This is a genomic window from Ruminococcus sp. OM06-36AC, from assembly GCF_003438725.1.
GTDB classification, from domain to species: domain Bacteria; phylum Bacillota; class Clostridia; order Oscillospirales; family Ruminococcaceae; genus Ruminococcus_C; species Ruminococcus_C callidus.
This window is the reverse complement of the sequence record NZ_QSTT01000003.1, coordinates 116,955-173,140: the sequence shown is the minus strand read 5'-3', so window position 1 is coordinate 173,140 and position 56,186 is coordinate 116,955. Positions and strand designations below refer to the sequence as shown.

Annotated in this window: 61 protein-coding genes and 1 other annotated feature (2 of these 62 cut by a window edge); of the genes, 26 read left to right on the top strand and 35 right to left on the bottom strand. The window is 52.5% G+C overall.

Annotated elements, in window-relative coordinates:
- On the top strand, positions 1–56 hold the 3' portion of the coding sequence (locus tag DXB92_RS04475) for a hypothetical protein (protein ID WP_021683059.1). It extends 175 nt beyond the left edge of the window; 56 of the gene's 231 nt are visible here — the last part of the coding sequence; the start codon falls outside the window, past its left edge; its stop codon occupies positions 54–56.
- 71 nt (positions 57–127) lie between these two features.
- Here DXB92_RS04475 and DXB92_RS04470 read toward each other — a convergent pair whose 3' ends face one another.
- The 11 genes from DXB92_RS04470 to DXB92_RS04420 all read right to left on the bottom strand — a co-directional run bounded on the left by DXB92_RS04470 (position 128) and on the right by DXB92_RS04420 (position 11,053).
- A complete protein-coding gene (locus DXB92_RS04470) occupies positions 128–1,285 on the bottom strand; it encodes a hypothetical protein (RefSeq protein WP_117732705.1) in 1,158 nt (385 codons plus the stop codon).
- Between the two features lie 157 nt (positions 1,286–1,442).
- Positions 1,443–1,721 (bottom strand): acyl carrier protein, encoded by a 279-nt coding sequence (locus tag DXB92_RS04465; protein ID WP_021683057.1) that lies wholly within the window; start codon positions 1,719–1,721, stop codon positions 1,443–1,445.
- A complete protein-coding gene (locus tag DXB92_RS04460; RefSeq protein ID WP_021683056.1) occupies positions 1,718–3,517 on the bottom strand; it encodes an HAD-IIIC family phosphatase in 1,800 nt (599 codons plus the stop codon). Before DXB92_RS04460 ends, DXB92_RS04465 begins: the two co-directional genes overlap by 4 nt.
- Positions 3,518–3,529: 12 nt before the next feature.
- Positions 3,530–5,188, bottom strand: coding sequence for a DHHW family protein (locus DXB92_RS04455; RefSeq protein WP_181976897.1), 1,659 nt, complete (start codon positions 5,186–5,188; stop codon positions 3,530–3,532).
- A gap of 19 nt (positions 5,189–5,207) precedes the next feature.
- Positions 5,208–6,614, bottom strand: a complete 1,407-nt coding sequence (locus tag DXB92_RS04450; protein WP_117732701.1) for an MBOAT family O-acyltransferase — start codon at positions 6,612–6,614, stop codon at positions 5,208–5,210.
- 306 nt (positions 6,615–6,920) lie between these two features.
- Positions 6,921–7,952, bottom strand: a complete 1,032-nt coding sequence (locus DXB92_RS04445) for an SPFH domain-containing protein (RefSeq protein ID WP_021683052.1) — start codon at positions 7,950–7,952, stop codon at positions 6,921–6,923.
- A 12-nt stretch (positions 7,953–7,964) separates the two neighbouring features.
- A complete protein-coding gene (locus DXB92_RS04440) occupies positions 7,965–8,429 on the bottom strand; it encodes an NfeD family protein (RefSeq protein ID WP_021683051.1) in 465 nt (154 codons plus the stop codon).
- A gap of 456 nt (positions 8,430–8,885) precedes the next feature.
- Positions 8,886–9,698, bottom strand: coding sequence for an HAD family hydrolase (locus DXB92_RS04435; protein WP_117732699.1), 813 nt, complete (start codon positions 9,696–9,698; stop codon positions 8,886–8,888).
- A 201-nt stretch (positions 9,699–9,899) separates the two neighbouring features.
- A complete protein-coding gene (locus DXB92_RS04430; protein WP_021683046.1) occupies positions 9,900–10,532 on the bottom strand; it encodes a manganese catalase family protein in 633 nt (210 codons plus the stop codon).
- Between the two features lies 1 nt (position 10,533).
- Positions 10,534–10,788: a spore coat protein CotJB gene (locus DXB92_RS04425; RefSeq protein WP_181976896.1), complete on the bottom strand. Its 255-nt coding sequence runs from the start codon at positions 10,786–10,788 to the stop codon at positions 10,534–10,536.
- The gene (locus tag DXB92_RS04420; RefSeq protein ID WP_242823513.1) at positions 10,781–11,053 is read right to left on the bottom strand and encodes a spore coat associated protein CotJA; all 273 of its coding nucleotides are present in this window, start codon (positions 11,051–11,053) and stop codon (positions 10,781–10,783) included. Before DXB92_RS04420 ends, DXB92_RS04425 begins: the two co-directional genes overlap by 8 nt.
- 343 nt (positions 11,054–11,396) lie before the next feature.
- On the opposite strand from DXB92_RS04420, the gene DXB92_RS04410 reads away from it, so the two are divergent.
- The 8 genes from DXB92_RS04410 to DXB92_RS04375 all read left to right on the top strand — a co-directional run bounded on the left by DXB92_RS04410 (position 11,397) and on the right by DXB92_RS04375 (position 18,230).
- Positions 11,397–11,825 carry an Rrf2 family transcriptional regulator gene (locus tag DXB92_RS04410; RefSeq protein WP_021680574.1) on the top strand — a complete coding sequence of 143 codons (429 nt, stop codon included), beginning with the start codon at positions 11,397–11,399 and terminating at the stop codon, positions 11,823–11,825.
- Entirely contained in the window at positions 11,822–12,574 is a 753-nt protein-coding gene (gene sufC, locus DXB92_RS04405) for a Fe-S cluster assembly ATPase SufC (protein ID WP_021680575.1), read from the top strand. Before DXB92_RS04410 ends, sufC begins: the two co-directional genes overlap by 4 nt.
- A gap of 106 nt (positions 12,575–12,680) precedes the next feature.
- A complete protein-coding gene (gene sufB, locus DXB92_RS04400) occupies positions 12,681–14,087 on the top strand; it encodes a Fe-S cluster assembly protein SufB (RefSeq protein ID WP_021680576.1) in 1,407 nt (468 codons plus the stop codon).
- A 7-nt stretch (positions 14,088–14,094) separates the two neighbouring features.
- Positions 14,095–15,135, top strand: a complete 1,041-nt coding sequence (locus DXB92_RS04395; RefSeq protein WP_147330017.1) for a SufD family Fe-S cluster assembly protein — start codon at positions 14,095–14,097, stop codon at positions 15,133–15,135.
- A 1-nt stretch (position 15,136) separates the two neighbouring features.
- Entirely contained in the window at positions 15,137–16,366 is a 1,230-nt protein-coding gene (locus tag DXB92_RS04390; RefSeq protein ID WP_117732691.1) for a SufS family cysteine desulfurase, read from the top strand.
- Complete coding sequence (sufU, locus tag DXB92_RS04385; RefSeq protein ID WP_181976895.1) at positions 16,353–16,790, top strand: Fe-S cluster assembly sulfur transfer protein SufU; 438 nt, start codon at positions 16,353–16,355, stop codon at positions 16,788–16,790. Before DXB92_RS04390 ends, sufU begins: the two co-directional genes overlap by 14 nt.
- 80 nt (positions 16,791–16,870) lie before the next feature.
- The gene (locus DXB92_RS04380) at positions 16,871–17,083 is read left to right on the top strand and encodes a hypothetical protein (protein WP_242986603.1); all 213 of its coding nucleotides are present in this window, start codon (positions 16,871–16,873) and stop codon (positions 17,081–17,083) included.
- A gap of 4 nt (positions 17,084–17,087) precedes the next feature.
- Positions 17,088–18,230, top strand: a complete 1,143-nt coding sequence (locus tag DXB92_RS04375; protein WP_117732687.1) for an ATP-binding protein — start codon at positions 17,088–17,090, stop codon at positions 18,228–18,230.
- Positions 18,231–18,320: 90 nt separating this feature from the next.
- On the opposite strand, the gene DXB92_RS13320 is transcribed toward DXB92_RS04375, so the two are convergent.
- Together DXB92_RS13320 and DXB92_RS04370 are read right to left on the bottom strand one after the other, a co-directional pair.
- Entirely contained in the window at positions 18,321–18,563 is a 243-nt protein-coding gene (locus DXB92_RS13320) for a hypothetical protein (protein WP_147330016.1), read from the bottom strand.
- Entirely contained in the window at positions 18,532–19,068 is a 537-nt protein-coding gene (locus DXB92_RS04370; RefSeq protein WP_117732684.1) for an SMI1/KNR4 family protein, read from the bottom strand. The genes DXB92_RS13320 and DXB92_RS04370 overlap by 32 nt, the downstream gene beginning before the upstream one ends.
- Positions 19,069–19,703: 635 nt before the next feature.
- Here DXB92_RS04370 and DXB92_RS04365 point away from each other — a divergent pair.
- From DXB92_RS04365 to DXB92_RS04330, 8 genes are all read left to right on the top strand, one after another.
- Complete coding sequence (locus DXB92_RS04365) at positions 19,704–20,288, top strand: xanthine phosphoribosyltransferase (protein WP_021680587.1); 585 nt, start codon at positions 19,704–19,706, stop codon at positions 20,286–20,288.
- Positions 20,289–20,302: 14 nt separating this feature from the next.
- Entirely contained in the window at positions 20,303–21,685 is a 1,383-nt protein-coding gene (locus DXB92_RS04360; protein ID WP_242986602.1) for a nucleobase:cation symporter-2 family protein, read from the top strand.
- Between the two features lie 43 nt (positions 21,686–21,728).
- Positions 21,729–23,342, top strand: a complete 1,614-nt coding sequence (locus tag DXB92_RS04355; protein ID WP_117732682.1) for a GGDEF domain-containing protein — start codon at positions 21,729–21,731, stop codon at positions 23,340–23,342.
- A gap of 15 nt (positions 23,343–23,357) precedes the next feature.
- Positions 23,358–23,909, top strand: coding sequence for a hypoxanthine phosphoribosyltransferase (gene hpt, locus DXB92_RS04350; protein ID WP_117732680.1), 552 nt, complete (start codon positions 23,358–23,360; stop codon positions 23,907–23,909).
- Positions 23,909–25,273 carry an NCS2 family permease gene (locus tag DXB92_RS04345; RefSeq protein WP_117732678.1) on the top strand — a complete coding sequence of 455 codons (1,365 nt, stop codon included), beginning with the start codon at positions 23,909–23,911 and terminating at the stop codon, positions 25,271–25,273. Before hpt ends, DXB92_RS04345 begins: the two co-directional genes overlap by 1 nt.
- Before the next feature lie 144 nt (positions 25,274–25,417).
- A complete protein-coding gene (locus DXB92_RS04340) occupies positions 25,418–26,362 on the top strand; it encodes a MoxR family ATPase (RefSeq protein WP_242986601.1) in 945 nt (314 codons plus the stop codon).
- Positions 26,353–27,483, top strand: coding sequence for a DUF58 domain-containing protein (locus DXB92_RS04335; protein ID WP_021680594.1), 1,131 nt, complete (start codon positions 26,353–26,355; stop codon positions 27,481–27,483). The genes DXB92_RS04340 and DXB92_RS04335 overlap by 10 nt, the downstream gene beginning before the upstream one ends.
- On the top strand, positions 27,480–28,817 hold the full coding sequence (locus tag DXB92_RS04330) for a hypothetical protein (protein WP_117732674.1): 1,338 nt from the start codon (positions 27,480–27,482) through the stop codon (positions 28,815–28,817). The genes DXB92_RS04335 and DXB92_RS04330 overlap by 4 nt, the downstream gene beginning before the upstream one ends.
- Positions 28,818–28,919: 102 nt before the next feature.
- On the opposite strand, the gene aspS is transcribed toward DXB92_RS04330, so the two are convergent.
- The 12 genes from aspS to murC form a co-directional block, all read right to left on the bottom strand.
- A complete protein-coding gene (aspS, locus tag DXB92_RS04325) occupies positions 28,920–30,692 on the bottom strand; it encodes an aspartate--tRNA ligase (RefSeq protein WP_084194308.1) in 1,773 nt (590 codons plus the stop codon).
- 11 nt (positions 30,693–30,703) lie between these two features.
- Positions 30,704–32,020, bottom strand: coding sequence for a histidine--tRNA ligase (gene hisS, locus DXB92_RS04320; RefSeq protein WP_021680597.1), 1,317 nt, complete (start codon positions 32,018–32,020; stop codon positions 30,704–30,706).
- 130 nt (positions 32,021–32,150) lie between these two features.
- The gene (gene mgsA / locus DXB92_RS04315; protein WP_021680598.1) at positions 32,151–32,555 is read right to left on the bottom strand and encodes a methylglyoxal synthase; all 405 of its coding nucleotides are present in this window, start codon (positions 32,553–32,555) and stop codon (positions 32,151–32,153) included.
- Between the two features lie 226 nt (positions 32,556–32,781).
- Positions 32,782–34,872: a penicillin-binding transpeptidase domain-containing protein gene (locus tag DXB92_RS04310; RefSeq protein ID WP_117732672.1), complete on the bottom strand. Its 2,091-nt coding sequence runs from the start codon at positions 34,870–34,872 to the stop codon at positions 32,782–32,784.
- Positions 34,873–34,909: 37 nt separating this feature from the next.
- Entirely contained in the window at positions 34,910–35,494 is a 585-nt protein-coding gene (gene mreD, locus DXB92_RS04305; RefSeq protein ID WP_181976892.1) for a rod shape-determining protein MreD, read from the bottom strand.
- Positions 35,481–36,341: a rod shape-determining protein MreC gene (gene mreC / locus DXB92_RS04300; RefSeq protein ID WP_021680601.1), complete on the bottom strand. Its 861-nt coding sequence runs from the start codon at positions 36,339–36,341 to the stop codon at positions 35,481–35,483. Before mreC ends, mreD begins: the two co-directional genes overlap by 14 nt.
- Before the next feature lie 26 nt (positions 36,342–36,367).
- The gene (locus tag DXB92_RS04295) at positions 36,368–37,387 is read right to left on the bottom strand and encodes a rod shape-determining protein (protein ID WP_040646482.1); all 1,020 of its coding nucleotides are present in this window, start codon (positions 37,385–37,387) and stop codon (positions 36,368–36,370) included.
- A gap of 517 nt (positions 37,388–37,904) precedes the next feature.
- Positions 37,905–38,171, bottom strand: coding sequence for a DUF4321 domain-containing protein (locus DXB92_RS04285; protein WP_021680604.1), 267 nt, complete (start codon positions 38,169–38,171; stop codon positions 37,905–37,907).
- Between the two features lie 28 nt (positions 38,172–38,199).
- Positions 38,200–38,640: a dUTP diphosphatase gene (gene dut, locus DXB92_RS04280; RefSeq protein ID WP_021680605.1), complete on the bottom strand. Its 441-nt coding sequence runs from the start codon at positions 38,638–38,640 to the stop codon at positions 38,200–38,202.
- Positions 38,641–38,649: 9 nt separating this feature from the next.
- On the bottom strand, positions 38,650–40,692 hold the full coding sequence (locus DXB92_RS04275) for a U32 family peptidase (protein ID WP_117732666.1): 2,043 nt from the start codon (positions 40,690–40,692) through the stop codon (positions 38,650–38,652).
- Positions 40,689–41,045 (bottom strand): cell division protein ZapA, encoded by a 357-nt coding sequence (zapA, locus tag DXB92_RS04270; protein WP_117732664.1) that lies wholly within the window; start codon positions 41,043–41,045, stop codon positions 40,689–40,691. Before zapA ends, DXB92_RS04275 begins: the two co-directional genes overlap by 4 nt.
- A 308-nt stretch (positions 41,046–41,353) precedes the next feature.
- On the bottom strand, positions 41,354–42,784 hold the full coding sequence (gene murC, locus DXB92_RS04265) for a UDP-N-acetylmuramate--L-alanine ligase (protein ID WP_117732814.1): 1,431 nt from the start codon (positions 42,782–42,784) through the stop codon (positions 41,354–41,356).
- Positions 42,785–43,025: 241 nt separating this feature from the next.
- Between murC and spoVG the strand changes: the two genes are divergently transcribed.
- Entirely contained in the window at positions 43,026–43,349 is a 324-nt protein-coding gene (gene spoVG / locus DXB92_RS04260) for a septation regulator SpoVG (protein ID WP_021680612.1), read from the top strand.
- A gap of 309 nt (positions 43,350–43,658) precedes the next feature.
- On the opposite strand, the gene DXB92_RS04255 is transcribed toward spoVG, so the two are convergent.
- From DXB92_RS04255 to DXB92_RS04245, 3 genes are all read right to left on the bottom strand, one after another.
- Positions 43,659–44,204 carry an NUDIX hydrolase gene (locus DXB92_RS04255; protein ID WP_117732662.1) on the bottom strand — a complete coding sequence of 182 codons (546 nt, stop codon included), beginning with the start codon at positions 44,202–44,204 and terminating at the stop codon, positions 43,659–43,661.
- Between the two features lie 135 nt (positions 44,205–44,339).
- Positions 44,340–46,829 carry a YfhO family protein gene (locus tag DXB92_RS04250; RefSeq protein ID WP_117732661.1) on the bottom strand — a complete coding sequence of 830 codons (2,490 nt, stop codon included), beginning with the start codon at positions 46,827–46,829 and terminating at the stop codon, positions 44,340–44,342.
- Positions 46,830–46,913: 84 nt separating this feature from the next.
- Complete coding sequence (locus DXB92_RS04245; protein ID WP_117732659.1) at positions 46,914–47,417, bottom strand: metallophosphoesterase; 504 nt, start codon at positions 47,415–47,417, stop codon at positions 46,914–46,916.
- A 158-nt stretch (positions 47,418–47,575) separates the two neighbouring features.
- Between DXB92_RS04245 and DXB92_RS04240 the strand changes: the two genes are divergently transcribed.
- From DXB92_RS04240 to DXB92_RS04225, 4 genes are all read left to right on the top strand, one after another.
- Positions 47,576–47,824 carry a hypothetical protein gene (locus DXB92_RS04240; RefSeq protein WP_040646459.1) on the top strand — a complete coding sequence of 83 codons (249 nt, stop codon included), beginning with the start codon at positions 47,576–47,578 and terminating at the stop codon, positions 47,822–47,824.
- Positions 47,825–47,882: 58 nt separating this feature from the next.
- A complete protein-coding gene (locus DXB92_RS04235) occupies positions 47,883–48,245 on the top strand; it encodes a hypothetical protein (RefSeq protein WP_117732657.1) in 363 nt (120 codons plus the stop codon).
- Positions 48,246–48,457: 212 nt separating this feature from the next.
- On the top strand, positions 48,458–48,796 hold the full coding sequence (locus DXB92_RS04230; protein WP_117732656.1) for a hypothetical protein: 339 nt from the start codon (positions 48,458–48,460) through the stop codon (positions 48,794–48,796).
- 13 nt (positions 48,797–48,809) lie between these two features.
- Positions 48,810–49,064, top strand: coding sequence for a pro-sigmaK processing inhibitor BofA family protein (locus tag DXB92_RS04225; protein WP_021680622.1), 255 nt, complete (start codon positions 48,810–48,812; stop codon positions 49,062–49,064).
- A gap of 76 nt (positions 49,065–49,140) precedes the next feature.
- Here the strand turns inward: DXB92_RS04225 and rplL are convergent, their stop codons facing one another.
- The 7 genes from rplL to rpmG form a co-directional block, all read right to left on the bottom strand.
- Positions 49,141–49,515 carry a 50S ribosomal protein L7/L12 gene (rplL, locus tag DXB92_RS04220; protein WP_117732654.1) on the bottom strand — a complete coding sequence of 125 codons (375 nt, stop codon included), beginning with the start codon at positions 49,513–49,515 and terminating at the stop codon, positions 49,141–49,143.
- 61 nt (positions 49,516–49,576) lie between these two features.
- On the bottom strand, positions 49,577–50,089 hold the full coding sequence (gene rplJ / locus DXB92_RS04215) for a 50S ribosomal protein L10 (RefSeq protein ID WP_021680624.1): 513 nt from the start codon (positions 50,087–50,089) through the stop codon (positions 49,577–49,579).
- 37 nt (positions 50,090–50,126) lie between these two features.
- Positions 50,127–50,251, bottom strand: a sequence feature (ribosomal protein L10 leader region).
- A 163-nt stretch (positions 50,252–50,414) separates the two neighbouring features.
- Complete coding sequence (gene rplA / locus DXB92_RS04210) at positions 50,415–51,110, bottom strand: 50S ribosomal protein L1 (RefSeq protein WP_021680626.1); 696 nt, start codon at positions 51,108–51,110, stop codon at positions 50,415–50,417.
- 94 nt (positions 51,111–51,204) lie between these two features.
- Positions 51,205–51,630 (bottom strand): 50S ribosomal protein L11, encoded by a 426-nt coding sequence (rplK, locus tag DXB92_RS04205; RefSeq protein WP_040646465.1) that lies wholly within the window; start codon positions 51,628–51,630, stop codon positions 51,205–51,207.
- Between the two features lie 96 nt (positions 51,631–51,726).
- Positions 51,727–52,254: a transcription termination/antitermination protein NusG gene (gene nusG / locus DXB92_RS04200; RefSeq protein WP_021680628.1), complete on the bottom strand. Its 528-nt coding sequence runs from the start codon at positions 52,252–52,254 to the stop codon at positions 51,727–51,729.
- Positions 52,255–52,283: 29 nt separating this feature from the next.
- Positions 52,284–52,598: a preprotein translocase subunit SecE gene (gene secE / locus DXB92_RS04195; protein WP_021680629.1), complete on the bottom strand. Its 315-nt coding sequence runs from the start codon at positions 52,596–52,598 to the stop codon at positions 52,284–52,286.
- Positions 52,599–52,613: 15 nt separating this feature from the next.
- Positions 52,614–52,763 carry a 50S ribosomal protein L33 gene (rpmG, locus tag DXB92_RS04190; protein ID WP_021680630.1) on the bottom strand — a complete coding sequence of 50 codons (150 nt, stop codon included), beginning with the start codon at positions 52,761–52,763 and terminating at the stop codon, positions 52,614–52,616.
- A gap of 503 nt (positions 52,764–53,266) precedes the next feature.
- Here rpmG and DXB92_RS04185 point away from each other — a divergent pair.
- The 4 genes from DXB92_RS04185 to argS form a co-directional block, all read left to right on the top strand.
- Positions 53,267–54,337: a D-alanine--D-alanine ligase family protein gene (locus tag DXB92_RS04185; RefSeq protein ID WP_117732652.1), complete on the top strand. Its 1,071-nt coding sequence runs from the start codon at positions 53,267–53,269 to the stop codon at positions 54,335–54,337.
- A gap of 113 nt (positions 54,338–54,450) precedes the next feature.
- Positions 54,451–55,254, top strand: coding sequence for a glutamate racemase (murI, locus tag DXB92_RS04180; protein WP_117732812.1), 804 nt, complete (start codon positions 54,451–54,453; stop codon positions 55,252–55,254).
- Positions 55,255–55,271: 17 nt separating this feature from the next.
- Positions 55,272–55,721 (top strand): DUF1934 domain-containing protein, encoded by a 450-nt coding sequence (locus DXB92_RS04175; protein ID WP_051343589.1) that lies wholly within the window; start codon positions 55,272–55,274, stop codon positions 55,719–55,721.
- Positions 55,722–55,724: 3 nt separating this feature from the next.
- Positions 55,725–56,186, top strand: the start of a protein-coding gene (gene argS, locus DXB92_RS04170) for an arginine--tRNA ligase (protein ID WP_021680635.1). 1,230 nt of this gene lie beyond the right edge of the window; 462 of the gene's 1,692 nt are visible here — the first part of the coding sequence; the start codon lies at positions 55,725–55,727; the stop codon falls past the right edge of the window.

The window sequence follows — 56,186 nt, the reverse complement described above, 5'->3', positions numbered from 1 at the left end:
TGACACAGGACGATCTGGAAATGATTCGGACGTTGGGCGAAATGGCGTCGAAGTAAAGGCGATACTGAATACAAAAAGCTGGTATTCCCTTGTACAGGATACCAGCTTTTTCTTTTTCGGTGGAAGTTCAGGCAGTGTTTCCTTTGCAATTCCCCAGCACCCAAGCGACTGCAAACTTTTTCTCGACACCGCCGGCAAACTGAATGGTGGCAATGGTATCAGAAAGGGCAGTCACTTTGCCGTTCCCGAAGGTTTTGTGCTGAATGGTCATGCCGACAGAGAGTGCTGTGAGTTTTTCTGTCGGTGCTTCTGTTTTTCTCGGTCTTTTGGGCTTTTGGGGATATTTTGCCCAGTATTCTATGATTTTTCGGTTGGTGCTGTCCCACGTGTCCACGATTTTGTATTCCCCGTCAAACACCAGAATGGCAACTACATGGCTTCTTCCCGAATACGCGTATATTCTTGTTCCCGCCGGAAACATGTCGTGAATCAGGTTGCAAAACTCCTTGCCGGTCAGGATCTTTCCGTTTCGCTTCATGGCATCGAATCTCTCAAACCCCTCTTTTTTCAAAAGGGCATCGATGTTTTTTTTCCCATTGAGAATGGTCGCCGCGTAGTTTTGAGCTTCGGCAAGCCTTTTTATGGCTTCTGCCCACGGGATCTCCAGAACTGCTGCAAAGGCTCTGACGGCACAATCTCCAATGTAGTTGTCGTTGGGATTTTCGTTCAGGACTACCAACGATTCATTTTCTTCGGTGTGAAATTGCAGCTCTTTTCTCTGTGTACGGCTCTGCTGCTGCGGCAGGGGGCTGTGATCCTGTCCGTCTTTCCAAGCAACCCACACTTCACGGGCGATCCGATCTCTGTTGTCCTGTAGGAAGTGCAGGGCATACTTTGTCTGTCCGCCCAGATCATGGGGCACGAGGGGACAATATTCCCCGTCATCCGTGTTCGTGTGTCCGACGGACAAATTCAGTATGACCACTTCGCCGTCATGAAAGCTGTGGTTGCAATCGGCAATGATCTCCCGTATACACTTGTTGACATTGGTTTTTGCCTGCAAAAAGAACCCTTCTTCATGCAGCAGTTCCCGAATGGTTTTGGGATATTGGGGCATCTGCCCGATTTTTCCCGCGACGGCGATCAGCTTGCAGTACGCCTCTTTCCAAGTGTATCCTTTGGTGACACACAGGGCATTCAGAACCGACCCGACAGCGTCCAGTACCGGCGGCTGTGACGGGTGATGATTTTCTTTTTGATAAGATAAAAACTGTTCTTTTGGCATCTGGATTCCTCCGAGTGGATTCGAGTGGATTCGAATGGTATACAAATCTATCATCATTATACAGCAAAACGCCTGAAATGTCCAGCTATTTCTGCACATTTCAGGCGTTTTGTTTTATTTTGTTTCCAATTTTTGTTTTTCAAGCAGCAAAAAACGCTTACCGCCGGAACAATCCCCGCTTTTTCGGCTTCGGTTCTTCGGCACGGGCAGCAATAATGTCTGCCATTTCGCCTACATTTTTCATGCCGGAAACTTCCTGCATCCTGAATTTCATGCCGAATGCCTTTTCCACAGCACTGACGAGGTTGATGTGTTCCAGACTGTCCCAGTCCTCAATGTCGTTGGCAGTAGTGTTCTCTGTGATGACCAGTGTGTCATCGTCAAAAATGTCCTGAAAGATTTCGTTCAGTTTCTCCATAATCGCTTCGTGTGTCATGCTTGCTGATGCTCCTTTTCGTTGACTTGAATCACATGATTCTGGTTTTCATAGCCGGCGATTTCCATACGCCATGTGCTGTCGCCGTTCTCGAACTGTTCGGTTTTCGTAAAGCCGAATGTCCCGAACAGGTCTTTGACCATGGCGTTTTTGGCGGTCTTGTAGTAATAGCCGCAGATGGCGGTGATGCCCTGCTTCCGGCACTCTGCCACAAGGGTGTCCAGCATTGCCAGTTCCATATCCCGTTTCAGTACACGGCAGCTCATCAGCCACAGTTCGATGTGCAGGGTGTCGCCGGAGATCTCTCCAATAACGACGGAAACAATGCCGTTGTCGCCGAACTTGTCCCGCAGCCGTCCGTACAGGCGAATGTGCTTGTGATCGGCAGCCACCTGTTCCATTTCGCTCTGGGTATACCGCCGTGTGGTCAGGTTGAACTGGTTGCTCTTGTTGGTCAGCTGGACAATGCGGGGGAGTGCTACCGCATCAAAATCCCGAATGTCTGCGTGCATATCCAGCCCCAGCAGATAGTCTGTGTAGTTGGCATAGGTCTGCTGCATCTGGGCACGCTGGGCATTGGCACGGTACATTTCGCTGCGGCTGGCATCTGCTGCGGAAAACGTGGTGGTTTCAAAGTAGCCCGCGTGATCCAGCACCCGAATGCAGTCCGCAGGATCCTGAAATTCCGGCACGGCAATGCCGGCGATCTGGGCGGAAACGATTTCCCGTTCTGCGGGGTTGTCGTCCACAAAGACGAAGCTTTCCGGCAGCAGGGAGAGTTCCGCCGCAGTCTGTACCAGATTCCGGTCTTTCGGCTCCCAGTTGGCTTTGATTGCCACGAAGTCGTCCTCGTGCAGGACAGAATCGGGGTGCGAAAGTCCCAGTCTGGCGTTTTCCGGTTCGTTTTTGGAGCAGATCGTGAGGAGTACGCCCAGCTGTTTCTGTGCCTTGCAGTATTCCTGTACCTCGGTGTATGCCTCCGCTTCGGCGGTTTCCTGCCCGATAGAGATGCCCTCTTGTCCGTCGTCGCCGATGACACCGCCCCAGAGGGTGTTGTCCAGGTCCAGAGCCAGCACCTTTTTGTTCTTGCCGTAAATGGAGCGAATGATTCGTGTCAGGCTGTAGGCAAATTCCGGAATCGCGTCCAGCGTCATGGCGTATTTGTAGAGGTACCAGTAGGAATTGTCGTGCCATGCGTCCAGCCCATAGCTTGCCGCCAGATAGTGTATATCGTGAATGTAGAAGTCGTTGTGTGCGGCGGCATACTGCCCGAATTTCCGGTTCAGTTCCGAGATGAACCACACCATGCCGTGGCAGTCCCACCCGTCGCGGTTGCCCATGAGCCGCGTTGCCGGCAGTTCAAAGTTGTTCTGCAAAATGGGGCAGTGGTATGTTGCCGCGAGGTGTTCCCACATCTGGGTGAAGTGGGTGTACTGCCGTTCCAGTGCGTCCTGTACTTCCTGTTCTGAAGCGGACAGGGGAAGCGGGGCTTCGGTGATGTTGCGGCTTGTGGTATGGATAAAGATCAGATCCGGCTGAAATGCTGCCAGTTCCGGAGCATCGAACATGGCATCCTGCCAGTACTGTGCGTATTCCGACTGGTAGAACACCGGCTGAATGCCGCAGTTCAGCAGGAACAGTTCCAGCATGGAAACAATGTCGTTGGTGGTGGAACCGCCCAGCACGGCAATGCGTTTTTCCATGCGGGCAGAGCCGTCTGCCAGAAGGGCTTTTTTTAGTTTGCGTCGTTTTTGCAGCAGAAAGCTGCTGTCAAAGGGATATTCCAGTTCTTTCATTTGTGAAACCTCTTATTGTGTCCGAATTGTTTCCAGACATTCGCTGTTGCCGCCGGTGGCACTGAACGTGTTCATGGCGAACAGCACATCTGTTGCACCGACCTGCTGCATAAAGGAAACGGCGTTCAGGTCGAAGTAACGCATATCGATCACGTAGATGTCCGAGAAGGACTGCGTGAGATAAGGGACAAGGGCGTTGCCGTAGCTGTCCTTGACGATCACCAGTGTCCGCTTGTTGGTGACATCGGTTTTCACGTGGGTGATCTTTTCGTCGCCGCCCATGAACACCAGATACCAGCTGACCGGCTCCACGTTGTCCAGCGAGATCAGCAGCTTGCCGTCCCGTTCGTTGGTGAAGTTGGTGTCATAATACTGGGTGGTGTACTGGTTGTGGGGCGTATAATAGGTGAAGTCCTCCGGATTCTCCTGTAGGACGGCACTCTTGGTGAACGTGTACATGCTGCCCAGATAGCCGGACAGGGTGGTCTTGGTGTAGCCGGACAGGGGAGCGAAGCTGACGTTTGCCGTCTTGGCAAAGGCTTCTGCGGCGTAGTATGCCCCCAGCGGCAGCCAGTGGTGGTCGGTGCGGGCATAGATGTCCTCGTCCGTGTGTGTCGCCAGTGCTGCATAGGCATCGACTGCCTTGACATCTTTCAGGTTTTCGTCAATGTGGTCGATGTTGTCGGATTCGCTGCCGGTATAGCCCGCGTAGGAATCCGGCAGGTAGAACGATACTGCCGTAGGAGCCACCAGCGAATAGACATTGACCTTGCTGCCCAGCTGTTTCTTGTATTCGTTCAGCGTTGCCGCATACTTTTCCCCGCGGGAGAAGCTGCCGCCGTAAATGCTGATCGCCCGCTTGTCCACCAGCACAATGCCATCGCCGATCTCCACAGGATCCGGTTCCGGCTCGGTGACAACGGTAGTTGCCGTGGTGGTTTCTGTGGAACGGTTTCCGCTGGCAACCGGTGCAGTCGTCGTTGTCCTGCTGTCCGCATCGGCGGTTTCCTCTTTTTTGACGGGGGCAATGTTGCCGTAGAACTGTACCTTGTCCTCGCCCTGTAAGCCCTGATAGCTTTCCAGTTTGCTGATCATGTGCTTGAAGCTGCTGCGTCCGGGGACGGTGTCCTCGTAATAGTGCATCAGGTCTTTCACATAGTCGCCGCTGCCCAGTGCTTCGAGGGAGAAGCCGGGCGGCGTGGCAAGCTTTCGGTTTTCCTCGGCGGATTCCGTGGGGCGTGTGCCCACCAGCAGGAAGATCGAGCCGCCGAAGATGATCGTTCCTATGGCGAAGATCCGCACAACGGCACCGATGCGGTTGGTGATTAGGAGCTGCCGTTTCAGCTTGTAGCGGGCTTTTCGCTCTTTGGCTGCGGCTTTGTCCTCCTCGGTGGTAGCAGCCGGTTTTTCGGGTGTTTCCCCGATGTCGAACTGTGGCAATTCCTCTGCCGGTTCTTCCGGTGATTCCGGCTCCGGAGCAGGGGATCCGGTTTCCGGTTCCGGCTGTTCCTGCGGCACCTCAGTCGGTTCCGGAACAGGCGAAGAAGCCGGTGTATCGGTATTGTCATTCATGGCACGCAGACGGTTTGCGTCCTGCTGTACCTGCTGAAATTTTTCTGCCAGTGCCGCGTCCAGATCGAAGTCACTTTGCGGCTTGTTGTTTTCGTCCATGGTGTTCTCCCTCCTTGGATCAGAACTTGGTGTACAGGAACGGGGTGTTGGTGGCATCTACCATGAGAATGCTGCTGATGACCAGCAGGCCGGCGGCAAGCACTGTGCCGGTGACGGACAGGGCAACATTGGCAGCCGGATTTTTTGCCATGATCTTTTTCGGCAGTTCCAGCAGCGGGAAGCAGCACAGCAGGGCAGCGATCAGCAGGAACAGGTTGTTCTGCACGGAAGTGACCAGCATGGTGTCCAGCCAGCCGGTGCCGTTCTGTCCTGCCATTGCCAGCAGCATATCCCCCAGCTGGTCGATACCGCCGGTGCAGTAGAAGATGCCGAACCCGACAATGATGACGATCTTGTTGCACAGATGCCGGAGCACTGCCGGAATCTTTTTCATGCCCTTTTTGCCGATGCCCATTTCCAGCATGAGGAACAGTCCGTAGTAAATGCCCCAGATGATATAGTTCCAGCTGGCACCGTGCCACAGACCGGTGCAGAACCAGACCAGCAGCAGCCCGCCGATTTTCCGGCGTTTGCCGAACAGCGGTACGTACAGCAGGTAGTCGCGGAAGAACGTTCCCAGCGAAATGTGCCAACGCTGCCAGAACTCAGTGATGTCCTTGCAGAGGAACGGGTGGCGGAAGTTTTCGTCCAGATGAAAGCCGAAGATGCGGGCAATGCCAATTGCCATATCGGAATAGCCGGAGAAATCGAAGTACATTTGCAGGGCGTAGAGAATTACACCGTACCAGACACCCAGTGTGGTCTGGGTGGTGAAGTCGTTCCCCAGGAACTGGTCTACGATGCCGGAGAGCCGGTCTGCCAGTATGACCTTTTTGCCCAGACCAACGGCAATGCGTCCGAAGCCAATGCTAAGGTCGTCGGCAGACACCCGCCGCTGGTGCAAGTCTGCCTGCATGGTTTCGTACCGTGCGATCGGTCCGGAAATGGTGATCGGGAAAAAGGAAACGTACAGCAGGAACGTGAAGAAATTTCGTTCCGCCTTGACTTTGCCCCACGCACAGTCGATGAGATAGGAAACCGTGCGGAACGTGAAAAAGCTGATGCCCAGCGGCAGCGGCAGGTCGGGGACGGGAATGGAAAGGGAGAACCAGTTGTTCAGGTTTTCAATGAAAAAGCCGGTGTACTTAAATCCCACCAATGTACCCAGATTCAGCACCAGTCCCAGAGCCAGGAACGCCTTTGCGGGAGCCTTGTCGCGGAATTTGTCGATGCCACGCCCCAGCACGAAGTTGACTAGTGCACTGGCGACGACCAGCCACAAAAAGGAAATGTCCCCGCAGGCGTAGAACAACAGGGAAAAGACGATCAGCACTGCGTTGCGGTAAGAGGTTTTCTTTGTCGCAAAATAGCAGAGAAAACAAATGGGAAAGAATAGGTAAATGAAAAACAATCGGGAAAAAACCATATGTGTATAACCTCTGTTTCTGTCAGAATATCGGATATGATTCAGTATCGTTTACTTTGGAGAAACGCCGCATGGCGGGCATGCTTTTGTTCCGCGTTTCTCTCGTAACTCCTATTATACAACAATTTGCGACAGGATTGCAAGGGAAACAGCCCCAAGAATTCGCATTCGCGGAAAATCGTTTTTTTCCACAAAAAAAGACGGCACGAAGCCGTCCTTTTTAGTCACAATATTTTCATGGAAAATCAAGGCAATCTGCACAAACTTTGTGCGGTACTGCCTTTGTACCGTACTGCCTCAGAAAGCTTACTGGTTTTCCGCCGGAGCCTCTGCTGCCGGAGCCGTTTTTCCAGCCGGAGCCGGTGCAGGAGCCGTTGCGGTTACAGGGCTGTCAGAGAGGACACCTTTCAGACCGGCAGCCAGACCAGCCAGCCCCTGAATCTCGCTGGGGATAATGATCTTGGTTGCCTTGCCGTCTGCTGCCTTTTCGAATGCTTCCAGCGATTTCAGCTTCAGAACAGCTTCGCTGGGATTTGCTGCGTTCAGCTTGACCAAGCTGTCTGCCAGTGCCTTCTGCACCAGTTCAATTGCCTGTGCTTCACCGACAGCGATACGCATTTTCTGTTCCTTGATCGCTTCGCCTCGCAGGATCACGGCTTCCTTGTCCGCTTCTGCCTTCAGGATCGCAGTCTGCTTTTCTGCTTCTGCACGGAGGATCTTTGCGTCCTTTTCACCCTGTGCAACAGTGACCTGATATTCCCGTTCACCCTGTGCACGGAGAATCTTTTCACGCTTTTCACGCTCTGCCTTCATCTGCTTTTCCATGGCGTCACGGATTTCAGCAGGGGGCAGGATATTTTTCAGTTCCACGCGAATGACCTTGATGCCCCAGCGGTCTGTGGCAAGGTCCAGTGTTTCGGTGATGCGGGTGTTGATGAGGTCGCGGGAAGTCAGCGTTGCGTCCAGTTCCAGTTCGCCGATGATGTTACGCAGGGTCGTTGCAGTCAGATTTTCGATTGCTGCGATAGGGTGTTCCACACCGTAGGCAAACTGTACCGAGTTGGTGATCTGGAAGAATACGACCGTGTCGATCTGCATGGTAACGTTGTCCTTGGTGATCACTGCCTGCGGCTTGAAGTCTACGACCTGTTCCTTAATGGAAACCCGCTTTGCCACGCGGTCGATGAACGGTACCAGAAAGTGGATACCGGTGCCCCACGCCTTATAGAATGCACCCAGACGTTCTACGACGTAGACATTTGCCTGCGGTACAATGCGAATTCGTGTGACAAAAATCACAATGATGAAAATAACCAGAAGTAAAATAATCAGTCCCATGTGTGTTCTCCTTTAATTGTTTACAGTTTGTTCTTCTGTCTGCGGCAGCCGGCTGACCAGCAGCTTGGTGCCGCTGATCGCTTCGATGCGGACGCTGGTGTTTTCCGGAATGACTGTGCCGTCCTGAGAAACTGCGATCCAGTCTACTCCGTCCAGCCGGACGCGTCCGGTGTTGTGTATGGGGTCTACCGTCTGAATGACGACGGCGATCCTGCCGATCTCCTGATTGTTGGTGTCCTTGATGCCGAACGAGAAAATTCGGCGGACGATAGGACGGGTGAAGATCAGAAGTACCACAGAGATCACCACGAACAAGACGATCTGCACCACCGGCGAAGCCCCGAAACAGGCTGCGAGAAAGCCCGCCAGTGCACCGGCAGCAAACCAGATGCTCACCAGCTGCTGGGTGGCGAATTCCGCCAGAACCGTCAGCACAAACAAGCCGCCCCACAGCAGAAATGGCATAGATGCTTCCATTCCAAAACTCCTTTCTGTCAGTGACGACAAATGCAAAAAGTGCTTTCAGGAAACGTAAAACCGCATGCCGGATTGCGGTCTGACATGTAGTGTTTCCTTCACGTTCCATATCATCAGAACGTTAAGGACAGTATAGCATATTTTTGTGGTTTTGTAAAGCTTTTTTTGCAAAGTGCCGGTAAAAAACAGGTGAAATGAAAAGGCAATACCGCACAAAGATTGTGCGACAGATGCGTGCGGGAAGATACGAAACAGGCTCTGAAGGGAGATTTGCAAGCAGATGGCGTGCAAAGTCGCCAGACGCTCTTTGTGCGGTATTGCCAAAAATTTTGCAGCGAAAGAAACGCAGAGGGACGATGCCGGCACCGTCCCTCTGTTATAAGGGAAACACTGCAAGCAGATTGCGTGCGGTATTGCCCTAAGAATTTCATTTTTGGTTTATGGGCAGCCGCACTCTCACAGCGATTCCATATGGATCCCCAGTGTTTCGCAGAGCACCCGCACCACACCGTTTTTGGTGTTTGCCGGAGCAATGTGCTTTGCCTGCTGGCGGACACGCTCCGAGGCGTTTTCCATAGCGTAGCTGAATTCCGCATGCTGTAGCATGGAAATGTCGTTGTCATAGTCACCGAATGCCATGGTTTCCGCCGGTGTGATGCCCATACGCTCCTGCAATCCCTGCAAGGCGGCACCCTTGGTCACACCCTTGCACATAATATCCATCCAGCAGTCGCCGGAGATCAGCAGTTCATAGGCATCGCCCAGTGCTTCGTGCATCACAGGGTAGGCTTCCTTTGCCGGTCCGTTGGTGTCGCACAGGGCAACTTTCAGGATCGGTTCGTCAACAGCGTACAGGTCGTCATAGGGAACCACCTGCGGATTGCGGTAATACCGCTGAATTTCATGCTGCATGGCAGCGTTGTCGTTTTCCGGATAGTAAATGTGATGGAATCCGCACAGCACCGGCACACCGGCAGACAGGCTACGGCACGCGTCCAGAATCCGATGAATGACATCTTTTGGCAGACTGTGCAGCAACGGTGCTTCATGGGGATACATGACGCATGCCCCGTTGTCACAGATGAAAATGATTTCTTCGGCAAGTTCTCCGAACAGGTTGGTCAGCATCATGTGCGACCTGCCGCTTGCCACGGCAAATGTAATATCGCGGCGATATAATTCCTCCAGCAGTGCAGGCAGCTGTGCCGGAAGCTGCTTCTCCTCGTCCAGCAGCGTTCCGTCCATATCTGTTGCAATGAGTTGTATCATACCCACTTCTCCCTTCTTCTATGGACAGGCGAAAATCACACTGTCCGTATGCTAGTATACCATAAATATGGGAAAAGTCAAGGAGTGGTATGTGAACTTTTCAGGGAAACAGAAAAAATGCTGCTCCGGAAACAGAGCAGCATCTGAAAGTTATGGCAATACCGCACAATCTTTGTGCGGCATTGCCTTATGGGAAGTGTGTTACCGCATTTTTCTCCGGCAGGCGGTTTTGCCGCAGCTGCTGTCGAAAGACGGGTTGCAGCAGTAGAAATTCTTGGAATTCAGGTCGTCCTGCACCTGCCGCAGGGCTTCGCCGAAACGCTGGAAGTGCACGATTTCCCGCTGCCGCAGGAACTTGATTGGGTCGCGGACATCGGGGTCATCGCACAGCCGGAGAATGTTGTCGTAGGTGCTCCGTGCCTTTTGCTCTGCCGCCATATCCTCGGTCAGGTCGGTGATCGGATCCCCCTTGGACTGGAAATAGGCAGCCGTGAACGGTACGCCGGCGGCACTTTGGGGGTACAGTCCGAGGGTGTGGTCTACGAAGTACGCGTCGAATCCGGCTTCCTTGATCTGTTCCGGTGTCAGCCCGTCAGTCAGCTGGTACAGGATCGCGGAAATCATCTCGACATGGGCTAGTTCTTCTGTGGCAATATCTGTCAAAACCCCTTTTACTTTGTCTGGTTTTGCCGTGTATCGCTGGTGCATATACCGTAGCGAAGCAGCCAACTCTCCGTCTGGGCCGCCAAGCTGCGAAATAATATACTTCGCCGTTCTGGCGTTGGGCGTTTTGATCCGAACGGGGTATTGCAGCTTTTTTTCATAGGTCCACATCTCAGTTCGCCTCCTTTTCCCACGGCCACGGGCTCTGATTCCATGCCCAAGGGCTGTCGCCGCTGGTCTGCAAAGGCTGCAGCGGACCGTACTGCCGGACATATGCCGTTGCCGCTTTCTGTCGCATTGCCTGATAGTTTTTCCACATTCGCAGAGCCTCCGGACAGCGGGGGTGGGTGTCCAGATACAGCTGTAATTCGTACAGGACGAAATCATATTTCCGAATCATGGAGAGCAGCTTCTGTTTCTCATGCACAGGAACCACCTCCCCGATAGGGATAGTCCAGTGCCGGAAAAATGGTTCCGACAGGGAAGGCGGTGTCTGCATCATAGGGCTCCTCCCACTGCTGATAGGGGACATATGCCATGCCCGGCGGTGTCTGCTCCGGAAACGGCGTGGTGGGTTGGAATGGTTCTGCTTCCTGCATGCCGTACATCGGGGCATCAGCCGACTGGAATTCCCTCAGGAAGTTCCGCTGCATGCCTGCCATCTGCGGCATGTGATCCATAGAACTTTGCATTACAAAACTCCTTTCTGCACCGCTTTAGAGAATCCGGTGCATTCCAGTGTATGCAGATCCGCTGCATTCGGTGCAGTTATGGTATAAATGGCATAAAACCTGCCAAAGCTAACGAAAGAAAAATTGGCAACAGGGAGAAACCGCCGAAGCTGGCGGAGAGGTTTTGCATGGATTAGGGAAACACTGCATGCAATGTCGTTTCCAGTCAAAATCTCCAAGAATTTTCCGCATAGCATCATGAAAATTCTCCATGAAGTTTTTGTAAACCTGCCGCCTGTCCCATTGACATACTAGGTTAGTAGGTGTATAATGAAATCAAACAGAGCAAAGGAAAGTGGTAACTATGATTGTGTCCACAAAAGGGCGAAATGCCCTGAAGCTGATGATGTGTCTGGCACAGGTGGACGACCAAGCGTATACACCGCTGAAAGTCATCTCTGCCCAGCAAAATATCTCTCTCAAATATCTGGAAAACATCACCTCGATGCTCTCCAAGAAAAAGTTTGTGGAAGCGGCAAGCGGCAAGGGCGGCGGCTATCGCCTGTCCCGTCCGCCGGAGCAATACAGCGTGGGAGAAATTCTGCGGGCGGTGGAAGAATCCATCGAACCGGTAAAGTGCATTGAAAACGGAACGCCGATCTGCGAAACTGCGGATTCCTGTTCCACACTGCCGATCTGGAAAGGGCTTTCTGCACTGATCAATAACTATTTGAATTCCATTACCCTTGCCGATGCGGTAAATTATAAAGATGAAGGAGAAGATGTAACATGAGTCATAATGATCTGCTGCGTATTCAGAATTTGAAAGTATGTGCCGGAGAAAAAGAAATTCTTCACGGCATCGATCTGGACATTCACGAGAATGAAGTACACGTCCTGATGGGACCGAACGGCACCGGTAAGTCCACACTGGGTGCTGCACTCATGGGCAATCCTGCTTACACCGTCACCGGCGGCGACATCATCTATAAGGGACAGAATATCAACGAAATGCCGGATAACGAACGTGCCAAGAACGGCATTTTCCTGTCGTTCCAGAACCCCATTGAGATTCCGGGCATCACCGTCAGTGCGTTTATCCGCAGTGCACTGGAAGCCAAGACCGGCAAGCGTGTCCGTCTGTTCAGCTTCAAAAAGGAACTGGAAGAAAAAATGGCACTGCTCCAGATGGATCCGTCCTATGCAGAGCGTGACCTGAACGTGGGCTTCTCCGGCGGCGAAAAGAAAAAGACTGAGATCCTTCAGATGCTGATGCTGAATCCGGAATTTGTCATTCTGGACGAAACCGACTCCGGTCTGGACGTTGATGCTGTCCGTACCGTTTCCAAGGGCATCGAAGCATACCGCAAGCAGTCCAGGGGCAGCCTGCTGGTCATTACCCACAGCACCAAGATTCTGGAAGCACTGCCGGTAGACTATACGCACATCATGGTGAACGGTAAGATCGTCAAGACCTCCGACAGTTCCCTGATTGAAGAAGTCAACGAAAACGGCTTTGCCGCTTATGAAAATGCAGAGTAATCACACTGGATAAAGAAGACTGTACGCAGATTGTGTGCAGAGCCGTCAGGCGAACTTTATGCAGCGTTTCTCAAGTGTTGCAGGAATACCGAAAGGGTGAAAACGCGTGAAAGAAAAACAGCAGATCGCAGATATTGACAGAAGTGTCTACGATATTAAAGATACAGAAACCGATGCCTATAAGATTGATGCCGGCTTGACACCGGCACTGGTAGAACAGATCTCCAAAGAAAAGAACGATCCGGTCTGGATGCAGCAGTTCCGTCTGCACTCCCTCCAGATCTACAACGAATTGCAGGTGCCGGACTGGGGTCCGTCTATCGACGGGCTGAACATGGACAACATTGTTACCTATGTCCGCCCCAATACCAATATGAAAACCAAGTGGTCCGACGTGCCGGAGGACATCAAGAATACCTTCGAACGTCTGGGCATTCCGCAGGCAGAGCGAAAGTCCCTTGCCGGTGTGGGAGCACAGTATGACTCCGAACTGGTGTACCACAATGTGCGGCAGGAAGTTGCCGATCTGGGCGTAGTGTATACCGATCTGGAGAGTGCCATGCACGGCGAATATGCGGACATGATCCGCAAGCACTTCATGAAGCTGGTGCCGCCGACAGACCATAAGTTTGCGGCTCTGCACGGTGCAGTCTGGTCCGGCGGTTCCTTTGTGTACGTGCCGAAGGGCGTGTCCGTGGAGATTCCGCTGCAATCCTATTTCCGTCTGAATGCACCGGGAGCAGGACAGTTTGAACATACGCTGATCATCGTGGAAGAGGGAGCATACCTGCACTTTATCGAGGGCTGCTCCGCCCCGAAATACAATGTGGCAAATCTCCACGCCGGCTGTGTCGAACTGTTCGTGGGCAAGAATGCCACACTGCGGTACTCCACCATTGAAAACTGGTCGAAGAACATGTACAACCTGAATACCAAGCGTGCACTGGTCGAAGAAGGCGGCAAGGTGGAATGGGTTTCCGGTTCGTTCGGTTCTCATGTGTCCTATCTGTACCCCATGAGTATCCTCAAGGGCAAGGGGGCAAAAATGGAGTTCACCGGCATTACTTTCGCCGGAAAGGGACAGAATCTGGACACCGGTGCCAAGGTCGTTCATGCGGCTCCGGACACCAGTTCCTATATCAACACCAAGTCGATTTCCAAGGACGGCGGTATCAGCACGTTCCGCAGTTCCGTTGTGGTCAATAAGGACGCAGAGGGCTCGAAGTCCTCGGTTTCCTGCGAATCCCTGATGCTGGACGCACAGTCCCAGTCGGATACCATTCCGGCAATCGATGTCCGCACCCGCAAGGCAGACGTGGGACACGAAGCACAGATCGGCAAGATCAGCAACGAAGCAATTTTCTACCTGATGTCCAGAGGTCTGAGCGAAGAAGATGCCCGGGCATGCATCGTCAGCGGCTTTGCAGATAACGTTTCCAAGGAACTGCCGCTGGAATATGCGATCGAAATGAACAATCTGATTCGTCTGGAAATGAAAGGCAGCATTGGGTGAGGTGAGCATGATGGAAAATAATACAATTCGAGTAAATGCACTTCCGACACTGACATGGCACAGACTGCATGTCAATGCCTGCAAAACAGAACCCTATACACCGGTGAAGCCCTGCACCGTGCAGACCGTTTCCGAAAACAGCGTGGCAGCAGTTTCCGCACTGGAGCCCTGCACCGACTGTAGTGCCGTGGAAACCGGCGTGGGCAGGAATGTGGACAACCTGTTCCAGTGGGGCATGACCGTGACCGTTCCGGAAAACGGCAGCGACACCCTGCGTATGGAGATCGGCAGCGAGGACGGCGGCGACTGTGCGGCATTTGTCCATGTACAGGCAGAAGCCGGCAGCGAACTGACACTGGTGCAGATCTGGAAAGCAGACGCTTCCCATGCGGCACTGCGGACTGTGATTCGTGCAGAAGCCGGAGCAACTGTTCGGCTGGTGCAGATCCTTGCCGATGGCAGTGCAGAGTGCATCAATGATGTGGGCTGTGTCACCGGCGAAAAGGCTTCTTTCGAAGTGATCCGGCTGTATCTGGCACAGGGCAATGTGATTTCCGGTATCCGTACCGATCTGGCAGGAAACGGCAGCAGCTTCACCTGCAAATCCGGCTATCTGGTAAAGCCGTCCAAAAAGCTGGATATGAACGTGATTGCCAACCATATCGGCAAGAACACCCAGAGTGACATTCAGGCAGACGGCACCTTGTACGACGGAGCCGAAAAGGCATTCCGCGGCACCATTGACCTGAAGCGTGGCTGTGCCGGCTCGGAGGGTAAGGAAGAAGAAAACGTGCTCCTGCTGGGAGATGACGTTGTCAATAAGACCATTCCGCTGATCCTCTGCACCGAAGAAGATGTCAAGGGCAGCCACGGTGCTTCTATCGGCGAACTGGAACAGGGCATGCTGTTCTACTTTGAAGCCCGCGGTATCAGCAAGAGCGAAGCGGAAAAGATCGTGGCAAAGGCTCGGTTGGAAAAGCTTTGTCAGGAAACTGCTGACGAGAAAGCAGCAGAGTATATGCACCAGAAAATCGAGGAGGTGATCTGACGTGACAGCGTGGAATCCGGAAAATGTGCGGCAGGACTTTGTGCTGCTCCAGAACACCGATCGGGTTTATTTTGACAATGCGGCGACTTCCCAGAAGCCGAAGTGTGTGATCGATGCGGTGCAGGAATTCTATGAAAAGTATAACGCCAATGTGCTCCGCGGACTGTACCCCTTGAGCGTAGAAGCTACGGAACGCTATGAAAACGCCAGAAAGACCGTGCAGCGGTTTATTCATGCTGCCTGTCCTGAGGAGATCATCTTCACCCGAAATGCTACAGAGAGCATGAATCTGGTGGCGTACAGCTACGGCATGGCAAACCTGAAAGCCGGTGACGAGATTCTGGTTTCCATTCTGGAACACCACAGCAATATTCTGCCGTGGCAGATGGTTTCCCGTGCCACCGGTGCCAAGCTGGTCTTTCTGGAATGCGAGCCGGACGGCACCATTCCCAAGGAAAAAATGGACGAGGCTTTCTCGGAACACACCAGGCTGGTGGCAGTGACACAGGTTTCCAACGTGCTGGGCTGTGTCAACGATATTCCGGAACTGGTGAAGCGTGCCAGAGCCTGCGGTGCAGTAATCCTGATGGACGCGGCACAGAGTGCCCCTCATATGCCCATTGACGTACAGAAACTGGACGTGGATTTTGTGGCATTTTCCGGTCACAAGATGCTGGCTCCCATGGGGATCGGCGTACTGTACGGCAAGCAGGAACTGCTGGAAAAAATGCCGCCGTTCCTCACCGGCGGGGAAATGATCGAAACCGTTTCCCGCTACGATGCAGTCTATGCGGAACTGCCCCACAAATTCGAAGCCGGCACGGTCAATGCCGGCGGAGCCGTGGGACTGGCTGCGGCAATCGATTATCTGGAATCCTACGGTATGGACACTCTCCATGCTGTGGAGCAGGAACTGACAGCCTATCTGTTCCGCGGCATGAATGCCATTCCCCATGTACATGTGCTGGGGTCACAGCGGGAGGACAACCATACCGGTATCGTTTCCTTTACCGTCGATCAGGTGCACCCGCACGACATCAGCGAAGTGCTCAGCAGCGACGGCATGGATATTCGTGCCGGTCACCATTGTGCACAGCCGCTGCACGATCATCTGGGAATCCATTCCACTGCCCGTGCAAGCCTGATGTTCTATAACACCAAAGAGGAGATCGACCGGTTCTTAGAGAGCGTTTCCAATATTCGGAGAAGGATGGGCTTTGGCAATGAATAATTTTTATAACGAGATCCTGACGGAACACAACGTCCGTCCGGAATTCAAATATGATCTGGAATGTCCGACCATTCAGCTGGAGGGTGTCAACCCCAACTGCGGCGATGACATCTGGCTGAATCTGGTCATGAAGGACGGCGTGATTCAGGACGCATCTTTCAATGGGGACGGCTGTGCCATTTCGCAGGCATCTGCGGATATTATGATCGGCATGATCATCGGCAAGACCAAGGCAGAGGCACTGCATCTGTCAGACCTGTTCCTGAAAATGATCAAGGGCACGGCAACTGATGCGGAAGTGGAGGAGCTGGAAGAAGCTTCTGCACTACAGGATATTTCCCATATGCCGGCACGGGTAAAGTGTGCCGTGCTGGGCTGGCGTACCCTGCGGGAAGCCATTGAAAAGCTGGACAGCGAAGCGTAGAGCGTATGCATAGATGCTGTCTGAGAACCTGTTTTCGTGGAATGCCACTGAAAGCAGGTTTTTCTATGGGAGGAATCATCATGCAATCCATATTGATTAAAGATACCACACGGGAAGAACGAATCCGTATTGTGAACCAGTCGCTGCAGGTCTGCGGACAGACCTGTGAATTCTGCAACGGCTGTGACAATCTGGGCGGCGGTCTGGTGGACAGCTATTTCCAGCCGTATATCGACGGAGAAAAAGAAATTTCAGAATTAAACGCCGCGTATCACCGCGGTTTGGTGAGGTAAGTACATGATAGAAGAAATCACAATACAGGAACTGGCAGCCATGGAGCCGTCTGCCTGTCAGATCATCGACATGCGGGACAGCACGGCGTTTGCTCTGGGGCATATCGACGGGGCAGTGCTGATCCCGCAAAAGGAACTGGAAGCCTCTCACAAGAATCTTCCCAAGGATAAAACACTGGTGATCTACTGCCGCAGCGGGATCCTGAGTGCTGATGTGGCGGAACAGCTGCGGGAAGAAGGCTACGCGGCAGTGAATCTGGTGGGCGGCTATGTCAAGTGGCTTCAGGAGAAGATCCGGCGGGAAACCAAAAACGAAAAGGCTGCCGAAGTGGAACAGGGACTGCGGAAAAAGTTTCATCGGGTGATCTTCAGCCGGTTTGCCAAGGCAATCAAGACCTATGACTTGATTCAGCCCAACGACCGCATTGCCGTGTGTATTTCCGGCGGCAAGGACTCGATGCTCATGGCGAAGCTGTTTCAGGAGATTCAGCGGCACGGGAAATTTCCCTTTGAACTGGTCTTTCTGGTCATGGATCCCGGCTATAGTGCCGAGAACCGGCAGATCATCGAATCCAACGCCAAGCTGCTGCAAATTCCCATTACCGTGTTCGAAACCAATATTTTTGATTCGGTGTATCACGTGCAGAATAACCCCTGCTATCTCTGTGCCCGTATGCGGCGTGGACATTTGTATAACAAGGCAAAGGAACTGGGCTGTAATAAGATCGCTCTGGGACACCATTTTGACGATGTCATTGAAACGATTCTCATGAGCATGATCTACGGCGGACAGGTGGAAACCATGATGCCGAAGCTGCACAGTGCCAATTTCGAGGGCATGCAGCTGATTCGCCCCATGTACCTGATTCGGGAAGCCGACATCAAGCACTGGTGTCGGTATCACGACTTGCAGTTTATCCAGTGTGCCTGCCACTTCACGGACACCTGCACTACCTGTGATCCTGACGAACGGACGGTTTCCAAGCGTATGGTGGTGAAGCAGCTGATTGCCAAGCTGGCAGAGGAAAATCCGCAGATCGAAAAGAACATTTTCCGCAGCGTGGAGAATATCAACCTGAACAAAATCATTTCGTACCAGAAAGATCACGTGGTGCATAGCTTTCTGGACGATTATCGGAATGAGTAGACCATTTCAAAAAATGGACTCCATTCACCACAGAAGATCCCCAGACGACCGCGGCTTTCCGGCTTGCGGTCGTTTTATTTTATTGTTACTCTATGGAAGCACTGCATAAAGCCCGCCTGACGGCTTTGTACGCAATCTGCTTGCAGATTTTTTATCATATTGCCCGGAAATCTGACGACGCATCTTACGCACAAGCTTTATGCAGTGTTTCCCTAAGTCTTTAATAAACTTATCGTATTGTGTTTTAGATTCTGCCTTTAATGCTTCCAAATACTCTTTACGAGCATCTAAGAATAAACTATTAAAAGCATCTGTTGTTTCTTTCCTTGTCATTATTTCTCTTTTTATCCTGGCTATTATTTTTAACCATATTCATTAATAATTCTTTCATTTCAGGAGATAAACAGCTTTTGGGCTTAAGCATTCTAATTATTTCACTTAAAACGGCACCAAAATCATCTATTATTTCTAACTCACCATGGTCAACCCAAACAAAATTCCTTGTTATTTTTGAAAAACATAATTGTTCACCATCACCTATTAAATCTGCAATTACAATCAAGTCTTCTGGTAAGTCTCCAGAGTTCATAACAAACTTGTCCGGCCCATAAAAATGTGCCAATGAGTTTCTAATTTGTGCTTCATTCGTGAAACTTAACCATTCTTTATATGTTTCAGGAATAAAAACATTGTGTTTATTTTCCCAATTAGAAATCATTTCATCTGATGCAGGTTGTTTGAACCATGAAGCATCGTCACCATAATCAGATGCAATCTGTTCGCATAAGCACACAAGTTCTTTGATTTTCTCCATTAAACTATTGTGAGGAATATTCATAATAGTATTTCCTTTTTAATTATTAAAATTTTATTATACAATCAACACAACCACCCTCTCCATAAATAACAGGTATCAGCACCTTAGAACAGTGGTTTTTCTTGATTGAATCACTTTCATTATACCATACTCTACAAAAAATATCCAGCATAAAATATCCAGCGTAAGTGTCAAGCAAAAGTAGGCAGCATTTCTCGAAATCGTCACAATGCACAAAATCAGAACGATAAATCAGTGAAAGGCTTGCAAGCGGAAATTTGTTTCAGCCATTTCATACCCGAGGGGATAGAGAAGCTTTTTGTGAATTCAGGAAGCACTGCATAAAGCCTGCCTGACGGCTTTGCACGCAATCTGCTTGCAGATTTTTCATCATATTGCCCGGAAATCTGATGACGCATCTTACGCACAAGCTTTATGCAGCGTTTCCCTCTGAAAAACAGAAAAACCGTAAAGAATCCAAAAACTTCTGCGAAATCCGCCGGATTTCGAATTGACTTTTCCGGCAGAGAATGGTATAATAAGCTACATATATTTATCGTCTGTGTCTGTTTGGAAAGCACCGATATTGCCATAAGTTTTGTGCGGTGCTGCCTTTGCACAGATGCTGACAAAATGCCGAGGAAGGAACGAGTGACATGAATTTTTTAGAGGAAAGAATCGTAAAGGACGGTATCGTCAAGGAAGGCAACATTCTGAAAGTGGACAGCTTTCTGAATCACCAGATGGATGTGACCCTGTTCCAGCAAATGGGGGAGGAGTTCAAACGCCGCTTTGCAGACAAGGAGATCAACAAGATCCTGACCATTGAGGCTTCCGGTATCGGTATCGCCTGTATCGTGGCAAGCTGTTTCCACGTGCCGGTGGTGTTCGCCAAGAAGTCCAAGAGCGTCAACATTGACGGTGCGGTCTACGTGGCAGAGGTGGAATCGTTTACCCACAAGTGCAAAAATCAGGTGATCGTTTCGAAAAAGTTCCTGCACCCCGAGGACAAGGTGCTGATTATCGATGATTTTCTGGCAAACGGCTGTGCCCTGCAAGGGCTGATCTCCATTGTGGCACAGGCAGGTGCAACCGTTGAGGGCATCGGCATTGCCGTAGAAAAGGGCTTCCAGCAGGGCGGACGCATTATCCGGAATCTGGGCTACCCGCTGGAATCTCTGGCAATCGTAGACAGTATGGACGCTTCGACCGGCACCATTGTCTTTCGGGAACAGAACTGAAAGGCGGCAGACAAATGGAAAAACAAAAATTTTCAGCCCGCGTGAAACAGGCGATGGGAGAAGCTTCCATTACGAACCTGTACCAGCTGAACGGCATGGTGCCGGTGCATAAGGCGATTCCCTTTGGCTTGCAGCATATCCTCGCCATGTTCGTGGCAAATATTGCCCCGATCCTGATCGTAGGCGGAGCCTGCGGACTGGCGGCTTCTGATATGGCAATGCTGATCCAGAGTGCCATGCTGATTGCCGGTATCGGCACGCTGGTGCAGCTGTTCCCGATTTTCCATAAAATTGGTTCCGGACTGCCGATCGTCATGGGCATCAGCTTCACCTTTGTGTCGGTGCTGTGCTTTATCGGTGCCCAATACGGCTATGGAGCGATTATGGGAGCCGTGCTCATCGGCGGCATAGTGGAGGGCATACTGGGACTTTTTGCGAAGTTCTGGATCAGGATCATTGCCCCGATTGTGTCCGCCAGCGTGGTCACGGCGATCGGCTTTTCGCTGCTGACAGTCGGAGCGACCTCTTTCGGCGGCGGCAGCGGCAGTGCAGATTTCGGCTCTGCGGAAAACTGGATCCTCGGCTCTGTAACGCTGCTCTGCTGTATCCTGTTCCACATTTTCGCGAAGTCCTACTTCAAGCAGCTGTCCGTGTTGTTCGGTCTGGTAGTGGGCTATATTCTCGCGGTGTTTATGGGAAAGGTCGATTTCTCTGCCCTGCGGGAAACCTCGATCATTGCGGTTCCCCACCTGATGCCGTTCCGCATGGAGTTCCACGCCGATGCTATTTTGTCGGTGGTGCTGATCTTCCTGGTGTCTGCCACGGAAACCATTGGGGATACCTCGGCACTGGCTGCCTCTGGTCTGGATCGTGACGTGACCACGCAGGAAACCTCCGGTTCGATTGCCTGTGACGGCTTTGTCAGCTCCCTTTCCTCCGTGTTCGGCTGCATGCCGATCACTTCGTTCAGCCAGAACGTAGGACTGGTAGCAATGACCAAAGTGGTAAACCGGTTCACCATTGCCATCGGAGCTGTGATCATGATCCTCGCCGGCATTTTCCCGATCTTCGGAGCACTGCTGGCAACACTGCCGGACGCAGTGCTGGGCGGCTGTACCATTATGATGTTCGGCACCATTGTAGTCAGCGGCTTGCAGATGATCAGCAAGTGCGGTTTTACCCAGCGGAATATGATTATTGCCGCACTGTCCCTGAGCATCGGTCTGGGCTTTACCGAATGTGCAGATCTGTTTGCGATTTTCCCCCGGATGGTGCAGAATGTCTTTGCACAGAACTGTGTTGCCGTGGTATTTCTGGTGTCGATCCTGCTGAATCTGGTGCTGCCGAAAAATATGGAGGCAGAAAAGGTGACCGAACAGAAAAAGGAAAAGGCATAAGAGCCTGTGCAGTATCTGGTTTTGTTTCACAGGAGGTGGTGCAATGACAAAAAAGTATACGTATCTGGTACATATTGCTTTGTTTTTGGCAGCAATGATCCTGCTCTGTCTGGGCTTTTTTTTGGAAAGCCCTAATGGCGGACTGATTACAGAACAGCGTGCCATGCCGACCTGTAAAGAGGTACAGGAAGTGGCAGAAGAAACCCGCTCTGATGCAGCGGCTCCGCAGGGCGTGACCAGAGAGTTTCACTTTACGCTGGACAACAATCTGACGGAAAAGCAGCTGATGTTTTATGTTATCAACAGCAATACCAAGGTCTATATCAACGGAGAACTGGTCTTTGACAAACACCGCAGCGAAACCAATAAAGTCAGTGCCACGGGCTGTTACTGGGTCAATCTGACACTGCTTCGTGCAGACAACGGAAAGGAAGTCACTGTAGAGCTGCAGCCGCTGTATGCCGCAACTGTCAAACGTGCTGTGACGTTTTATGAGGGCAGCCAGTATCCGCTGTTCTGGAAGATTTTGAAACAGGATGCAGTTTTTTGCTTTTTCGGGATATTTCTGATTTTGTTCGGTATTATCTATCTGGGCATTTCGTTCTACTATTGTGTCAAAATGCGGATCCGTCTGAATCTTTCGTCATTGGGCATGGTTTCCGTGCTGGTGGGGTGCTGGAAAATTTCCGACACCTATCTGATCACATGGCTGTTGCCGGCACATGTGCGGTTTTTTTCTTATTTAAGCAGCATCGCCATACTGCTGCTGCCATTTTTCGTGGCCATGTACATCAATATTTCTGCCCGACCGCACAGCACCATTCAGAGGGCAATGTACGGGCTGATGATCGGCAATGCTGTGCTGGTGGCGATAGCGGGTCTGCTGCACCTGCTGCGGATCGTGGCACTGCGGGAATCACAGGGCATGTTTGTCTATCTGATTCTGGCAGAAGCAATTTTTATGATCGTATTGGAGTTCGTCATTTATCCCCGGCACAGAAACGACATGCGGCACAAGCTGTTTATGGCTTCGGTAATTTGCCTGATGCTGTCGATCTTGCTGGATGTGCTTTGCTTTTTGATATGGCATTCTTCCAATTTGCTGTTTTTCACCATGATCGGCATTGCTGTGTATATCGTGGCAATCGGAATTCTTACGCTTCGCAATGCACAGGACAAGCTGTTCCGTGACAAAGCGACTGGTCTGTATAACCGGAACAAGTGCAACGAACTGATCCATATGGGAATCGCACCGGATGATCGGCTGTGCTTTATGATGTTCGACCTGAACGGCTTGAAAAAAACCAATGACAATTGCGGACATGATGCCGGTGATCAGATGATCGCAAAGTTCGCCGAAGTGCTGCGAAACAGCATTCCCGCAGGCAATTTTATCGGCAGAAGCGGCGGCGACGAGTTTATTAGCATTATCTATAATACTGATGAAGAACGGGTAAAAAAGATCATTGCAGATATGCGGGAACAGATCACTGCATTCAATCAGGAAAACGAACACGGTGCATGGCAGCTGGGAGCAGCGGTGGGCTATGCCTTTGTGAATGAGGTGGGCAGCCGTTCCTATATGGCTCTCTACGAACTGGCAGATAAGCGTATGTATGAAAATAAACGTGCTATGAAAGCTGTACGGACAGAGTAGTAAAGGAGTTTTGTTATGACAACACAGGAATTTCAGAAGAAGATCAAACGCGTCCTGATCACAGAACAGGAGATACAGGATAAAATTCAGGAAGTGGGTGCACAGATCAGTCGGGAATACGAGGGCAAGCCGCTGCTGCTGGTGAGTATCCTCAACGGGGCATTCGTGTTTATGGCAGACCTGTGCCGTGCTATTACCATTCCCTGTGAAACGGCTTTCATGTGTGCCAAGAGCTATTACAACGGCACATCTTCTTCCGGCATCGTCAAGATCACCATGGATCTGATGCAGGACATCAGCGGCTATCATGTCATCATTGCCGAGGACATCATCGACACCGGCAGAACCCTGAACGACGTGCTGAAGCTGCTGAAAGCGAGAAACCCGCTTTCGCTGAAAGTCATCACCCTGCTGGACAAGCCGGAACGCCGTCTGGTAAAGCTGGAAGCAGACATTTCCCTGTTTACCATTCCGGATCATTTTGTGATCGGCTATGGACTGGACTGTGGCGAGATCTATCGCAATCTGCCGTATATTGCGGAATATGATGAAGGAGAAGAAGTATAATGTTTGAAAAGATTTTCCACCTGAAAGAGCATAACACCAATGTCAGGACGGAGTGTATTGCCGGCGTTACTACATTCATGACAATGGCGTACATTCTGGCAGTCAACCCCAGCATTTTGAGTTCGACCGGCATGAATCCCACTGCCGTGCTGCTGGCAACCTGTCTGGCATCGTTCCTCGGCACCATGTGTATGGGCATGATGGCAAATCTGCCCTTTGCCCTGTCTGCCGGCATGGGACTGAACGCCTTTTTCGCCTATACCGTCTGCGGTAACATGGGCTATCCGTGGCAGGTGGCACTGCTTGCCGTGTTCGTGGAGGGTATCGTCTTTATTGTGCTGTCCCTGACGAATGTGCGGGAAGCGTTGTTCAACGTCATTCCGCTTTCTCTGAAAAAAGCGGTTTCCGTTGGTATCGGCGTGTACATTGCCTTTATCGGCTTGCAGAACGCCGGTGTTGTTGTCAACAGTGATTCCACGCTGGTAACAGTCGTTTCCTTTACGGACAACTTCCGCACCGGCGGCATCTGTGCCCTGCTGGCAATTATAGGTACCCTGTTTACCGCGTTCCTGTACATCAAGCGGGTGAAGGGCTCGATTCTGATCGGCATCCTGGCAACATGGGTGCTGGGCATTCTCTGCCAGCTGACCGGTTTGTACGTTGTAGATCCGAAGGCTGGCTATAACAGCCTGCTGCCGGCATTTTCCATGACCGACTTCTCTGCACTGGGCGATACGTTCGGGCAGTGCTTCAAATTCAACTTTGACGGTGTCAGCATTGTGAACTTTATCGTGGTTATCTTCTCGTTCCTGTTCGTGGATATTTTCGACACACTGGGCACGCTGATCGGCGTGTGCAACAAGGGCAATATGCTGGACAAGGACGGTAAGCTGCCCCAGATCAAGCCGGCACTGATGGCAGATGCAGTTGCCACCTCCGCAGGTGCAATTCTGGGTACTTCCACCACTACCACATTTGTAGAATCCTCCGCCGGCGTGGCAGAGGGCGGCAGAACCGGTCTGACTGCGGTAGTCACTGCGGTGCTGTTCCTGATCTCCATGCTGTTTGCCCCGATTTTCATTGCCATTCCGTCCTTTGCGACGGCTCCGGCTCTGGTCATCGTCGGCTTCCTGATGTTCACCACCATTCCGGACATCAAGTTCTCCGAAGAAAGCTTTCTGGAAGCCATTCCGGCATACCTGTGCATCGTGGCAATGCCGCTGTTCTACAGCATCTCGGAGGGCATCTCCATCGGGATCATCTCCTATGTAGTACTGCATCTGGTTTGCGGCAAGGGCAAGCAGGTGAAACCACTGATGTATGTTCTGGCGGTGCTGTTCGTGCTGAAGTATATTTTCCTTTAAATGCATCTGGGCAGTACAGCCCTTGTAATTGTAAGAGCCTGCTTTCGGGTTGTCCGGTGGCAGGCTCTTATGCTTGTTTTTCAGCCGAAACTGTGTTATAATAGAGCATGTACTTGTTTTGCACTTCAAACGAAAGGAATGTCTATGTCTGAAATTACAACCCTTACCCAAACTCTCCGTGATGCGATCTCTGCCCGCATTTACGGCAAAGAAGATGTGATCGAAAAGGTGCTTGCCGCCCTGTACTGCGGGGGACACGTGCTTCTGAACGATATTCCGGGAACCGGAAAAACTACCCTTGCCCGCACCCTTGCCGGAGCACTGGACGCGGACTTTCACCGTATCCAGTTTACACCAGACCTGCTGCCTACCGACCTGATCGGCGTGAGCATTCCGGAGCCGAAAACCGGTGCGTTTACGTTCCGGAAAGGGGCGGTGTTCACCCAGATTTTGCTGGCGGACGAGATCAACCGTGCCACGCCCCGCACCCAGTCGGCACTGCTGGAGTGCATGGAAGAACGGCAGGTCACTGCGGACGGCGTAACGTATCCGCTGGAGGAGCCGTTTTTCGTGATCGCCACCCAGAACCCTGTGGAGATGCAGGGGACATTTCCGCTGCCGGAGGCACAGCTGGACCGCTTTCTGCTCTGTCTGTCGCTGGGGTATCCGGAAAAGGAACAGGAACTTGCCCTGCTGTCCCGTTCTGCGGCAGTGCCGGAGAGCAAGCCGGTGGCAACTGCGGCACAGCTGCTGGCAGCACGGCAGGAGCTGGCACAGGTGACCGTTTCTGCCGCTGTGCAGGAATATCTGGTGGAACTGGCTCACGCCTCCCGTGAGCACCACGGGATACAGCTGGGGCTCAGCACCCGCGGCATGCTGTCGCTGCTGGAAGTTTCCAGGGCAGCAGCAGCGATGCATGGCAGAACCTACGTGACACCCGATGACATCAAGTGGATCGCCGCCGACTGCATGGCACACCGCATGACCGCACGGGGCAGCATGTGGGAGGAGAATCAGGAAACCTGCCGCAGCATTGCCGAAGAACTGCTGCAAACAGTTCCCGTGCCAAAGGAATCGCTATGGAACTGATCGCAGTAATTTTGCTGGTGCTGCTGGTGCTGTTCGGAGAGGTGGGACTGTACCGCCGGCGGGGACTGGAAGGGCTGTCCTATTACTGTCACTTTTCGGAAACAGAACGCACCGAGGGCGAATCTCTGCAATTTGTGGAAACTGTTACCAATGACAAAACACTGCCGGTGCCGTGGCTCAAGGCAGAACTGACCACGTCCCGCTGGCTGGACTTTCCGGAGGCGAATTCTGCTGTCACCGGAGAAAACCGGTTTGTCAGCAGCTTTTTCTCCGTCCGCAGCCGTTCCCGTGTCAGCCGCGTCTGGGAGATCACCTGCGAAAAACGCGGGGTATATGAAATGGAACATATCGTGCTGGTAACGTCGGATTTGCTGGGTATCGTGCGGCTCTCTCTCCATGCCGCAGACCACGGCGAAAAGCTGACCGTACTGCCGAAGCGGCTGACCGAAGCGGGGCTGCTCCTGCCGAAGCTGCTGCGGCAGCAGTACGGGGAACAGGCGGTGCGGTACAGCCTGCTGACAGACCCTTGCCTGTCTGCCGGTGTGCGGGAATATGTGACTGGTGATCCGATACACCGCATGCACTGGAAAGCTTCTGCACATGCCGGAACGCTGCTGATGCGGCAGGAGGAACGGACGGCTCGGCAGACGGCAACGGTGCTGCTGGCACTGGAATCCCACCGCCCCGATGCCGGACAGATGACACCGGACAGCGAATTGTTGGAGCACACCATTCGGGTGTGTGCCCAGTGTCTCTGGGAATTTTGCAGCAACGGCTGGCAGGTGCGGCTGTGCGTAGGGGAACGCAATGCCAAGGGCAACCCCATTGCCACGCCCTACGGTGCCGGCAATACCATGTATCACCGGCTTTTGCAGCAGCTGGCGGAGTTGCAGTTGCAGGACGTGCTGTCCATGCCCCGGCTGCTCTCGCTGTCTGCCAGCCGCATGACACAGGAAACCGTGCTGCTGATCACGCCCTATACAGACCGGCGTGTGGCACGCTGGAAGCAGCAGTCCGGCGGGTTGGTACTGGTGACGGGGCATGCCCATGACAGCGGAAACTGTGCGGATGCCGTCGTTCCTGCACCGGAGTATCTGCGAAACGGGGAGGCGGCATTATGAAAAATATCCGCTTTTGGCTGCACTGGCTGCTGGTAACGGCACTGGCTGCGGCTCTCTATCCCTTTCCGGTGCTGCTTCGCGTGTGGAGCAATGGGGCACAGTGGACGGCTCCGGTGATGACGGCAGCCCTTGCAGGCTGTGCATGGCTGGGCATGCTGTATATCCTGTTGCTGCGGCGGCAGTACGCCAGACACCCCAAGTGGATCAACGGCGGTGTCTGGGCAATCACGCTGCTGCTTTGCGTGGCAGGCTGTCTGTTCGCCCCCTATCCGGCAAGGCTGGCACAGGTGCTGTGGGGGATTCTGGCAGGCGGCTGCTTTTTCGGCAGTGCACGGCTGGTATTTCACCCGCTGGAGCATCTGGCACACCCGAATGTATTTGTGGGGCTGTGCCTGTGGGATTGCTTCACCGGATTTCTGTTATATCTTAGCCATGCCAAGCTGCCCTTTGTGCCAGTGATGCTGCTGTTTGCGGCGAATGCGGCACTGTTTGCCCTGATCCACAATCGGGACGCTATGGAACGCATGCTTTCCGGTCGGGACGGGGACACATGGGAACTGCCGACGGAGATCCGGAAGTCCAACGGAAAGCTGATGGGCGTGCTCTGCGGCATAGGGCTGCTTCTGGTGCTGTGCAGCCGACCGCTGGCAAAAGTCATGCGTTGGGCGTGGCGGCTGCTGTACACGGCAGTGTGGTACGCTCTGCGTTGGCTGCTCTCCCGCGGCAGTCAGGAACAGACTGCGGAACTGCCGGAGGACACATCGGAACAGGTGATGCAGCTACAGCAAAACGGTGCTGCCGGCTGGATTCGGCTGGTGATCGAACTGGTTCTGCTGGCGGCAGTGCTGGTGCTGGTCATCTGGAAACGCCGCGAAATTGGCGATGCACTGCTTTCTGCGTGGTACAGCCTGCGGCACTGGATACAGCAGCATCTGCGGAAAAACCACGCGGAGCAGCGGAACGACTGGCACGAGGCGTACTGCGACTATGTGGAGGACTTGCTGACTGCTGAACAGCCGGCTCCGTCTGCGGCAGCCCTGTACCGCCGCCGTGACTGGAAAAAGGCTTACCGCCGGTATCAACGTTTGCCGGAACAGGCGGAACGCTTCCGGCTGGGGTACGCGTTGCTGCTGGCACGGCTGCCTGAAGAAGTTGCCCTGCCGGCAGCCAGTCCGGCGGAAATTCTGAACCATCTGTCCACCGGCGGGGAACAGGAAACGCTGCCTCAGTGGAACACGGTGACAGAAGCCTATACTGCCTTGCGGTACGGAGAAATTCTGCCGGAGCATGGAGCATTTGCGGCAATGGATACACTTTTGAAAAGACGTTCATAGGACAATACCGCACAATCTTTGTGCGGTATTGCCATAGGATAAAAAAAGCCAGCCCACGGGAAATCTCCCACGGGCTGGCTTTATTTTTATGCAGCGTTGTCTTTATTCGTCGTCTTCGCTGTGCGTTACCTGAATGCCCAGTACGTCCAGACTTTCGGCATCTACCGGAGCAGGGCAGGCACTCATCAGTTCACTTGCGTTCTGTACCTTCGGGAATGCCACCACGTCACGCAGACTTTCCGCCTGTAACATTACCATTGCCAGACGATCCAGACCAATGCCAAGACCACCGTGAGGCGGTGCACCGTAGTGGTACGCCTCTACCAAGAAGCCGAACTTGGCTTCGATTTCCTCGTCGGTCAGTCCCAGTGCCTGGAACATCTTTTCCTGCAACTCGTAATCGGTGATACGAATGGAACCGGAGGACAGTTCTGTACCGTTCAGCACCAAGTCAAATGCCTTTGCAGTGACACGTGCCGGATCGCTGTCCAGATAGGGCAGGCACTCGTCCATGGGCATGGTGAACGGGTGGTGCATTGCGTCCCAGTGCTGGGTGTCCTCGTTCCATTCGAAGAACGGGAACTGGGTGATCCACAGGAAGTTGAACTTGCCCTCCGGAATCAGATCCAGCTTCTTTGCCACTTCCAGACGGAGTGCTCCCAGTACCGGCAGGGTCACCTTGTTCTTATCTGCCACAATGAGAACCACGTCGCCCTTGGCACAGTCCAGACGGGACAGGATCTCGTCCAGCTTGCCCTCCGGCAGGAACTTTGCGAAAGAGCAGGTAGGCTTCTCATCGTTCCAGCGAATGAATGCCAGTCCCTTTGCACCGATGCCCTTTGCCTTTTCGGTCAGCTTGTCGATTTCCTTTCGTGTCAGCACGGAAGCTGCATTTTTTGCCACGATTGCCCGAACGCTGCCGCCGGCTTCCAGTGCCGAACGGAATACCATAAAGTCTACGTCCTTGACTGTGTCAGACAGATCCTGCAATTCCATGCCGAAGCGGGTATCCGGCTTGTCTGAACCGTAGCGTTCCATGGCTTCCTGATAGGTCATGCGGGGCAGGGGTGTGGTAATATCCATGTGCAGGACTTTCTGGAACAGATACTTCACAAAGCCCTCTGTCAGCTGGAGAATATCTTCTACGTCCACAAAGGACATTTCCAGGTCGATCTGGGTGAATTCCGGCTGACGGTCTGCACGGAGATCTTCGTCGCGGAAGCAGCGGGCGATCTGGATATACCGGTCCATGCCGGCAACCATCAGCAGCTGCTTGTAAATCTGCGGGGACTGGGGCAGAGCATAGAACTTGCCGTTGTGTACGCGGGAGGGGATCAGATAGTCACGGGCACCCTCCGGCGTAGACTTCATCATCATCGGGGTTTCGATCTCAATGAAGTTGTTGGCATAGAAATACTCTCTGGCAGCCAGTGCAATTTTGTGCCGCATCATCAGGTTGTGCTGCAGCGGAGCACGACGGAGATCCAGATAGCGGTATTTCAGACGCAGTTCCTCGTTGGTCTTGGTTTCGTCTGTGATCGCGAAAGGCGGTGTCTGTGCCTTGGACAGCACACGCAGGTCATCTACCAGCACTTCCACAGCACCGGTTTTCATGTCCTTGTTGATGCTGGAACGTTCTGCCACAACGCCCTTTGCCAGCAGTACGTATTCGCTGTGACAGGACGCAGCCTTTTCAAAAATGGCACGGTCGGTCTGGTCGTTGAACGCCAGCTGTACAATACCGGTTCTGTCGCGGAGGTCGATAAAAATCAGGTTGCCGAGGTTCCGCACCTTCTGTACGAATCCGCCCACAACGACGGTTTCTCCTGCTTTTGTCACTTCACCGCAGTAACAGGTGCGGCGTAAATCCTGCATCAAATCCATGATCACTGACACTCCTTTTCAAAATCTTCCACAATGTCGTGGAACATATACTGCACGGCAATATCGTCGAACTTGTCCTCGAATGTTTCGTCCAGAGCAATTTCGATCTGTTCGCCGGTTTCCATATTCTTCAGCTTTGCCTTTTTGTCCTGTAGTTCGTTTTCGCCCAGAACCATGACAAAAGCGGCACCGATCTTGTTGGCATACTTCATCTGTGCCTTCAGACCACGCTGCATCACATCATATTCCACCTGATAGCCGGAAACCCGAAGCTGTTGTCCCAGCTGCATTGTTGTAGGCACAGCACTTTCGTCCATGGGGGCAATGTAGAGATCGCAGCCCTTGGGTTCCTCAAAGGCACAGCCCTGCTGTTCCATTGTCATGATGAGCCGTTCCAGACCCATGGCAAATCCCATTGCCGGAGTCGGCTTGCCGCCCATTTGTTCGATCAGACCGTCATACCGGCCGCCGCCGCAGACAGTACCCTGTGCACCGATGTCAGTGGTGATGAATTCGAAAACAGTCTTGGTGTAATAATCCAGACCGCGGACGATCTTCGGGTTGATGCTGTAGTCGATGTGCAGGGCTTTCAGGTATTCCTGCAATTTTTCAAAGTGTGTGCGGCAGTCGTCGCAGAGATAGTCCAGAATGACCGGAGCATCTTTGGCGATTCCGGCACAGATCGGGCTCTTGCAGTCCAGAATCCGCATGGGGTTCTTTTCCAGACGTGTCTGGCAGGTTTCGCAGAGTTCCTCTTTTTTCGGTTCGAAGTAAGCTTTCAGAGCCTTGTGATACTCCGCACGGCAGACAGGGCAGCCGATAGAGTTGATGTTGAGGGCAATATTCTGTAAGCCGGCACGGTCGAGAATGGTTTTTGCCAGAGAAATGATCTCCGCATCAGAAGCCGGTCCCTGACTGCCTGCCATTTCCACACCGAACTGGTGGAATTCCCGCAGCCGTCCCTTTTGCGGACGTTCGTGGCGGAAGCAGGACAGGATATAGAACACCTTCTGGGGCAGGGCATCATTCAGCAAGCCGTTTTGCAGCATAGAACGAATGGTGCCGGCTGTGCCCTCCGGACGCAGGGTAAACTGGGTTTCCTTTGCGGTGACGGTGTACATTTCTTTCTGTACCACGTCAGTGGTCTCGCCCACGGACCGCAGGAACAGATTGGTGTTTTCAAAAGTGGGGATCCGCGTTTCGTGGAAGCCGAAGCTTTCTGCGGTTTCCCGTGCAATGCGTTCCACCGTGTGCCACTTGTAGATCTGCTTTGGGGTGACATCTTCTGTGCCCTGCGGGCGTGTGATTTTGATTTCCATGTATGAAAAACCTCCTCGCATTCCGAAGACCGGACTGCAAAAAATTTCCCCTTCCGAAAAAGGGGAGAACTGTACTGTAAGTGTCTGTCCGCCATGGACAGACTAGGACATCTCTTTCAGGCATTCAGGGTCAGATCGACGGATTTCCGATCTCACGCCAGTCTAAGTCACCGCGTTCCAGTGCCATGATGAGGGCTTCTGCGGTGGCGATGTTGGTAGCGACCGGGACATTGTGCACGTCGCAAAGACGGAGCAGATTCATTTCGTTGGGCTCCGAAGCCTTGCGGTTGATCGGGTCACGGAAGAACAGCAGCACATCGATCTCGTTGCAGGAGATCCGTGCAGCGATCTGCTGATCGCCGCCTTGAGAGCCGCTGAGGTACCGCTGGATCCGCAGACCAGTCGCCTCTGCAACCTGCTTGCCGGTAGTTCCCGTCGCACATAGGGTATGTCGAGAGAGAATACCGCAGTAAGCGATACAGAATTGAATCATCAGTTCTTTTTTTGCGTCGTGTGCAATCAGAGCAATTGTCATATAGGATAACCATTCCTTTCTACATTGTTTATCATATCGAAAATGAAAATACAAAGATCTCATTCTGTGATTTCATAATTATCAGATAATAAGACTACTATATCAATTATACACCATATCGGCAAATTTGTCAAAGAGTTTCTGCCGAAAAATATAAAATTGTGAATTGTATGGTGCTTCCCACGTTTTTTCTTGTGCAATATGACGAAACAAATTCGAATGCGGTTTAATGTGTAGACGTGCTGGTTGCAGAAGTGGTGGTTTCCGTGCCGGTAGTATCTGTAGAAACAGTTGTCTGTGCTCCGACAGCATCTACGCTGACCTGTTCGCCCCTGACAGTTTTTTCGTATGCCTGAATGATAGATCGGATCATATACTTGGAGTATTCGCCGCCTTCAATGACACCGGCAAAGGCGATTTCCGGATCGTCTGCCGGTGCATAGCCGATGAAGAACGAATCCTGTACACGGTTGCTGACCTGCGGCGTACCGGTCTTGACTGCCACATCAAAGCCCAGATCAGACAGGGAATACCGTGTCGGGAAATTGTTGGTGGAAGCGGCGATCATACCGTTTTCCACATACTGGAACACGTCATCGTTTACCGGCGTGATTTGATCGGCAACTACCGGTTCTTTCTGTTCCAGCTTAGTGGTGTGGCTGTAGTCCCAGATGCTGTCTACCAGATGCGGTTCATAGCGGGTACCGTTGTTGGCAATGGTGCATGCCACATTTGCCATTTGCAGAGGTGTGACTGCCCATTCGCCCTGACCGATCGCACTCTGCAACACCTGACCGACAGTCCAGTCGGCACCCAGTTCTGCAAAGGTTTCCTGATTGGACAGATGACCGGCAGCATCGCCGGTTTCCAGTCCGGTGGACTGTCCCAGACCAAACTTGGTGGCATATTCGGAGATGCGGTCAATGGTCAGTTCTTCGGACAACTTATAGAAGAAGATATTGCAGGAAACCCGCAGTGCCTGTGTCACGGCAATATCGCCGTGAGAACCGGTACAGTTGTAGTCATGATCCTTGAAATGATAGGTATGGCCGCAGAAATAGGTGCTGTTTCCGGTGATGATCTGTTCGTTCAGACCTGCCGTTGCTGTAATGGTCTTGAACGTGGAACCCGGACGGTACAGACCGTCTGTGGCACGGTTGACCAGCGGCGTGTTTTCCGCATTGAGAATGGCTTCATAGTCCACCTTATAGTCTTCCAGATTATAGGTGGGAGCAGTTACCATGCCCAGCACGCCGGCAGTTTTCGCGTCCAGCACTACGATCGCCCCGCAGGAAATCTTTTTCAGCCCCAGCTGTTCGGTTTTGGAATCCCGCAGGCTGTCAAAGTTGTTGATAAAGCCGTCCAGAATGTTCTGCAATTCCCGCTGGTAATCGCTGTTGACAGTCAGCTGTACGGTTTTTCCGGCTTCCACCGGTGTTTTCATATCCGAGGAAACCACTATACCGTTTTCCACGGTGATCTCCTTGATACCGTCTGTACCGCGGAGCGTGCTTTCCATGGCACGTTCGATACCGCTTTTGCCCACGGTGTCGTCCAGAGCGTAGCCCTCGGATTTCAGCTTTTCGTATTCCTCCGCATAGATCGGTCCAACCGTACCGATCTCGTGGGGCACCACATCGCCCTGTGCAACGGAACGAAGTGCTTCCTCGACGATGTCCATGCCGGGGAGCGTAACACCACGTTCTTTCAGTTCTGTGACTACATTCAGCGGCACGTCTTCTGCCAGTGTAAAACGATTGCTGAGAGAGAAGCCCCGCAGCTGCATTTCATACCGGATTCCGGCGAGGATCCGCTGCTGTTCCGGCGTGTAGCTGTCATCAATGTCGTAGTCCGATTTCAGCTTGTCCATGCAGTTGTCTGCGGTGGCATAGACATTCATTTTCAGGTTTTCTTTCAGCTTGCTGACGGCGTTTTCATCGTCGGTGAATGTGTACGGCTGGGTATCGGAAATCGGCAGGGAAGTGCTCCACTCCACGCTGTTTTCGTCTAAAATACTGGTCAGCGAGAGCAGTACCTGATTGCCCTTGGCGTTGTCCTCGGGAAAGGTGTCCGGCTCAATAATGACATTGTAGCCAACCTTGTTTTCGATAATGGCTTTGCCGGAAGAATCCACGATCTCGCCGCGGGTGGCACTGATCGTCTGGGTGTATTTCTGGGTGGAGATACGCTTTGCCGTATAGGTGTCGCTTTCCACGATCTGGATTTTCATCAGCCGCCATGCACAGGCACAGCCTGCCAGAAGAACCAGCATGCTGGCGAGGGTGAGCTTGACATAGCTGAATGCCGTGTGTTTCATAGAAAAATGCTCCTTTCCGGAGAGAATGCCTGTGCGATCATGCGGTTTCTTCCATGGGTTTCAGTTTCTTCTCAATGGTACGCCGCCGCTTTGGCAGCAGGAAACGGTGAATCAGAGAAAAGACTGGATAGCAGATCATGCTACTGATGACGGTATACGCCAGACAGGGGAGCGTGTGGTGCAGATACAGCTGGGAAACCTGGTGATAGCCCCAGATCGCATACTGAAAGACGAAGTCGAAACCGGTCACCACAAAGGCAGCCACTGCGGTCAGCCAGATCAGATTCCAGAACCGCTGCAGCAGCAGACGGTCGTACATACAGGAAACTGCCAGACAGATCAGGAACAATAAGATGCCGTGATAGCCTGCCAGCGTGCCGCAGGAAATATCCAGCAGCAGCCCGCACAGAATGCCGATGCCGCCGGAAACGACTGCACCGGAAACCGAAGAAATGCACAGGGCAATGGGAATCAGCAGCAGCGGCTTTGTAAAATCACCGCCGTTTGCGGTCACAAAAGCCAGAAAAATGCAGACTGCATACAAGCCCCAGCGTATGACATTCCGCAGCTTCGGGCGGCGGACTGGTTTCTGGGTGAGAAACTTTCGCTTACTTTGCCGCATCCTGCTGCTCCTTTCCGGCGAAATCCTTGATGACGATAACATTTTTCAGATTTTCCAGATCGACAGACGGACGGATCACAGCACAATAACTCAAGCCGTTGTCCATTGGCTCAATGGATTCCACAGAGCCGATGAGATAGCCCTGCGGGAAAATGCCCACAGAGTTGGACGTGGTGATCAGGTCGCCGCTTTTCAGAGTGGTATCCTTTTCCAGATAGATCATGCGGCAGCGGTAGTTGGAGGACAGCGTCACATCGCCCTCCACAATGCCGGACTCCGACTTGTCCGAAGCCTTTGCACCAATGGAAAGATTCGGAGAGCAGATGGTTTCTACTGTGGCATAGGTGTCAGAGATCTCGGAAATAATGCCCACAAGCCCTTCTGCCGTGACCACCGGATCATAGACGGAAAGCCCGTCGTCACTGCCGCGGTCGATGTAAAACCCGTGGAACGGATCGTTTTCCACATAGCCGATAATGGTGCAGGGGTCGGAGAACTGGTTGTCGGGGTGGTCTTCCTTGATGCCCATGAATTCCGACAGGTCTGCCAAGTCCTGTTTGGTCTTGTCATAGTCCACCATCTGGCTTTCCAGTTCTGCCACACGCTGACGGAGTTCCTCATTTTCAGTCTGGTACGCTTTGGATTTGGTGAATACGTCCAGCGTGTCCTGCACACTGGTGGAAATGCTGTTGGATGCCGAACGGATCGGGTTCAGGATCCTGCCCAGAAATCCGGTAGTCGGCAGCGTATAGCCGTCCTGTGTGACAGCATAGAGCATCATGCCGATCAGCAGGGCAATGATGCAGAGAATGATGCGAAATTTTTTGCTGCGGAAAAAGCCGCCCATAGCTATCAGCCTCCTTTGTCAACCGATTACTCAAATCCTCTGGGATCGTCCGAAACGGCATCGCGGTATTTGTCCAGATTTTCGAGAATTTTTCCCGTGCCCTCTGCCACGCAGTCCAAAGGATATTCTGCGATAAACACAGGCATGCCGGTTTCCTTGTGGATCAGCTGATCCAGTCCGCGGAGCAGTGCTCCGCCGCCGGTCAGGGTAATGCCGTGGTCGATGATGTCCGCAGCCAGTTCCGGCGGTGTCTGTTCTAGTGTGCACTTGATCGCATCGACAATGCGGGAAAGGGGTTCAGAGAGAGCCTCCCGCACTTCTTTCGAAGAAATGTTGACATTTTCCGGCAGTCCGCTCATCAGATTCCGTCCCTTGATCTGCATGATCTCGTCACGGTCAACAGGATACGCGGAACCGATCTGCATCTTGATGCTTTCGGCAGTCCGTTCGCCGATGAGCAGGTTGTACCGCTTTTTGATAAAGTTGATGATCGCTGCATCAAACTCATCGCCGGCACAGCGGACGCTCTGGGAAACGACAATACCGCCCAGTGCAATGACAGCCACTTCAGAAGTGCCGCCGCCGATGTCCACCACCATACAGCCGATAGGCTCGGTGGTAGGCAGTCCTGCACCGATCGCCGCCGCCATCGGTTCTTCTACGATCAGAACCGGTTTCGCCCCAGCCTGATCTGCGGCTTCCCGCACTGCACGGCGTTCCACTGCCGTGACACCGGAGGGAATGCAGATGATCACTCTGGCACGGGCGAACATTTTGCCCCGCATGGCTTTCCGGATAAATTCCTGCAATAAAATGGTTGTGGTTTCAAAGTCCGCAATGACACCGTCTTTCAGCGGACGAACGGCAACGATCGAGCCGGGGGTGCGTCCGATGACTTCCTTTGCCTCTTTGCCGACATATTTTGCACGGTCTGTGTGGGTATTGACTGCCACGACAGACGGCTCTCTGATAATAATCCCCTTGCCACGCAGGTAGACAAGGGTGTTTGCTGTTCCAAGATCAATACCAATATCTTTTGTAAACATTGTGTGCTCCTTTTGATGCGTGTCCAGCCGCATCTTGCCCCGTGGTAAAAAAAGCCTGCCAATTCGCCTCTTTCCGGAGAAAAGAGAACACTGCCGCCGAAGACCGGTGCAGTGAAGAATCTGTATTCATAAATATGTATACTTGTTTCTTTTTATGAATACTGCTTTTGAAATTTCAGGCAATACCGCACAAAGATTGTGCGACAGATGCGTCGTCAAATTTTTTGTGAAATATGACGAAAACTTTGCAAGCAGATGGCGTGCAAAGTCGCCAGACGCTCTTTGTACGGTATTGCCTTCAGTTTGTGCGGTGTTACCGTATTCTATTATACCACGAAAAAAGCGGGGTGGCAATCATTTTTTTCAGAATTTTCTGCGAAATCGAAATTCTATCATTTTGTGAAAATCAAACGAAAAACGATGTAAAAATTACAGCAAATGTACCAAACAGTCAAACCAATGCTGTCTTATGGCAATACTGCACAAAGTCGCCAGACGCTCTTTATGCGGTATTGCCTTATTTCTTTTTGCCGATCAAAGGCTCGATTTTGGGAGCGACAAAGCAGGCAATGATCGTCAGCAGCAGCTGGGCGATGTTAAATTTCGATTGAATGCCGAAGGTCAGGTCTGCCACATACAGATTCCACTCGTGAGTTTTGAGGTGCAGCGGCGGGGCGTAGTCCAGCCAGCTCAGGGGAGCGATCCCCACACAGAGATTGCCGATGACACCGCCGAGAATCACGGCGACCACAATGGAACAGAGATACACAAGAAACTTTTTCATAGGGCTTCTGAAGTCCTCCTTTCTGAAATTATGACAGTCCGCTTGCACCGAAGCCGCCGGCACCCCGTTCGGTGGTGTCCAGACGGGTGACTTCCTTCAGTTCCGGTGTCAGGATCGGAAGCACGACCAGCTGTGCGATCCGCATGCCTGCTTCTACGGTAAAGGGTTCCGAGCCGTGGTTGATCAGCGGGATCAGCAGTTCACCCCGATAGTCGCTGTCCACCAGCCCAACACTGTTGATCAGCGTGATGCCGTGCTTGGTGGAAAGTCCGGAGCGGGGGAAGATGCACAGGGCAACGTCCGGACGGGACGGAGCCACAGCGATGCCGGTAGGCACCTTGCAGATCTCCTGCGGCTGAATGGTCAGCGGTTCCTCCGGTAGGGCGTACAGATCATAGCCGGCACTTTGTGCGGTGGCACGCTTGGGAATCTGGGCGTGCGGACGCAGCTTCTGAACAGAAATATACATAAAAGCCTCCTATTCAACACCACGGAAAAACAGTCCCCGTGTCATTGCTTCTTTTGTGGGTTCGTCGTTCTGGTAGGCACGGAGCACGGAACAGGCATCGGGCTGCAGGGTACAGTCCAGCACCAGAAAGCTGCTGTGTGACAGCTGTTCCTGCTTGTCCGCCATCCACGTGGGAACGGCGTTGTACATCGTTGTGATACCGGCTGCCTTGTGGCAGTATACCGGAAAAGTTCTGCCGGTGCGGTCTGTCAGACCATGGGTGCAGTTCCGGCACCCCGCTTCTGCCTGTACGGGACAGTTCCGCATGGTCATGACCGGCTGGAACCCGTAGGCATACGCTCCTGCGGGCAGTCCGGTGCAGTGCCGGCTCTGGGCAATGGTCAGTTCCGGTGAGAGGATCACGTCCTGCAAGGATTCCCGCTGCAAAAAAGACAGACAGGACGGATTTGCCGCATTCAGTCCCATGCCGCCGTGAAGCGTCAGCCCCAGTGACCGGCACAGCCGGATATGGGAAACATTTTCACAGACCACATGGGAGAATCCCAGAGCTTTGGCTTGTTCCAGCCATAGACGCACTTTGGCTTCGTCTGCACAAAACCGCGGCAGCGTCAGGAAAATTCGTTCCCGACAGACTGCCGGCACAGCATCGGAAACCGTATCCGCCGGCAACAGCAGTGCCTCCACGTCAGGCTGCTTCAGCAGTGTGGCTGACTGGCTGTCCCACTGCTTCTGGATGATGCGGTATTGTATGGTGTGTTGTCCGGATGCTGGAAGTGCGGGCAGCGTGATGTGCCGCATGGTATACTTTGGCGTATTCGCAGCGATTCTGGCGGCGTTCATTTGAACAATGCCCTCCCGCCGCAGAGCGTTCCACGCCGAAGCGGGGAGCATGCCGGTTCCATCGCAGTCTGCCTGCAAACCGGACAGGGTATAGAGCGTGCCGCCCAGCTTTCCCAGCTGTCGTTCCAGCTGGGGCAGATCGGTTGCTTTCGTGCGTGCCGGCTGTACCACATCACCGGAAACAGAAACGGAAATACCGTCGCCGTCCCGCAGTTTCAGCACTGCCGGCTGACCGGTCTGTACAGTGACATGCATGTCCAGCGGAACCTGCGGTGTGGGCTTCTGGTATAGCTGTGCCAGCTGGGGCAGGACTTTCTGCCCCTGGAGCACATCGTCCTTTTGGCGGGTGCCGAACATCTGCTGCCGTTTGCCGGTATAATAGCCGTCTGTGAATCCGCTGCGGGAGAATACTGCCCGCAGGGTGTCCAGATCCGGCGTTTCTCCGGCACGTGCCTGCACTAATGCAGTGACTGCGGCGGCAACGTATTCCGGCCGTTTGCATCTGCCCTCGATTTTCAGCGATGCCACGCCGTCCTCTGCCAGTTCTGCCACGTAAGGCACCAGACAGAGGTCTTTCAGAGAGAGGGCACAGCCGTTTTTATCACCCTTTGCAGAAAAGGGCAGCCGGCATGCCTGTGCACATCTGCCGCGGTTAGCACTGCGGGAACCGATCATGGCGGACAGTCCGCACTGTCCCGATACGCTCATGCAGAGGGCACCGTGGACAAAGGTTTCCACTTCGATGCCGGTTTTACAGATCGCGGCAATTTCTTTGCGGGAGAGCTCGCGGGAAACCACGACTCTGGAAATGCCGTGCTCCTTTGCCCAGAGGGCACCCTCCGGCGTGTGAATGGTCATCTGCGTGGAAGCGTGAATGGGTACGTCAGGAGAGATCTGCCGGATCAGTTCCAGCAGTCCGAAATCCTGTACCAGAAATGCATCTACGCCCAGCCGGATCGCCGCTTCCAGAAACTGTACCAGTGCAGGGAACTCTGGTGCAAATACCAGCGTGTTGACTGTCAGGTACAGCTTTGCCCCGTAGAGGTGGCAGAGTTTCGCTGCCCGCTGTAATTGTGGCAGGTCGAAGTTGGCGGCGTTCTGTCGTGCGGAGAATTGTTTTCCGCCCACATAGACCGCGTTGGCACCGCACCGCAGAGCCGCCAGCAGGGCATCTTCCGAGCCGGCAGGTGCTAAAATCTCAGGTGTTCTCATTTGGCGTCTTTCTCACGGAGTTCCCGTTCCAGTTCTGCAATACGGGATTTCAGTGCTTCCACCTGCTGCATGGCAGCATCCCGTTCCAGACGGGTCTTTCCGGCTTCGTCCACATATTCCTTGGACTGATCCCGAATGCTGTCCAGCTTGGCATTTGCCTTGTTCAGGTCGTCCAGTGTTGCCAGTCCGACCATAATTGCCGCGGTAAACGGAGAGGCACTGCTGTTGGCATCAGTAATTTCCGTGATGCGGGATTCCAGCGTGCGTGCCAGTCCGAAGACATAGTTGGAGGATTCTGCGGTCTGCAAAGTGAAATCCTTGCCGCAGATCACGACTTTGACTTTATTTGACATAGTGTTGTGGTTCCTTTCTTTAAGGTGAACGTGTGTACTGTTTCCAGAACACACTGTTGCCTTAGGACTTGTTTGAAAAATCCGAACATTTGTCAAAACGCCCATAAATCACTGTCTGTGTCGTCGAAAATCCTTGTCAGGCGATAGCCTGCCTGCGGATTCTCTCCTAACATACAGTAATTTCTGTGCATTTTCCCAAACATCGCCATTTTTCAAACAACCTCTAGCAACTTTCTCTATTATACAACATTTTTCGCAGATTGAAAAGAGGGTATTTTGGAAATTTTTCGAACAGAACGGAATTGCCGTTACTTCGCACTCTGCCGCCGTTCCAGTTCTTCCAGAATCATCTTGTTCACCTTGTTGACATCGCCGCAGCCCAGTGTGATGACCAGATCGCCAGCCTGTGCATGGTCGCAGATATAGTTGGTGACCTGTTCGAAGTTCTGGTATTTCCGTTCGTCGGTGGTTTCCGGATCGCTTTCGTCTTGCGGGAACCAGACCGCGTTGGGAATTTTTTCACCCAGCTGCCGTGTGAAGATGTGATAGGTGTTCTTTTCGCGGGAACCCATAATGTCCGTCAGGACAGCGTGATCCGGAATGGACAGAGCTTCTGCGAATTCGTCCAGCAGCATGGCAGTGCGGGAGAAGGTGAACGGCTGGAACACTGCCCAGACCTTTCGGAACGGCATTGCCATTGCAGCTTTCAGGGTCGCAGTCAGTTCGGTGGGGTGGTGAGCGTAGTCGTCTACCAGCGTAATGCCGCCGACTTCGCCCTTCTTTTCGAACCGTCTGCCGGCACCGCGAAATTCTGCCAGCCCCTTTGCCACATCTGCAAAGGAAACGCCCACATACATGGCAGCCGCAGCCGCAGCAGTAGCGTTCAGCACATTGTGCTCACCGGCAACATGCAGGACGATCTCGCCCAGTTCTTTGCCGCGGTGCATCAGCTGGAAGTGGGTTTCCAGACCGGAAACGTGGCGGATATTTGCGGGATAATAGTCACAGTCCGCAGTTTTGCCGAAGGTGATGCATTCCTTGCCGGTAATGCCCTCCATAGCTTTGCAGGTGTTGGCATCGCTGCCGTTGTAGATAACTGCCTTGGAGGTCAGCTGTGCGAACTTGTGGAATGACTTGATGATATTTTCCACGGTGCCGAAGTAATCCAGATGATCGGCATCGATGTTCAGCAGCACGGCGATGTCCGGATAGAGTTTCAGGAACGTATCTACAAATTCGCAGGCTTCACAGGTCATGATGTCGCTGGAGCCGCTTCTGCCGCTGCCGTGAATGCAGGGCAGCTTGCCGCCGATGAATGCGGACAGATCTACGCCGGCGGTGAACAGGATCTGCGTCACCATAGAGGTGGTCGTCGTCTTGCCGTGGGTGCCGGCAACGCAGATGGCATTGTCATACCAGCTGGTCACAATACCCAGCAGTTCGCTCCGTTCCAGCACCGGCACGCCGCTGGCTTTGGCTGCGATCAGTTCCGGATTGTCTGCCATGATCGCCGCGGTGTGTACGATCAGGTCAGCCCCCTCAATATTTTCCGCACGCTGTCCCAGATATACGGGAATGCCCATGTCGCGGACTGCCTGTAGAGTTTCCGTTTCGTTGTTGTCGGAACCGGTGAGGTAGAACCCCTTGGTGTGGAGGATCTGTGCCAGCGGATACATGCCGCTGCCGCCGATGCCGATAAAGTGGATATGCTTTTTTCCGTTTAAAATGTCAATGTTCAAAAAAATCACCTTTTTCTTTCTTGCAATTTTCAAATTTATCGTGTATACTGATAAGTAACGTACTTCAAAGGAGAAGCGTTTGTGGTAACACGGACGTTTCTCTTTTTTTTGTTACGAAATTGAAAATTCATTTTCAATTTCTGCGGTGTTCCTCTGGAAACGGAATTTACCTTTGAAGTCAGCATGGTCCGTTTTCCAAATGACAGAACGGAGCCCCGCAGTATGTGGAGGAGGTCATCACATGGAAATCACAGATATTAAAATCAGAAGAATCATTACCGAAGGACGGCTTCGGGCAGTTGTTTCTGTCACCGTAGACAACATGCTCGCCGTGCACGACATCAAGGTCGTACAGGGGGACGAACGGCTGTTCGTGGCAATGCCCAGCCGGAAAGACGAAAACGGTGTATTCCGCGATATTGTGCACCCCATTTCTGCCGCCGCCAGAAAAATGATGGAACGAGAGATTCTGGAGGCTTATCACGAGCATCTCGCGTTAATGGAAGCCGAAGCACAGGCAGAAGCTGCGGAGGAAAGTCCTGAGGCACAGCCTGCTGCGGTATAAGTTTCCGGAATAACAATCTAAGATACCCTGAAAGTCGTCGGAGCTGCCTCTCCGGCGGCTTTTTTGTTTAGGGTGTGCTAAGGGCAACACCGCACAAAGCCCGCCTGACGGCTTTGCACGCAATCTGCGTGCAGATTTTCCGTCATATTGCCCAGAAATCCCTTGCCATACGGCAGTATGTCTGCGGAATTTCTGGGCAATCTGCCGAAAAATCTGACAACGCACCTTACGCACAAGCTTTGTGCGGTGTTGCCCTAAAGAAACTCTGCACAAAGCCCGCCTGACGGCATGCGGTGCAATATCTGAAACTTACTGTTCCTTTTGCAGCAGCACGTAAGTTTTCAGCAGGGCAATCTGTGTTTTGGCATCGGGGATCTCACCGTCCATGACCATTTGCACTGCCTGTTCCAGCGGCAGCTCCGTCACGTCCAGAAATTCTCCGTCGTCCAGATCCTGTGCTTCCGGAGCCGAGAGCTCCTGTGCCAGATACATGTGAATGACCTCTGTATCATATGCCGGTGTGGGAAAGAGTTTTCCCAGCGGAGTATATTTTCCGCAGGTTCTGCCGGCTTCCTCCCGCAGTTCCCGTCTGCCGCAGTTTGCCGGATCTTCGCCCGCTTCCAGCTTGCCGGCGGGGATTTCCAGTGTGACCTGCTGCATGGGATAGCGGAACTGCTTTACCATGAGGACAGTGCCCTTTTCCGTCAGGGGTACTACGCAGACACCGCCGGAGTGGTGTACCACATCACGCTGTACCTCCTTGCCGTCCTCCAGTTCCGCTGTGTCCCGCGTCACGTAGAAAACTTTGCCCTGATAGGTCTTCTCGCTTCCGGTTGTTTTTTCCTGTAAGTGCATGTTGTATACCTCCACTTTTTTTGTTTAGGCAATACCGCACAAAGATTGTGCGACAGATGCGTCGTCAAATTTTTCGTCAGACGCTCTTTGTGCGGTATTGCCTTTCGGAAACACTGCATAAAGCTTGTGTTTCCTTTATGAAGTTTCTTCTGTGCCGGTGTTGTCTTCGGCAGGCGTTGTGGTTTGTGCTTCCGTGTTGTCATCAGGTGCAGTCAGTTCCGGCAGGATCTCCTCTTCTGCGGAAACCGGATAGTCTGCACAGCAGATGCGTTCCGTTTTGCGGCGGATTCCCATTTTCCAGCAGATCAGCATGTATGCGGCAAACAGGATAACGCCGCCGGCAGTCAGTGCCGCACCAGCGTGCAGACCGGGTGTTGTGTAGTGGAACGCAATGGTATTGTCACCGGCTTCTGCCGCTACCGCCATAAAGCCGTTGTCCACTTCTTCCACGTCTGCGGGCTTGCCGTTGACTGTGGCTGTCCAGCCCTCGTCATAGGGGACGCTGAAAAAGACCAGATTCGGGCTTTCCAGCGAAATCGTTGCAGTAAAGCCGCTGGAATCATAGCGGAACGAATCGCAGGCAGATGCGGCACGGTTGCTGCATTCCTGCAAGTATTCTTCTTCCGTCATCTGCACATTGTTGTTAGAAATGGGCTGCATATAGCTGCCGTATTTTTCAATTTGCTTGTTAGAGAGTATCAGTGCACGCATGAGCAGATTGGTGCGGTAAGAAGTAGAGGTGCCGTCCCACATGCCCTTGGAAAGGTAGTAGTCAAAGGTGAAGCCCATCGGCACATAGGCGGTATTTTTAAACCGGTAGAATCCGTTTTCTGTGGTGTCATAGACAAAGCCCGGCAGGTCGCAGGTAGGCGTGTCGGCAGTGATCTTGCCGATTTCCTGCTGCTGGTAGTAATATTCTACAGAAAGCAGTCCCCGCAGAGCGTAGTAGGAAGTGTCTGCACGGGAGGCAACATCACGGGTGATACCCAGTTCCTTGTAGAAGTCCATGATCGATGCCGGAACGACACTGTGGAACGTCCGCATGCTGGGCAGCTTCCACAGCATGGGGTAGTTGTCGCAGTTTTCCGAAATGTCGATGCGGAAGAAGTTGTCCTCTGATACAGAAAGGGAGATCTCCTGTTCCGGATCGATTGCCTGATCGACGTAAGTGCGGGCACGGGAGGGTTCAAATGCTCCGAAGTAAACCACTGCCATGGTGCATGCCACGCAGAAGCCGGTAGTCAGAGCCATTGCCTGTTTGAGGAATGGCTTGTGCTTTTTCCGGCAGCGGAGCAGGTAAATGGAAGTCGCCAGACCAGCAGTGCAGATCAGCAGCACCAAGTAGAAGTGGAACGGATATTCCGCAAAGGAGAACCAGTGAATTTCATCGTCCTCCTTGGTGGGCAGCAGGGAGATCGCTGCAAATGCGGCAAAGAAGATAAAGCAGATGCGGAAACCGTATTTCCAGTCGATCTGCCGGTTGTCCAGGCTGTAGGCAGTCATCAGGGCGAGAATCAGAATGGGCATGTAGAACCAGCGTGCATAATACGAACCGTTCAGTGCATAGAATGCACTGTTCAGGATTGGCACACAGGCACAGACTGCACAGATCACAGTGATGCGTTTTGCCCAGTGCCCGTCACGCTGCTTGAGGAATGCCAGTACGCCTGCCATGGAGAACATGGGCAGGTATCCGCCGATAGAAGCCCATTTTCCGAAGTCGGAGGAGAACAGGTTCGGGCGAGCCGGCACGTCGGGAATCAGGAACAGGCTCAACAGGATTCGCCAGATACGGGTGCGGTCGCTGTAAGCCACCATGTCCATGCCGAACAGATGCTCGGAAACCCGATTGTTTGCCAGAATTGCCAGAGCCGACGGCAGCAGAATGACACAGGCGATCATCACGCCAATGACTGCCTCCAGCAGAACGAGGAAAAACTTTTTCAGCGATGCGTGGAAATCCTTCGAGAAGCACCGCACGATGAAGTACAGCACCAGAAAGACCACTTGTCCGGTAAAGAAAAAGTAGTTGATCGCCGCCAGCAGTGCCACCGAAAGGGCAAACACGCCGCGGCGGTTCTGGTTGACCAGTTCTTCCATGGCAATCAGCAGCAACGGAAAAAACGCGGTCACGTCCTGAAAGTGGTTGAAGAAAATGTTGAACAGCTGGAAGCCGGAAAAGGCATACAGCAGGCCGCCGATCATGGCAGCGTGAGGACTGCGTACAAACCGCCGGATATAGGCGTATGCCGTCAGAGAGGCGATGCCGTGTTTCATGCACAGCAGCACCGGCATGGCAAATGTTACCCAGCTGCGGGGGAGAATGGTGGTCAGCCAGAAAAAGGGACTGCCCAGCAGATAAAAGGCATAGGAACCGATGAAGTTGACACCAAGGTCGGTGTACCAGTTCCAGCCGAAGCTGCCGCTGCGAACGGCATCATTTGCCAGATTGTAAAAGGGGATCTGCTGCGAATTGTAGTCGCCATAGTAGATGTAATAGCCGCCGTCTGCGATGATGATCGGCAGGATCACCACCAGCAGGCTGCCGAAGCCCAGCAGGAATGCCAGCAGATACCGGCGGAGTTCCTCCCGCAGAGCAGGGCGGCGAAGGGTCACTGATTTCATGAAAAAGCTCCTTTGTCAGGGAAGTGATGCACGGATTTCATTTTACAGCATATGCTGGGTATAGGCAAGGCAATCCGCAAGCCGTTAGAACATTGTTTTTGGTGTCAGAAATACCACGTTGGTCATGATGCCGGCACTGGTGATTTCCAGCACACCATAAGACGGCGGGTTGCCATCTCTGGGGCAGGAGGCACTGCCGGGGTTCATCACGTAGATGCCGTTTTCATAGGTGCATCTGGATTCGTGGGTGTGTCCGTAGAGTGCAACATCGCAGCCGTTTTCCAGAGCCTCCTGTTCCAGATAGTCCAGCGTGGAGTTGACACGGTAGCGGTGTCCGTGGGTGGCAAGAATGCGGTGATTCGGTGCAACGTCGATCAGTTCCGTCAGAGGAGCATCGCTGCCGTAGTCGCAGTTGCCCTTGACATAGCGAAATTTGTCTGCCACTTCGGGCATGTTCCGGCAGAGCAGCTGGTATTCGCTTTCGCCGTCGCCCAGATGCAGAAACATATCCGCATCGGGATTGCGAAGCACGATCGTTTCAAAATTCCGGTAATATTGATGTGTATCAGAAATGACGATAATTCGCATAGGATACCTCCAAGAAAAATTCAGGCAGTATGTTGCCTTTACCCTTTATTATAACACAATTTCGGAGAGATGACAACATTTTTTTGAAAAGTTTTGTAAGCCTGCCCTGCATACGGATTCTTCCCGTATGCAGAGCGAACGCCGAAAGGAGCGAGGTTATGGAACGCAAGAATCTGAACCCGAAGCAGGTCGATCAGTTGTTGCAGGCAGCAAGCAAAAAGCTGGGCGTACCGCCGGAACAGCTGAAAAGCGAGTTGGAGTCCGGCAAGTATGACAAGGTGCTGAAGAACATGAGCCAGAAAGATTCTGCCATGCTACAAAAGGTGATGCAGAATCCGAAAATGGTGGAAAAGCTCATCAGTTCCCCGCAGGCAAAGGCACTGTATCAGAAACTTTCCGGAAAGTAAGTTTTAGCATTTCCTTAGGCAGCTTCGGCTGCCGGTACATGAAGGGCGGTGAAAACGTGTGGACGATATGTTGGGAAAAATGGGAGCCATTCTGTCCGATCCGGAGAGTGTACAGCAGTTACAGGAACTGGCACAGATGCTCCAGCAGGAAACCGGCGGGGATTCCCAGGAACAGCAGGCTTCTGCGGAAAAGACGGAATCCGGCGAAAGCGGCGGCTTTGACATCAACATGCTGCTGCGGATCCAGGAACTGATGGGAGCCATGCAGAACAACGATGAAGATGCGAAGCTGCTGCTGGCACTGCGTCCGCACCTGAAAGATCAGCGGCAGAAAAAGCTGGATCAGGCGGTGAAACTGATGAAATTATACGCGGTATTCAGTGCGGTGCGGGAAAACGGACTGCTACAGGATCTGCTATAAGGCAATCCCGCACAAAGAGCGTCTGGCGACTTTGCACGCCATCTGCTTGCAAATTTCCCGTCATATTTCACAAAAATGCTCGTGAATACATCAAGTATTCACTCCGCTTTTTGTTTCATCTGACGAAAAATTTGACGACGCATCTGTCGCACAATCTTTGTACGGTATTGCCTTAAAAGGAAACAGGTTTTGGCAGGAGAGGAGGGAATCACATGGCACAGTTTTCTCAACAGGAGCAGAACGTAATGCGGCGGGAGGCGGCACGGCGTGCCAGGGAAATGCAGAAGCGAGTGTATTTCGGCAAACAGCAGGAACCCTCTCCCTATGCGGACTATCCGCCGGAGGAGCCGCCGCAGAAAAAAACACCGCCGCCGCAGACTGGTATGCCGCTGCTGGGAAATCTGGCACAGTTTCGCCCCACGGGACTCTTGTCCGGACTGGACGGTGACACCATGCTGATTCTCGCCATGATGGTCATGCTGTATAAAGACGGCGGCTGGGACGGCTGTGACAAGAAATTGCTAATGGCTCTGGCGTATTTGCTCACATAAAAGGAGAAGAAAGATGGAAGAAGTGGTATTCTGGGGAATCTGGGCTGTGTTGGGAATTTGCATGCTATGCTATTATCTCCGGCGAAAGCGAAAGATTTTGTCAATGCTGGCAGGAGTCGGAAGCGGCTTTCTGGCATTGCTGCTGGTGCACTACGGCGGGGGATTCTTCGGATTTTCTCCCGCATTGAATCTGCTGCATCTGGTACAGGCAGGGGTGCTGGGCGTGCCGGGGGTGATCCTCATGGTAGTGCTGCACTTTACGCTTTGAAAGCAACAAAAAAGCGGGGACACCTCACATGGAGATGTCCCCGCTTTTTATGAAACGAAGAAATGTCAGAAAAAACTTACTTCAGTTCGATGGTTGCACCAGCTTCTTCCAGCTTAGCCTTCAGAGCTTCAGCGTCAGCCTTCGGGCAAGCTTCCTTCAGAGTAGCCGGAGCAGACTCTACCAGAGTCTTAGCTTCCTTCAGACCCAGACCCAGAACTTCCTTAGCAGCCTTGATGACAGCCATCTTAGCGTCGCCGAAGGAAGTCATAACAACGTCGAATTCAGTCTTTTCAGCTTCAGCTGCACCAGCAGCACCGCCAGCAGCCGGAGCAGCTGCAACAGCAGCAGTTACACCGAATTCTTCCTGAATTGCGTCAACCAGTTCAGCCAGTTCCAGAACAGACAGTTCCTTGATATCTTCAACGAACTTCAAAACCTTTTCAGATGCCATGATAATAATCTCCTTTAACAATTAAATAAAACATTTTGCAGAGTCAAAATCTCTGCGATACTTATGCAGCAGTATCTTCGGACTTGCTGTCCACAACTGCCTGCAGTGTAGCAGCCAGCTTCTGGATCGGACCCTGCAGGGAACCAACCAGCTGTGCCAGCAGAACTTCCTTTGACGGAATCTTGGACAGCTTTTCTACGCCGGAAGCGTCATAAGCAACGCCTTCTACGTAACCAGCCTTCAGATTGAAGAAGTCTTCGTGATCTGCAGCGAACTTGCCCAGTACGCGAGCCGGAGCAGTCTGATCGTCCTTGGACAGTGCAACAGCAGTTGTACCGTGCAGAACTTCGTCAAATGCATCGATGCCCATGTTCTTGAATGCAAAACGCAGCATGGAGTTCTTTTCAACTACATAGTGTACGCCAGCTTCACGCAGTTCCTTACGCAGCTTGGTGTCATCTTCTACGCTGATGCCCTTGTAGTCTACCAGAACGAAAGATACACTGTCCTGCAGCATTTCTGTCAGAGCAGCGACCTTAGCCTTCTTGCTTTCCAAAATCTTTTCACTTGCCATGAGATTTCACCTCCGATAGATCATGTATCGTATCAGAAATCGCAATAAAAAAGCACGATTCGACAGGGAACCGTGCACTGTATTTCACAGGTCATTGCACATTCCTCGGTTGGACTTACGGCTTACGCCACCAACTGTCTTTAGAATACGATATTGTTGTTTGACAACTATTACAGTATAGCACATCCTTCGGTGCTTGTCAAGCCTTTTTTGCAAAAAAATCAAAATTTTTTTCGAGATGCAGATGAAACGCAAAAATCCCTGCCGCCGGAAACGACAGCAGGGAAGAAATTGCAAAAAACTTTGAGATTCTCAAAGAGAGCACTCAGACACCATACTTGCTGGTAGCAACTCTTACGCCAACGCCCATGGTAGAAGTAACGACGCAGGACTTCAGGTAGGTACCCTTTGCTGCAGCCGGCTTTGCCTTGACGATTGCTTCCATCAGAGTTTCGAAGTTCTGAGTCAGCTTATCTGCACCGAAAGAAGCCTTGCCGATCGGGCAGTGAATGATGTTGGTCTTGTCCAGACGATACTCGATCTTACCAGCCTTTGCTTCGGTAACTGCCTTAGCAACGTCCGGTGTTACGGTACCAGCCTTCGGGTTCGGCATCAAGCCGCGGGGACCGAGGACCTTACCCAGACGACCAACCAGACCCATCATGTCCGGAGAAGCGATAACTACGTCAAAGTCCATCCAGTTTTCCTTGGTGATCTTGTCTACCAGATCCTGACCGCCGACATAGTCTGCACCGGCAGCCTGTGCTGCTTCGTACTTGTTTTCCTTGCAGAATACGCAAACGCGAACCTTCTTACCAGTGCCGTTCGGCAGTACAACTGCACCACGAACCTGCTGGTCTGCGTGACGGGAGTCAACGCCCAGACGAATGTGAGCTTCGATGGTTTCATCGAACTTAGCCTTTGCATTTGTGCAAACCAAAGACAGTGCTTCTTCAGAAGCGTACTGCTTTGCACTATCTACAGCCTTGCGGCTGTCATTATATTTTTTTCCGTGTTTCATGATATTTTAATCCTCCTAGTGTAGTGGTAGTACCGGATTGCTTTCTCGCAGATCCGGTTAGCGGAAATTTCCTCCCACCGACGTTCGGCTCCCGTTAGTCAACGACAACGATACCCATCGAACGGGCAGTACCAGCGATCATGCTCATAGCAGCTTCCAGAGAACCAGCGTTCAGGTCCGGCATCTTCTGTTCTGCGATCTTCTGTACCTGTTCCTTGGTGATGTTTGCGACCTTGTTCTTGTTCGGCTCACCGGAAGCAGTGTCGATTCCGCAAGCCTTCTTGATCAGAACAGCAGCCGGCGGAGTCTTGGTGATAAAGGTAAACGAACGGTCTGCGTATACAGTGATGACAACCGGAATAATCATACCGATGTCATTCTTTGTACGTTCGTTGAATTCCTTTGTGAACGCCATAATATTTACACCGTGCTGACCCAGTGCCGGGCCAACCGGAGGAGCAGGTGTTGCTTTACCTGCGGGAATCTGAAGCTTAATAAAACCTGTTACCTTCTGTGCCATACTGCACACCTCCATATTGTGGTTAATGGCGAGATGCTGTCACATCTCTCCCACCGGAACCGCGGGCGGTTCCGAATTGTTTTTGCATGTTTGCAATTAATCGTCCTGACGGATCACCTGATTGAGCTGCAATGTTGCGGCAGTTTCACGACCGAACATTGAGATCAGCACATCAACTGTACCGTCTTCCAGATGAATGGCCTGTACCACGCCGGAGAAGCCGTCCATAGCGGTTCCGGAGATCGTTACGGTATCACCGACAGCGTAGTTCACTTCGATGTTGCCGCCGATGTCAACGCCCATCTTTGCCACTTCTTCCTCGGAGAGGGGAGTGGGCTCAGAGCCGGGACCGACAAAACCGGTGGCACCGCGGATATTTTTTACCACATGCCATGTATCATCTGTGTAAACCATTTTCAGAAAGACATAGCCCGGAAACAGCTTACGTTCCAGTTCTTTTGTTTTTCCGTCTGTGATTTCTGTCACCGTTTCGGTGGGGACCTGAACTTCTAGGATAAGGTCATGAAGCTTCCGGTTTTCAACCACCTTTTCAATGTCCTGCTTGACCTTGTTCTCATAGCCGGAATAAGTGTGAATGATGTACCATTTAGCTGCCTCTGACATACGAAATCCTCCTTGTTCTGGTCACGAAATTAGTTAGAAAGTCCCATCAGGAACTGCATCAGCTTCAGCAGACCGGAATCGATCAGACCTACCAGCACAGAACCGATGACAACAACAACGACTACGACCAGCGTGTTGTTGAAAACCTTCTTGCGATCCGGCCAAACGACCTTTTTGAATTCCTTCTTCAGATCGTTGAACCAGCCGGCAATGCGGGAGAAGAAGCCCTTCTTTTCCTTATCGCCTTTTTTGTTTTTGCCGGATTTTTTGGAGTCTGCGGATGCTGCTTTGTTCGCCTTCTTTACAGCAGCTTCCTGCCCGGCGTTTTTTTCCTTATCAGCCATTGCCTCGGACCCCCATTACTTTGTCTCTCTGTGCAGCGTATGCTTCCGGCAGAACTTGCAGTGTTTGTTCATTTCAATCCGGTCCGGATTGTTCCGCTTGTTCTTCTTGGTAACATAGTTGCGACGCTTGCATTCTGTGCAAGCCAGTGTTACTTTCACTCTCATGATCGGCACCTCCTGCTCGTTTACTTCTTCCGATATGCGGAAGCCGGCTCTCCTGCTGTCATCAGCAGTCTTCCGGTTCTTTTGCCTCCCTCAGAATCCGCATGAGGGTTTTCGCAGCAAACCGGACAGCAAGTCCGGAATTTGTGCAAAAAATAAGCCTCATGCAATGAGGTGATTCCAGTATAGCACATTTTCGGTTTTCTGTCAAGGCTTTTCTCAAAAAAAATTCCTTTTTTGAGAAAAAAACGGATTCGGGACAGCTTTTTTTTGAAAACCCCTTGCAGATTTTTGTAGATTATGATAAAATAGAGGATGAGAAATCTTCGCTGCTGTCTGTTTTGCCGGTTTTGTATACAGAATTTGGCGGCAGATCAGTTCTAAAGTCCGCTGTATCCGGATATATAATAGTATCCGGCATGACACCGGTTCTTGCAGCGACAGGATTTGGGTTCGCTTTGCTTTTGCGAAGCAGGCTCTCACAAATCATAAAGGAGTATAGACACATGGCAAAAATCAGAGTAGCCGTTTTGTTCGGCGGCGTATCCAGTGAGCATGATGTTTCGCTGGTTTCCGCGGAGAACGTCATTCGCAGCATTCCGAAAGAAAAGTATGAGGTACTGTGCATCGGTATCACCAAGAAAGGCCGCTGGCTCTATTTTCCCGGCGACGTTTCGGAGATCTCTACTGGTGCATGGGAACAGAATCCGGACTGCACCGCGGCGATCCTCTCTCCGGATCCGTTGCACGGCGGCATCGTCACCATTGAAAACGGGGAAACTTATATAAAAAAGGTAGACGTGGTCTTTCCGGTGCTGCACGGCAGAAACGGCGAGGACGGCAGATTACAGGGCATCATGGAAATGGCAAGAATCCCCTATGTGGGCTGCGGCGTTCTGAGCAGTGCTGTGTGCATGGATAAGGGCATGACCCATACGGTGCTGGACTACAACGGCATTCAGACTGCCAAGTGGGCAAGCGTACACCAGCGTGACCTGAACAAGCTGAACGAAAAGTGTGTTGCCATTGCGGAAACACTGGGCTTCCCGCTGTTCGTCAAGCCGGCAAATGCAGGCTCCTCTGTAGGTGTCAGCAAGGCGACCGATCTGGAATCCCTGAAAGATGCGGTGCAGATCGCATTCACCCATGATGAAAAAGTCATCATCGAAGAATTCATCGACGGCAGAGAGCTGGAAGTGGCTGTGTTCGGCTACGATGCTCCCATTGCTTCTTATGTGGGCGAGATCGAACCGGCTGCGGAATTCTACGACTACGATGACAAGTATGTCAACGGTTCCTCCAAACTGTACATTCCGGCACGGATCACCGATCAGGAATCTGACCGGATTCGGGAAACTGCTCTGCGGGCATATCAGGCACTGGGCTGTAAGGGACTGTCCCGCGTGGACTTCTTCCTCTCCAAAGACGGCAGCATCATTCTGAACGAGATCAACACGCTGCCGGGCTTCACCAGCATCAGCATGTATCCGAAGCTGATGGAACATCTGGGCATGAAGCAGGAATATCTGGTAGATAAACTCATTGAGCAGGCAATGGAAAACGCTGCAAGAACCTGAACGATAACCTGAATATAGTTAGGGCAACACCGCACAAAGCTTGTGCAGGGTTGCCTTAGAGTCGTTAAGGAAAGGAGATGCTGCTCCGGACAAAGAGCAGCAGAGATGACACCATGAAAAATGATGCAATCGGCGTTTTTGATTCCGGTATGGGCGGTCTGACGGCAGTGAAAGAACTGAACGCCATTCTGCCCCATGAAAATATTATCTATTTCGGCGACACCGCCCGCATTCCCTACGGCAGCCGCAGTCCGGAAACAGTGCTCCGCTATGCCAAGGAGGACGTGGCGTTCCTGCGGCAGTATGCCGTGAAAATGATCATTGCCGCCTGCGGTACAGTCAGCTCTATTGTAGGCGACCAGCCTTTTGTAACAGATATGCCGTTTACCGGCGTGGTGCTTCCGGCGGCAAGGACTGCCTGCGAAGTGACACGCAACGGCAGGATCGGCATCATCGGAACACCGGCGACCATTCGCAGCGGCAGCTATGAAAAGGCGATTCAGAAGCTGCATCCGGAAATGACAGCATTCGGGCAGGCTTGTCCGCTGTTCGTGCATCTGGTGGAAAACGGCTATACCGATTTTCACAATCCGGTGACACGGCTGGTGGCAGAGGAGTATCTGGAACCGGTGCGGAAAGCCGGCGTGGATACCCTGATCTTGGGTTGCACCCATTATCCGGTGATCCGTGACATCATCGCGGATTATATGGGACCGGATGTGCAGCTGATCTCCTCCGGAGCGGAGGCGGCAAAGTATGCCCGCCGCTGTTTGGAAGAACAGGATCTGCTGACAGACCGGCAGACTGCCGGCGAAAACACCTATTATGTCAGCGACAGCACGGAGATGTTCATTGAAAATGCAGGACATTTTCTGCACCGGAATGTGGTGGGAAAGGTGTTCCGCTGCAATTTCTAAGAAGGGAGCAGGTATTTTTGGAATCTGTTCTGATTACCATGAAAACACGGCAGATCACACCGGACGGTGACGAAGAAACCGAACTGATGACCACCGGTACCTGTGAGATGCGGGACGACACGTTGCAGTTGTCCTATGAAGATACAGACGCAACGGGCTTTGCCGGCTCGACGACCACCATACAGGTGGCGAACGAGTCACTGGTGACGATCTTACGCACCGGCACGGCAAATTCCAACCTGACGCTGGAAACCGGCAGAAAGCACTTCTGCCTGTATCAGACTCCATACGGGGCAATGACTATCGGCGTACAGGCGAAGCGGCTGCTCTGCGAACTGGAGGAATCCTCCGGTTCTGTGGAAATGGAATACATTATTGATATGAATGCAAATTTTCTGTCGGAAAACACGATCACCATTCACTGGAAACGGCAGGAACCGCAGGAGAATACGAAAGGAACAAAGTAAACTATGGCAGATTGTATGAAGAGTGCCTCCGAGGCTCTGCACCAGATTCTGGTGGAGGGACTGGGACGGCTCGTAGGCGAGGGAAAGCTTCCGGCAGAACCGATCCCGGCGTTTCGGGTAGAGATTCCGGCAGATAAGTCCCACGGGGACTTTGCGGCAAATGTGGCAATGGTCAGTGCAAAGACCTTCCGCATGGCACCGCGGAAAATTGCGGAGCTGCTTCTGGAGGCTATTTCGCTGAACGGCACGATCTTTGCACGGGCAGAGATCGCAGGTCCGGGCTTTATGAACTTCTTCCTCCAGCAGAAGTGGTTTGCCGATGTCACGGAAACTGTCCTCACGGAAAAAGAAAATTACGGTAAGACGCAGACCGGTGCCGGAAAACGGGCACTGGTGGAATTCGTTTCCGCGAACCCCACCGGACCGATGCACGTGGGCAATGCCCGCGGCGGTGCACTGGGCGAC

Excerpts from the sequence above, each read along its gene's own strand:
- DXB92_RS04395 (WP_147330017.1), top strand. The coding sequence starts at position 14,095 with ATGATGGAAAATAATACAATTCGAGTAAATGCACTTCCGACACTGACA.
- DXB92_RS04250 (WP_117732661.1), bottom strand. The coding sequence starts at position 46,829 with ATGAAATCAGTGACCCTTCGCCGCCCTGCTCTGCGGGAGGAACTCCGC.
- DXB92_RS04310 (WP_117732672.1), bottom strand. The coding sequence starts at position 34,872 with ATGAAACACACGGCATTCAGCTATGTCAAGCTCACCCTCGCCAGCATG.
- rplL (WP_117732654.1), bottom strand. The coding sequence starts at position 49,515 with ATGGCATCTGAAAAGGTTTTGAAGTTCGTTGAAGATATCAAGGAACTG.
- DXB92_RS04375 (WP_117732687.1), top strand. The coding sequence starts at position 17,088 with ATGATAGAAGAAATCACAATACAGGAACTGGCAGCCATGGAGCCGTCT.
- DXB92_RS04245 (WP_117732659.1), bottom strand. The coding sequence starts at position 47,417 with ATGCGAATTATCGTCATTTCTGATACACATCAATATTACCGGAATTTT.
- rplA (WP_021680626.1), bottom strand. The coding sequence starts at position 51,110 with ATGAAACACGGAAAAAAATATAATGACAGCCGCAAGGCTGTAGATAGT.
- DXB92_RS04470 (WP_117732705.1), bottom strand. The coding sequence starts at position 1,285 with ATGCCAAAAGAACAGTTTTTATCTTATCAAAAAGAAAATCATCACCCG.
- DXB92_RS04255 (WP_117732662.1), bottom strand. The coding sequence starts at position 44,204 with ATGCACTTACAGGAAAAAACAACCGGAAGCGAGAAGACCTATCAGGGC.
- DXB92_RS04230 (WP_117732656.1), top strand. The coding sequence starts at position 48,458 with ATGGCACAGTTTTCTCAACAGGAGCAGAACGTAATGCGGCGGGAGGCG.
- hisS (WP_021680597.1), bottom strand. The coding sequence starts at position 32,020 with ATGGAAATCAAAATCACACGCCCGCAGGGCACAGAAGATGTCACCCCA.
- DXB92_RS04370 (WP_117732684.1), bottom strand. The coding sequence starts at position 19,068 with ATGAATATTCCTCACAATAGTTTAATGGAGAAAATCAAAGAACTTGTG.
- DXB92_RS04420 (WP_242823513.1), bottom strand. The coding sequence starts at position 11,053 with ATGCAAAGTTCTATGGATCACATGCCGCAGATGGCAGGCATGCAGCGG.
- mgsA (WP_021680598.1), bottom strand. The coding sequence starts at position 32,555 with ATGACAATTGCTCTGATTGCACACGACGCAAAAAAAGAACTGATGATT.
- DXB92_RS04365 (WP_021680587.1), top strand. The coding sequence starts at position 19,704 with ATGAATTTTTTAGAGGAAAGAATCGTAAAGGACGGTATCGTCAAGGAA.
- sufC (WP_021680575.1), top strand. The coding sequence starts at position 11,822 with ATGAGTCATAATGATCTGCTGCGTATTCAGAATTTGAAAGTATGTGCC.
- DXB92_RS13320 (WP_147330016.1), bottom strand. The coding sequence starts at position 18,563 with ATGACAAGGAAAGAAACAACAGATGCTTTTAATAGTTTATTCTTAGAT.
- DXB92_RS04445 (WP_021683052.1), bottom strand. The coding sequence starts at position 7,952 with ATGGGACTGATTATTTTACTTCTGGTTATTTTCATCATTGTGATTTTT.
- secE (WP_021680629.1), bottom strand. The coding sequence starts at position 52,598 with ATGGCTGATAAGGAAAAAAACGCCGGGCAGGAAGCTGCTGTAAAGAAG.
- DXB92_RS04330 (WP_117732674.1), top strand. The coding sequence starts at position 27,480 with ATGAAAAATATCCGCTTTTGGCTGCACTGGCTGCTGGTAACGGCACTG.
- DXB92_RS04455 (WP_181976897.1), bottom strand. The coding sequence starts at position 5,188 with ATGGACGAAAACAACAAGCCGCAAAGTGACTTCGATCTGGACGCGGCA.
- DXB92_RS04335 (WP_021680594.1), top strand. The coding sequence starts at position 26,353 with ATGGAACTGATCGCAGTAATTTTGCTGGTGCTGCTGGTGCTGTTCGGA.
- aspS (WP_084194308.1), bottom strand. The coding sequence starts at position 30,692 with ATGCAGGATTTACGCCGCACCTGTTACTGCGGTGAAGTGACAAAAGCA.
- DXB92_RS04440 (WP_021683051.1), bottom strand. The coding sequence starts at position 8,429 with ATGGAAGCATCTATGCCATTTCTGCTGTGGGGCGGCTTGTTTGTGCTG.
- DXB92_RS04185 (WP_117732652.1), top strand. The coding sequence starts at position 53,267 with ATGGCAAAAATCAGAGTAGCCGTTTTGTTCGGCGGCGTATCCAGTGAG.
- mreC (WP_021680601.1), bottom strand. The coding sequence starts at position 36,341 with ATGGGCGGCTTTTTCCGCAGCAAAAAATTTCGCATCATTCTCTGCATC.
- DXB92_RS04225 (WP_021680622.1), top strand. The coding sequence starts at position 48,810 with ATGGAAGAAGTGGTATTCTGGGGAATCTGGGCTGTGTTGGGAATTTGC.
- DXB92_RS04340 (WP_242986601.1), top strand. The coding sequence starts at position 25,418 with ATGTCTGAAATTACAACCCTTACCCAAACTCTCCGTGATGCGATCTCT.
- spoVG (WP_021680612.1), top strand. The coding sequence starts at position 43,026 with ATGGAAATCACAGATATTAAAATCAGAAGAATCATTACCGAAGGACGG.
- DXB92_RS04285 (WP_021680604.1), bottom strand. The coding sequence starts at position 38,171 with ATGAAAAAGTTTCTTGTGTATCTCTGTTCCATTGTGGTCGCCGTGATT.
- murI (WP_117732812.1), top strand. The coding sequence starts at position 54,451 with ATGAAAAATGATGCAATCGGCGTTTTTGATTCCGGTATGGGCGGTCTG.
- nusG (WP_021680628.1), bottom strand. The coding sequence starts at position 52,254 with ATGTCAGAGGCAGCTAAATGGTACATCATTCACACTTATTCCGGCTAT.
- rplK (WP_040646465.1), bottom strand. The coding sequence starts at position 51,630 with ATGGCACAGAAGGTAACAGGTTTTATTAAGCTTCAGATTCCCGCAGGT.
- DXB92_RS04345 (WP_117732678.1), top strand. The coding sequence starts at position 23,909 with ATGTTTGAAAAGATTTTCCACCTGAAAGAGCATAACACCAATGTCAGG.
- DXB92_RS04360 (WP_242986602.1), top strand. The coding sequence starts at position 20,303 with ATGGAAAAACAAAAATTTTCAGCCCGCGTGAAACAGGCGATGGGAGAA.
- DXB92_RS04355 (WP_117732682.1), top strand. The coding sequence starts at position 21,729 with ATGACAAAAAAGTATACGTATCTGGTACATATTGCTTTGTTTTTGGCA.
- dut (WP_021680605.1), bottom strand. The coding sequence starts at position 38,640 with ATGTATATTTCTGTTCAGAAGCTGCGTCCGCACGCCCAGATTCCCAAG.
- rpmG (WP_021680630.1), bottom strand. The coding sequence starts at position 52,763 with ATGAGAGTGAAAGTAACACTGGCTTGCACAGAATGCAAGCGTCGCAAC.
- DXB92_RS04460 (WP_021683056.1), bottom strand. The coding sequence starts at position 3,517 with ATGAAAGAACTGGAATATCCCTTTGACAGCAGCTTTCTGCTGCAAAAA.
- DXB92_RS04240 (WP_040646459.1), top strand. The coding sequence starts at position 47,576 with ATGGAACGCAAGAATCTGAACCCGAAGCAGGTCGATCAGTTGTTGCAG.
- DXB92_RS04295 (WP_040646482.1), bottom strand. The coding sequence starts at position 37,387 with ATGTTTACAAAAGATATTGGTATTGATCTTGGAACAGCAAACACCCTT.
- rplJ (WP_021680624.1), bottom strand. The coding sequence starts at position 50,089 with ATGGCAAGTGAAAAGATTTTGGAAAGCAAGAAGGCTAAGGTCGCTGCT.
- zapA (WP_117732664.1), bottom strand. The coding sequence starts at position 41,045 with ATGTCAAATAAAGTCAAAGTCGTGATCTGCGGCAAGGATTTCACTTTG.
- mreD (WP_181976892.1), bottom strand. The coding sequence starts at position 35,494 with ATGCGGCAAAGTAAGCGAAAGTTTCTCACCCAGAAACCAGTCCGCCGC.
- DXB92_RS04275 (WP_117732666.1), bottom strand. The coding sequence starts at position 40,692 with ATGAGAACACCTGAGATTTTAGCACCTGCCGGCTCGGAAGATGCCCTG.
- DXB92_RS04430 (WP_021683046.1), bottom strand. The coding sequence starts at position 10,532 with ATGTGGACCTATGAAAAAAAGCTGCAATACCCCGTTCGGATCAAAACG.
- DXB92_RS04380 (WP_242986603.1), top strand. The coding sequence starts at position 16,871 with ATGCAATCCATATTGATTAAAGATACCACACGGGAAGAACGAATCCGT.
- DXB92_RS04435 (WP_117732699.1), bottom strand. The coding sequence starts at position 9,698 with ATGATACAACTCATTGCAACAGATATGGACGGAACGCTGCTGGACGAG.
- hpt (WP_117732680.1), top strand. The coding sequence starts at position 23,358 with ATGACAACACAGGAATTTCAGAAGAAGATCAAACGCGTCCTGATCACA.
- DXB92_RS04465 (WP_021683057.1), bottom strand. The coding sequence starts at position 1,721 with ATGACACACGAAGCGATTATGGAGAAACTGAACGAAATCTTTCAGGAC.
- DXB92_RS04450 (WP_117732701.1), bottom strand. The coding sequence starts at position 6,614 with ATGGTTTTTTCCCGATTGTTTTTCATTTACCTATTCTTTCCCATTTGT.
- DXB92_RS04410 (WP_021680574.1), top strand. The coding sequence starts at position 11,397 with ATGATTGTGTCCACAAAAGGGCGAAATGCCCTGAAGCTGATGATGTGT.